Raw genomic sequence first — 57671 nt, 5'->3', positions numbered from 1 at the left:
TAAAAATAGTTGAGTTAATGAGAGAAAAAATAAATATTTATATTCAAGCTTTGAACAACTTAATGCTATGAATAAAAGATCTAAATATTAAGGTTTTTTATCTACTCAAGGCAAATTCCTTATCTTTGCATCATGATACGTATTACAAAAATTTTTACATTCGAAACGGCACATGTACTGTATAATTATGATGGGAAATGTAAAAATATGCATGGACATTCCTATAAACTGTTTGTAACGGTGAAAGGGAAACCTGTAAATGACCTGGAAAACCCTAAAAACGGGATGGTAGTGGATTTCGGAGATATTAAAAGTATTGTGAAATCTGAAATTGTAGATGTCTGGGATCATGCAGTTCTTATCAACGGGCTTTCTCCGCACAAAGAATTGGGCGAGAATCTGGAAAATCAGGGACACAAGGTAATTTATTGTACTTTCCAGCCTACCTGTGAAAACATGCTGTATGCGATTGCGGCTAAAATAAAATCAAAACTTCCGTCTGAAGTTTCCCTGGCTTATCTGAAACTTCATGAGACAGAAAACTCTTATGGAGAATGGTTTGCAGAAGATAATCAATAATTTTATCACGAAAAAATTCAATCGGTGTTAAAAACAATCATCAATTTAGAACCTGGAAAAAAAGTGTATTTCGCTTCAGATCAGCATTTTGGTGCACCTGATCCCAAGACGAGTAAAATACGTGAAGAAAAGTTTATCCATTGGATGGACGAAATCAAAGAAGATGCCCAGGTTTTATTTCTGATGGGTGACCTGTTTGATTTCTGGCACGAATGGAAATATGTAATCCCCAAGGGGTATGTACGGGTTCTCGGAAAAATTGCAGAACTGAAAGACCGCGGAATTCATGTGTATTTTTTTGTCGGAAATCATGATTTATGGATGAAAGATTATCTGGAAGAGGAAATAGGCTGTACCGTTTTTTACAAAAAACAATATTTTGAAATTGCCGGAAAACAGTTTTTACTGGCACATGGAGATGGTTTAGGACCTGGTGACAAAGGGTATAAAAGAATGAAAAAACTGTTTACCAATCCTATTGCACAATGGGCCTTCAAATGGCTGCATCCGGATATTGCCATGAAAATTGCACTGTATCTTTCTCAGAAAAATAAAATGATTTCCGGGGAAGAAGACAAAGCTTTTTTAGGTGAGGATAAAGAATTTTTGGTTATTTATTCAAAAGAAAAACTTAAAACCGAGAAGATCGATTATTTCATTTATGGGCATCGCCATCTTCCTATGGTCCTGGAATTGGAACAAAAAGCAAAATACATTAATCTGGGAGACTGGATCTCCTATTTTACCTATGGTGTTTTTGAGAAAGATTTTGAATTGAAAACCTTTAAGGAACTGACAAAAAAAAATTACCCCTAAAAGAGGTAATTTCCGAATGAAATAAATCCATTCTCGTTTTTAATCCATATTCCGGGAACAACATTGCAAGAATCTGACCAAAAATTTAATTTGAGATTAAAAAAAAATTAAAAACCATATTTTTTTTATAATCAGTTTAAAATGAGGTTGTAAGAAATAAAAAAACATTGAAAGACATATTCAACATACAGACCGAGCAGGATTTTCTGACTGCATCATTGGCAACATTTCGTTATCAGTATGACAATGTTGAGATATACAGGAAGTTTGTGGATTATCTTAAGATCAATCCTGAAGAGGTAAAAGAGCTGTCGGAAATTCCTTTCCTGCCGATAGAAATGTTTAAAAACCACCGGATTCTGGATAAAAAAGTATCTGCAGATCTCTATTTTCAAAGTTCGGGAACGACGCAGATGAATTTATCCAGACATTTTATTGCTGATGAAGACCTCTATCGTGAAAGTATTTATAAAAGTTTTGAACGGTTTATAGGAAAACCGGAAGATTACATTTTTCTTGGTCTGTTGCCAAGCTACTTGGAAAAGCAGAATTCTTCCCTGATTTATATGGTGGATTATTTAATGCAAAAATCTGGCAGCCCTGAAAACGGATATTTTCTTTATAATCATTCGGAGTTGTTTGATTTTCTAAGTACCCTGAAAAATAAAAAAGTAATTCTTTTCGGAGTTTCCTTTGCCCTTTTAGATTTTCTGGACTATTGTCACGCTGAGCGTAGCGGTGAATCTCTGGGTTCTTCTGAAAATTTAGCGGTTATTGAAACCGGTGGAATGAAAGGTAGAAAAGAAGAAATGACAAAAGATGAGCTGCTGAAAATTTTACAGGAAGGTTTTAAAACTGAAAAAATATTTTCAGAATATTCAATGACAGAACTGCTTTCACAGGCATATTCTCTTGGAAATAATGAATATGACTGCCCAAACTGGATGCGCATACTGATAAGAAATACGGAAGACCCGTTTACTTATGAGAAAGAGGGAAGGACCGGAGCGGTAAATATTATTGATCTGGCTAATATTCATTCCTGCTCTTTCATTGCAACTCAGGATCTTGGAAAAACTTTATCTGATGGCAGATTTCAGGTGTTGGGAAGAATAGATCATTCTGATATCCGTGGATGCAGTTTATTGGTAAGTTAGTTATAAGTTATAAGTTATAAGTTATAAGTTATAAGTTATGAGGGATGGTGTAGTGAGTTTCGGGATTATTTAACTTTGTCTATCAAACTTATGAGTCAAAATTCAGATCTTGAATCTCTCGAAGAAATATGTTAAAAATAGAAGAACTTGTTCATGCATACATTCATTCTCATTGTGATTTTGAGAAAGAAATTGTTCTTACCAATCATTTTCATTCCGATTGGGAAGCAGATATGCTGATCATTGATGCGATGGGTTTCAGTCATGAAATAGAAATCAAGCTTTCAAAAAGTGATTTTAAGAACGATTTTAAAAAATCTTATATCAATGCCAATACAGGCGAAAAATTTTTAAAACACGATAAGATTTCCTGTGGTGATTATGTGTGTAATGCATTCAGTTTTCTTCTTCCGATGGGAATGATCGAGCATTCCGTGATTCCGGAACATTGCGGAATTATTGAATTTTATCATAATGCAGATAATTGGACCACAGAATTCTACCTGATCCGACAACCTAAAAAAGTACATGGAGATTCTTACTGGAAACTGAATGATAAAGACCTTTTTATCCGGAAGATGGCACTTAATTTAATTCAGCGGAAAATGGAGATCAAAGGAAAACACGAAGAGCTTATTTTTAAAAATCCTTTCGATATAAAAAAGTTAAGATAATTACTTCGCTTTTAACGAATTTGAAATTTTGAACTTTTTCTTAAGTAGTGATTGGTAAAAATGTAGTTTTCTTTATTAAAAATCAATATTGATTTTGCAGGATTCGGATAAACAGACGACTGTTTTTTTATCGGGATTTGATATCTGACGGGCTACATTCACGGCATTATCTCCTGAGATGATATACTTGAATGTACCGATTGTAAATCGTATGTTGAAATCAACTTACATGGTAATTTAAAAAGGTACATTCAGGTATATTAATATTATTTTATGCTGTTTCGGCGTCCTGATCTTTCTGAAGTAAGAATTTATAAATCAATCCGCCTACAACTCCGCCAAGAATCGGAGCTGCCCAGAACAGCCAAAGCTGTGACATGGCAAGTCCACCCACAAAAACCGCCTGAGATAAAGATCTGGCAGGATTTACAGAAGTATTGGTAATAGGAATTGAGATTAAATGAATCAGTGTTAAAGCCAGACCGATAGCAATACCTGCAAACTTTCCGTTTGCCCATCTGTCGGTTGCGCCCATAATAACGATCAGGAAAAATGCAGTTAACAGGAATTCTGCCAGAAATGCAGCTCCCATGCTGAATGCTTTACCGTTATAGACTGCTTCTGCATAGAAATTGGATGCAAAATCACCCGGTTTTGTAAAGCTTGTTGCTCCGGCACCATTCAGAATGACATACAGACAGCCTGCTGCAATAATTGCCCCGATACACTGTGCCACAATGTAAGGGATAAGATCTTTTGCAGGAAATCTTCCCCCTGCTACAAGGCCAACGGAAACAGCAGGATTGAAATGCCCGCCTGAAATATGTCCCACAGCGTAAGCCATAGTAAGTACAGTAAGCCCGAAAGCCAGTGCTACTCCAACGAGTCCGATTCCTATGTCGGGAACTCCGGCGGCAAAAATTGCGCTTCCACAACCACCGAAAACAAGCCAAAAAGTGCCGAAAAGCTCAGCAAATAGTTTTTTTATCATAATGTTCATTTTTTATAGTTAACCAAATTTAACTTTTAAATTTCGAATATAAAAGTTAAATTTTTAATATAATCATAGAAAAAGGTAGTTCTAAATATGATTTTAATAAAAGTTTGTGTGATTTCGTTATAAAATGTATTTTAACTACATTGGTATTATAGTTGAATTGAATACCATAAATGTTTATTTTTCGTTTAAAAAAATTAAAAAGCATTCGAATGAAAAAGTTTCTGTGTGTGATTTTTGTGTCTTTTATATTTAATTTTCATTATTCTCAGGCGACAAAAAAAGTGTTTCCGTGTTATGACCTTACAAAAGTTTTAAAAGTGGAACCAACCCCTCTTTATAAGCCTCATCTGGATGCTTCAAAAAGTTTCGGGGTGAAACTGCTCAAGGATACCAAGACCATTCAGAAATATATCAACAGCGGGAAATTTCATAAAATAAAAAAGACAGGCAAGGGTTATAAAGTACAAAAACTTGATTACAGCAGGGCGTATATGGTTTCGAAAGCGAAAATTACCCTTGAAAAAATAGGCGCCAGATTCAGTAAAGAAACAAAAGGGCGTACTTTTACCGTTTCATCCATAACAAGAACTCTTGAAGACCAGTGCAGATTAAGAAGAGTAAACTCCAATGCATCTTTGGGAATAAGCTCTCACAATTATGGAAATTCTTTTGATATTTCTTATGTACGCTTTAACAACGTTTTAAAATACAATCCTAAAATGGAAGCTGCTCTTGAAAAAGTATTGCGGTACTATGCGAATGCAGGCAGAATCTATTACATCAGAGAAAGACAACAGAGCTGTTACCACATCACGGTGAGAAACTATTAATTCCTGTTCATAATTCACCCTGTAACTATTTTGAATAATACCCTGAATTGATGATGTGAATAGAAATAATAGAATAAGTTTCATTTACATTTAAAAATTATTAATTAATCTTCAATTATAAGTGAGATATTTGCACAGGTAGTTTAGTTTGTATAATTTTATGCGACTAAAAAACTAAGTACTATGACAATTTTTAACAGAGATGCATACACCGCTGCAATAGCCGGGTGGAATGCTTGTTTGCAGGACTATTCAACCATACAGAAGCTAATCCCCTCCAATTATATTTTTAATCTTTCGCTAGACCAGATCGGTTGGGTGAAAAAGAATAATTTGTATAATGATTTCTGTGTAGACATGGGAGTTTATAATAATCAGCTGGTAATGATCCTTTGCCCGCTTGATGCCAAAGGACAGAAAATTATTGTGAGTGAATACCCTTACAGTGTGCTTTCTGAATTGACCAATGATTTAAGCCTTGTGGAAACAGAAGAATATACCATTGTAAAAAATGCTGTTCTTTCTAAAGATTTACGAAAGGTAGACGACTCTTCCGATATGTATTTTCCCGTAGCCAATATGCCCTTAATGGAACAGGACAAAGCTGTAGCTGCGATCGAATTATGGAGAAACGAAGGAGCTATCTGGTTTTACAGGGAATGCAATGAGTTTAAGGGAGAAAGAATCTTTAAATCATTCTATGTACCTTCTGCAAACCTTGCTCCGCCGAAAGAAGGGCTTAACAGATTTGTATGCTCATTCGGACTGAAGTTTTCCGAGATCTACCAGAGAACACTGGTAACAATGATCTTTATTTCCTTTTATGATAATCTGAAAAATAATGACAATGGAAGCGTAAGTGTAGAGGTCATCTCAAATACGTACGACTGGTCAAGACCGTGTCCTCCTATCTGTCAGTTATAAAATATTAAATGCACAGCTATTTTATCATAACATGGGGGATCACCAATGTTCTGCTTCTTATTTCTTTTATTTTCGGGGTTTTTAAACATCCCGTTTTAAGGAAGGAAGAAAGGCAATATGTATATTATCTTGGTTTTCTTTTACTGATAGAGGCAGCTACCAATTTTCTGACGCTTGCCCTCCATTTTAAAGATACTTCATTTTTGTATCCGATATATATAGCCGGTGAATTTTTTGTTTTAGCGAGTTTGTTCATCAGAAAACTGAAATTATCAAAATTCTGGTTTATCCCGATCGTGATACTAACATTTGGTTTTCTGATTGTCAATAAATTTTATATTACCTATTTTAATAATGATATTGGAAAAGTAGTCTCCAATATCATTATTATCTGTTTTGCGGGAGTGGCATTATTACAGCAGATTAAGAATAATATCAGCATCAACCGGTTTACACTCGTAGATGCATGTATTTTTTTCTATTATTCCGTTTCTGTTTTTATCTTTATCATTCAGCATCAGATCGCATCTTTATCAGAAGATAATTATTACACGATTTTAGGAACTAATAATATCCTGTCGAGTATTTTGTACGGTTCATTTATATATACCTTTACCCAATTAAAGAAATAACATTAAATATTGATTATCTGATACTTGTAATTGTTACCATAGCAATTATCGTATTGTTTTTTTTACTGGCATACAAAGCTTTTGTAGACCGGATTGTTAAAGAAAAAAAGGCACAGTATGAAGCAGAGGTGCTTCATCAGAAAAAACTGGTATTGGAAAATATTAAAGCCCAGGAAGAAGAGCGCAAACGTATTGCCGTAATGATTCATGATGACATCGGAAACCGGCTCAATATACTTTCTCTCTGGCTTAATAACCTGGATACCAAAGGTGATGAACTGATTAAAAGGAATATCTATAATCAGATGTCTGCCCTGATCGATTCGGCAAGGAATATTTCCCATTCATTATACCCCGTGAATCTCGAATCGGTAGGCCTGGTATTGTATATAGAAGAATTAATCGTTAATCTTGCTCACAAAATCAATATTTCGTTGTATGTGGCTCCCGATTATCAGAAAAAAGATAACTTTATAGAAGTCCAGCTGTACCGGATTATTCAGGAGTTTACAACCAATGTAATCAAACATTCTTCAGCCACGGATATCTGGATCTCTATTAAAGATTATCCGGGTAATATGGCGGTAGTGATTACAGATAACGGACAGGGTTTTGACTATGAAGCCGTGAAAAAAGGAATGGGAATTAAAAATATAGAATCCAGAATCAAATCCATGAACGCGGCCCATAAGTGGAAAAATGCCTTAAATAAAAGAAGCCGTTTAATTATTAAAATTCCATACAATAATGAACTCTCAAATCAAAGTAGCCTTAATCGATGATGAGCAATTAATCCTCGAAGGAGTAAAATTATTATTGTCCAATGAAAAAAACATATCCGTTTGCCTTACCGCAGGAAACGGGCAGGATTTTATTGATAACCTGACAAACCTTCCTTCTGAAAGCTTTCCGGATATTGCTTTGGTCGATGTGCAGATGCAGCCGATGAACGGCTTTGAGCTGGTAGAAATTCTTAAAGAAAAATATCCCGACCTCAAGATCATTATACTTTCTTCCCATTACAAAAGCTCCATTCTGGGGTATATGGTTAAACTTGGAGTATCAGCCTTCCTCCCCAAAAATTCAGATAAAAAAACCTTTATAGAAGCGATTACAACAGTTTCTAAAAATGGTGTTTTCTTTACTGCCGAAGACCATCAGATGCTTTTTTCTTATATGAACAGCTCAAGTAAGAAAAAATCCTTATTCGAAATGGAAGACGAGCTTTCAGAGCGTGAAAAAGATGTGGTAAAGCTCATTTGCCAGGAATATACCAATAATGAGATTGCAGAAAAGCTATTCATCAGCCCGCGAACGGTAGAAAGCCACCGGCAGCGCATTCTCGAGAAAATCGGGGCCAAAAATACCGTCGGTATGGTGATTTATGCCATCATAAACAATATTTATTCCTTAGAAAGAATTTGATTCCGTAGAAATACGGAATTTTTATTTTGGTACTTTTTACTCTAGTATCCCCATTCTTTCTGTCCTTACTTTGAGAACATCATTAAGGAACCATTCATCAGCAGAAAGAATTTGTAGCCGGATCTTTTGAATGGCCGATTAAAGCAGGAAATAATGGAAAAAAATAGTATCGTATCTGTCGGAATATTTTTCGATGGAACAGGAAACAATGGGATCAATGCCACCTCAGGCAGGAAGCCCTCAAGCAATAATGAAAGTTATTACAACAGCACAACCAATATTTATAAACTTTTTAATTTATTTCAGGGAAACGAAAAAATATATATTGAAGGAATCGGGACACTGACAGGAGCGGAGGACAGCAATTTTGCCATGGCCACCTGTAAAAACCCTGTAGGATATATAGGATATTCTTCTGATGATAAGCTTGCAAGGGCATTTGCTTTTATACAGGATAAAATGGAGGACAGAAGCAAGGAATATCAGTTTTATGTATATGGATTCAGCAGGGGAGCGATGCTGGCAAGAAACCTGTGCTATGAATTATTAAAACCTGATTCAAGAGTTCTTGGAAATGTGAAAGTAAAATTTTTGGGTGTTTTTGATACCGTAGAATCCACCCCGTTCAATGATTACAGTGTAAGCCTGTTGCCTGAAGTTGAAAATGCAGTTCATCTGTGTGCAGTGAATGAATGCCGGTATTTTTTTCCTCTTACGGGCTTTTTTGAGGATTCAAAAAATATGGATGATTCTCAATTAAAAACAGGAACATCGGTCTGGAAAGAAATTTTTGTTCCCGGTGCTCATGCCGATGCAGGAGGCGGATATCTGGAAGCTTCCCAGTCGGTATATGTTTCACCCAATTTTATGCGTATTAAAGATGTGGAAACCTATATTGCCAATGTGAGAAATACAATGCGCGACTCCGGATTAAATAAAATCTGGAACAGCCTTCTGGAAAATTATAAAATTGATTCGGGAGGTGTTTTTTCCCAGGCGTATGTAGCCAGGAATATGGTATACAATGACTTGTCAAAAGTATATGGAAGACTGATCCTGACGCAGACGAATGCAGTAACACCGGTTTTCAGCACCGATTTTTCGGCGCAGGATTTCGAAATTGATTCAGTGAAGCATCCGTTTCTGATCACCTTTTCAGATCAGCTGGAAAAATATGCGGTTACTATGGATCAGGCTTTAAAACCGGTTTATAATTATGAACAGTTTGTGCCATACACCCATATTTCAGCCAATTTTGGGCTGTATAGCAATCGTGTTGTGCAGAAATCTCAGAACGGGATAGATGCAGAACTGATCAACAACGGAATGAATATCCCGAGTCATGCGACGGTAGATACGATTCATCCGAGGTTTAAATCCGAGATTCACCTTCTCGAAGATGGCTCTGTAACGGATTTTGCGTATGGTGCTAATGTTCCGAATAATGATATTTGGGACCGCTCGATATTGATTAAATAGACTTACATATTTTATGTTGGTATTTTTTCAGTTTTAAATTTAGGTAGAAGAGCTTCTCATTTTGAGAAGCTTTTTTCTTTTGTTATGGAGCGTTTTAATGTTTTGGGTAAATTGTTTTTCACATTACGTGGAAATACGGATTTTTTTATTTGGTGCTTTTTACTGTAGTTTTTTCTTTTTTATCACCGTTACTTTGACTTGTTCATTACTCATAGAAGCTTCAGATTATGATGAACTTAAAACTGCTACGATTTATTTCAAATCAGTGAAAATTTAAAATAGAAATTAATAACTGGTTTAAATGATATCGGAAAAAGAATAATCAGATCAGGATTGATCATAAAAATTTAAGTAAACAAATCAAAAAATATTAAGTCATGGAATACAGAGATAATGAAGTTATTTTCGCAGCAACTTCAAACAAATTAGTAAAAGGTTCTTTCACCGTAAGTCAGTTTTCTATTACAGACGGTCAGGACCCTAAAGGACATATTTATGCAGGATTTACTGCAAGTTGTGGTAGTGACGGGAAATTTTCTTTCTCCATCGGAAGAAAAGGCTCTAAAACTGTTGCCGATTGGTTTGCAGCAAGAGTACCGGGCAATAAAACCACATTCAATCATAATCCGGGCGAACTGAACTTTGCAATGATCGGAACCCTGGTTTTGGAATTTTCCAACGCTGTATGCACATTTTATAATGTAGCTCTCGCACAGGGCCACGCCGGGGCAAGCAATAACTGGTGGTTTGGTGGGCAGCAGGCGATGTACAACGGCAGTGATTCCGTTATCTATGGTGCTCTAAGCAACGGATTGGTGCAGTTGGTTTCCTTTCAGAGAGGCGGAAATGATGTCAATGAAGTGAAAGTGGCTCCCAGAACTTTTTAGTGTTACTTTTTATCATATTTCAATATTTACAAGGTGTGAAGAAGCTGTTCATTTGAGCAGCTTTTTTTATTTCCGGGATATTCATTTCTTTTTCCGTATTTTTGCACCCGAAAAATATTCAGTATTAATTCTTAATTATATCATTAAATGCTTTCTGTTCAAGGTTTAGGATTACATCATTCGGGAAACTATTTGTTTCAAAATGTGAATTTCACCATTAAAAAGGATGATAAAATCGGTTTGGTAGGTAAAAATGGAGCGGGAAAATCCACTTTATTAAAAATGCTTTCAGGAGAAATCAATTTCTTCGAAGGAAATGTAGTGGCTGAAGGAAATGCTACCATCGGCTTCCTGAAACAGGATCTTGATTTTGTGAAAGGCAGAACTGTCTGGGCAGAAACCATGCAGGCTTTTGAGCAAATTAATGCATGGAAAAATGAACTGGAGGAAGTAAATCATCAGATGACCGTAAGAACCGATTACGAAAGTGATTCTTATACGGATCTGATTAATAAAATGACCGAGCTGAATGACCTTTTAATGAACCATGATGCCTACAATCTGGAAGGTGATATGGAAAAAGTTTTATTCGGTTTAGGTTTCAAAGCAGACGATTTCCAGAAAATTACAGATGAATTTTCCGGAGGCTGGAGAATGAGAATCGAATTGGCGAAATTGCTTCTTCAGAAAAATGATATCATGCTTCTCGATGAGCCTACCAATCACCTGGATATGGAATCCATCATCTGGCTGGAAAACTTCTTGAAAGATTATCCCGGGGCAATCGTTCTGGTAAGTCACGATAAGCAGTTTATGACAGCCGTTTGTAACCGTACTTTTGACATCAACAATAAAAAAGTTGACGATTATAAGGCCAATTATTCCAAATACCTGGTCATGCGTGAAGACCGCCGTGAAAAGCTTATTCAGGCAAAAAAGAATCAGGATGCGGAGATCAAGCAAATGGAAGACAATATTAATAAGTTCCGGGCAAGTGCTACAAAAGCATCTTTTGCACAGTCGCTTATTAAAAAATTAGATAAAATAGAGCGTATTGAAGTTGATAACGAAGACGTTTCAAAATTCAATATCCGTTTCGTACAATCTATGGTTCCCGGAAAAGTAATCTTTGAAGCTGAAAATTTAGGAAAGGCATACGGAAAGAAACAGATTTTTGATGATGTGGATTTCATTGTTCAGAGAGGGGACAGAATTGCTCTTTTGGGGCAAAACGGACAGGGTAAAACAACATTAGCCAAAATTCTTGCCGGAGATATCAAAGATTATTCAGGATCATGGAATTTAGGGCATAACGTTAATATCGGGTACTTCGCCCAGAATCAGGAAGAAGTTTTAACCCCGAATAAAACGGTTCTTGAAGAAGCGGAAGATGCCGCAACAGAAGAAACAAGACCAAGAGTAAGGGATTTATTAGGATCATTCCTGTTTCAGGGTGAGGCTGTTTCCAAAAAGACAAAAGTACTTTCCGGAGGTGAGAGAAACCGTCTGGCGCTTTGTAAATTGTTGCTGCGTCCTTTCAACACGCTGATTATGGATGAGCCTACCAATCACCTGGATATTCAGTCTAAGGAAATTATTAAGCTGGCGCTGCAGAATTTTGAAGGAACATTAATTGTAATTTCTCACGACAGGGAATTCCTTCAGGGGCTTTGTGATAAAATTTACGAATTCCGTGACGGTAAAATGAAAGAATTCCTGGGAGATATTAATGAATACCTGGAGTACAGACAAAAAGAAACCATCAGGGAGATTTCTGCGGAAAAAGCAAAACTTCACCATGAGGATGTCAAAGTTGAAGTGAAAAAAGTAGAAACCGTTGCGCCAAAACCTCAGGCACAAACCAACATTGTTTCCAAAGAGCAAAAAAATATTCAGAATAAACTGAAAAAAGTGGAAGAGAAAATTTCTGAGCTTGAGACTAAAGTTGAAGAAATGGAAGCTTCTTTCACCAAAGAAAACCCTTCTGATGAAACCCTTGAAAAATATAATAAAACCAAGGAAGAACTGGAGCTGGCTTTGCAGGAATGGGAATATCTCGGTACTCAGCTTGAGTAAGTTAGGGATCAGATATTAGAAGCCAGACATGAGCTCTTAATTTCAAATAACAAAGGTATTGTAACAAGCCTGCAATGCCTTCGACATATATTAAACGTTTCATTGGGTGTATTTTAATAAAACTTTAATGGGACTATTCAATTATTATTTCTATTTTTGAACCATGATTCTGAAAGAAAGCAGACAATTCAAGAATTTTATTTCCAGACTTTTGTTTGGAATATACTTTCTTGCGCTGTTTTCTCAAAATTTTCACAGTCACAGTTCTGAAGATGTTTTTGGAAGTTTTAATTTTAAGAAATCAGAAAATATCATTTCAAAAAATATAGCCAAAGAAAAAGCCGGTGACTGTCTGGCCTGTCATTTTATGGCTACAGGACATACCCTGGTTCCTGAAGACTTTCATTTTTCTTTTGAAGCTTATACACACGAAGTAAAGCAGATTATTGCTGTTCAGGAGAAAATATGGTCTCAGACCAAATTCACCTTTCAGCTTCGGGGGCCACCCGCAATTTCATAATTCATAGATCTATTACCGGATTTATCTTACATTTTTACGACTTAAAACTATTTCTTAATGAGGAAATCCAACCATTAAGCCATCATTAAGCTGTAGAATAATAAGATTGAATACATCTGTAGAATTGTAATTTACATGAATACATTTTACGTTGTACAAACTATTCCGGATTACAAATTTTTACAAAAAATGTACTCTCGAGTACACAATCAATCTATCTATTACAATGAAATTGATATATAGTTTACTGTTGGTCCTTAGCGGATTGATAGTAGTAAACGCACAAAAAACTTATACGGTTGAAGGAACTGTTCAGGATTTCCATGACAAAAGCATGCTGGAAAATGCCGAAGTGAAAATCGGTGACTTCAGTACCAGAACAGATAAAAAAGGAAAGTTCTCACTCAGCAAAATTCCTGCGGGAAACTATATTCTCATTGCAAAACATCCCGATTGTCATGATTATACTGAAAATATAGGAGTTGACAAAGATTTGCATTTGAGCATCACCCTGGAACATCATGTGGAAGATATCGAGACTGTTACCATACACGGAACCCACAAAACCAACGGTTCTCTAATCGTTAAAACCCTTGATAAATCTGAAATTGAGAAAAATGCTACGGATAATTTAGGAAACCTGCTTTCAAAAATATCGGGAGTTACCGCATTGAAAACAGGAAATAATATTTCAAAACCTATCATTCACGGGCTTTACGGGAGCAGAATCAATATTCTGAATAACGGGGTAAGGCTTGCCGAGCAGGAATGGGGTGTAGAGCATGCACCGAATGTTGATATCAATAATTTTCAGCATATCGATGTTGTTAAAGGCGCTTCAGCCCTGAAATACGGCAGTGATGCAATAGGAGGAGTTGTTATTATGGAACCTGAAATTTTCCCTAAAAAAGATACCATAAAAGGATCCGTAAACCTTTCGGGAATTTCAAACGGAAGAGGACTTGGATTAGATGTTGATATCGCCAAAACATGGAAGAACGGCTGGGCAGTAAAATCCGGCGGATCGATCAGAAAATTGGGCGATCAGCACGCACCTGATTACAATCTGATGAATACGGGAATGGATTTTTCATCCTTTAATTTTACCGTTCAGAAGAACAGCTATGAGCAGGGGATTTCTTTTGATTATTATCTTACCAATCAGAATATCGGGATTTACAGAGGTTCTCACATGGGAAATAATAATGATTTTTATAATGCGATGACATTTAAAATCCCGGTATATACAGGAACTTTCAGCTATGATATCGATAATCCGAGACAGCTTATAGAGCATCATATTGCGAAAGTTTCCGCTTTCAAAAGATTTGAAAATATCGGGAAGGTATCTGCTACATACAGTTTTCAGTACAATCACAGACAGGAATATGATATCAGAAGGGGAGAATTGAAAGATACTCCGTCTCTGGATCTTGCCTTAATGACCCATCAGTTTAATCTGAACGATTTGCTCGAAAGAGAAAAATGGTCTCTGGAAACGGGGATTGATGCAAGCTTTCAGAATAATTATTCCGATCCGGCAACTAAAGCAAGACGTCTGATTCCGAATTATGATAAATATGCTGCAGGAATTTATTCCATATTCAAGTATAAACTTTCTCATGACCTGAATGTTGAAGTTGGAGCAAGATATGATTTCACCCGTTATGATGTAACGAAATGGTATGATAAAAGCGATTGGGAGAAGTTATATGCCGATTCTTATCCGCAGTTTTATGTGAAAACCAATCAGAACAGGATTCTGACACGTCCACAATTGAATTATAACAATGTTTCCTTCAATGCAGGACTGGAGTATCATCCGAATAATAATTTCAATCTGAAATTCAATTATGCAAAAGTAGGGCGAACTCCTAATATCGCAGAGTTGTTTTCAGACGGGTTACACCATTCTGCAGCGGTCATAGAAATCGGGGATATGGGACTGAAGAATGAGCAGGGACACCAGTTTAATTTAGTGGCTGATGCGAAATTCAACGTACTCCGTGGTCTGAATGTTTCCGTTAACCCTTACTTTTTTATCACTAAGAATTTTATCAATGAAATTCCTACCGGTGTGCAGAATACCATCAGAGGTGTATTTCCAGTATGGAGCTATCAGCAGATTGATGCGAAAATGTATGGTGTAGATGTGGATGTTAACTGGAAACTTACAGATGAGCTTTCTTATATAGGAAGAGGAAGTTATTTATATGGCCAGGATGATACGCATAACGAGCCGTTGATCCTGATGATGCCACCGAATTTTTCCAATGCAATTCAGTTTAAAAAGGAGAATTGGAATAATTTCTATTTCACCCTTGAAAATCAGACATTCTTAAAACAAACCAGATTTCCAGTGCATAATGCCTCCGTTACCATTTATGAAAATGGAGATGAGGTAGAAAAGACAGTGGATTTCAGTACCCCTCCGGGTGGATATTCACTTTGGAATATTCAGACCGGAATCAATGTCAGTAAAAACCTTTCTGCAGGGCTTATTGTTAACAACCTTTTCGATGTTTCATACAGGGATTACCTGAATCGTATGAGGTTTTTTGCCGATGAAGCAGGAAGAAATTTCATTCTGAATGTTAGATATCGTTTCTAATATTCAACAAAAACAAATCAGAATTTTAAAAATTTTAAATTAAAAAAAATGAACAATCTATTCAATACCAAAAATATAATCAGGTTATTAGCCGTTTTATTCATCACTTTTTCAATTGTGTCTTGTCAGAGGGATAATTCTGCAGAAGAAGATGATATCCCACAGGAAGAGCTTACCAATATTGTTTTACTGGTAAAAGATGTGGCTGCCAATACTACAACCCCTTATAATTACAGTATCGGGGCGGGCGGAGCACAATCTATAAAACTGGAAGACGGTAAAACCTACGAAGTGGAAGCACAGTTTAAAAACGGAAACGAAGATGCTACAGGAGAAATCAGAGATGCTAAAGATGAGCATTTCTTAATATATAACTTCCCTAATTCCGATATTGTTCTTACCCGTACAGATGATGCTTCATCTACCAGAGCAGACGGAAAGCGTGTTGGTCTTAAAACAACCTGGGTCGTTAATAAAGCAATAAAAAATGCGTCTGCAACAAGCCAGTTGATTTTTACTCTGTATCATGAGCCTGCAACAGTTTCTGAAGCTTCTGCGGTAAGTGGAAACGGTGTGGTATACGGGACTCAGACTGGAGGTGAAACAGATGCCCAGGCAAACTATACTATTATTAATTAATATATCTTTAATCTTGTTAAAAACCACTGAAGTTTTTCAGTGGTTTTTTTATTTTCACAAACAAAAGATTAACACGTTAGTTAGTTTAAACAAAAAAATAAAACCTCCTAATGAGGAGGCTTATAAAGTTTAGTCTGAAATTAAGGCATCCAATAAGACCACTTGCTTCCGTTGAAAACAGCTAGACGTTTTGCACCGGTTTTGTTCACGTATACCATCATTCCCGGAGATGGAGTGGGGATATTTCTTACATCTTCCACGATAGGCAATACCATCGATTGGGTTGTAGATTCCAGCACCAAAACTCCATTGGCTGTGCTTGATGCTGCTCCCATGATCACTTTTTCACCTGCACCTTCAGCCATTTGTACCACCGTAGGCTGAGTAGCCAAAGCTGTGGTTACATCGGCATCCTGACCGCTTAGATCAACCCATGTTCCGTTATAATATTTTATACGGGCTTTTGTGGAATCGGTTGCATCGAGAATCAAAGTTCCTTCTGCAGGGGTTGTCGGTAATGTTCTTACGTAAGGTAAGATGATTCCTTTATTCTGGTTAGGTGCAAAATCTAATAAAACAGAGGTTTTTACTGGCGCTGTACCAAGAGCATCTCCTACGATCACCTGTGCGTTTGAAGATATGGTTATTCCTATAAATAGTCCGGATATTATTTTTTTCATTGTTTTAATTTTTTGAGGTAAAATTGTTAAATTAATTAAGGACAAGTTGCAGTGCTGAAGCAGCTCCAGGCAGTTCCGTCATAGAGTTTTAAACACTTAGCCGTAGTGTCATACACCATCATTCCTTCCTGAGGAGATACAATGGCATTCACCTGAACAGTTGTCATTCTGGAAATCACAAATCCTTTATTATTGGATTCTAAAACCAGATGAGCCGATTTTCTGCTTGCCGGCCAGCTTCCGTCATTCGAGCTTACTTTTTGCAAAAGAGAAATTCCGACTTTACTGTCTGCACCTGCTGTTGTGGTATTGGCATCATCGTAGCATACACATCTCTGGATGAAATAATCATTGGTTGTCTCGTAATAAGTATCTCCATATATTGGTGAGGATGTTGAAACGAAGTTGTTGGTAGAACCATTCGTGCCTTGTTGCTTAATTTGAAATTTAAATGTTTCATCAGTTTCATAAACAACATCATTTACGGAAGCAATATTTATTCTGATTCCGTCTTCGTCGTTCGTCGGGCTTGAATATCCCGGTGTAACACCGCCGTCATAGTTCCCGATAGGGATTGTTACCAGATACATGCTGCTTCCCGGTGTGTGGGTCACCACTGGCGTACCATTGGAATTGGCAACCCCGGTCACAGTAATATCGCTGTCTGAGGCAAAAGCTGTACCATTGGAAGGGTTGATCAGCTCAAAAGCTACTGTAGTTGCAGTCGTTACGGCACCACTGATTCTCATAAATAAAGTTCCGTTGCTTAAGCCTTCGCAAGCTGCTAAAGAATTAGAAAATTTTAAATCGATAAGCGGATTAAGCGTGATTCTGATATCATCCAATAAGTTACCTGCACCCGGACTGGTTGTATTCACCGCTCTGAATCCCACTCTGTAAACACCGGAAACTCCTGTAAACGTGTAAGTTCCTGTGTTGTTAGACCACGCTGCCGTGCTTGAAGGTAATACCGTTTGTCTTACGGTAGCTATATTTACCTGGTTTTGATCTTCAATTACCATTGCAGCCCGTTCCGAAGTGTCTAGTCTGGCTCTGTGTCTGAAATTAAAATTGATGATATCTCCATTGGCTAAATACATATTCTGATAAATCATAGAACTTACAAACGCATTCAGTTCGACAAAGTTGGTTCCCTGTGCAGCGGGTACACTGCCAAAGCCCGTTCCCCAGACTTCAACCGGGTGACAGGCACCAACAACGCCCACGGTACATGCGCCAGCCTGGGTAGGATGGGAAGTATACCAGGGCGAGCTCACCGTTAATCCCGCATCGAAACTTGCTCCAAATCCGAAGTTGGTGTCAGTTTGCTGTACTGTTGCATTGGCAACCCCAAATTCGAGTCCGGGATTGACAATCACTCTTGTCTGCGCTAAAATGTTTTGGGAAATACTTAAAAATAGGAACATAACTACAGGAAATCCAAAAGATGCTTTACATAATGGAAGTCTTGTAATCCGGGTAGATGTTTTCATAATTGTTGTTTATTAATGCTTTTAAGAATAAAAAGCTGATTTTAGATTAAAATGTGTTTTTAAATTATATTTGAATTTTGTGTTTTAAAGAAGGTACATGTAGTTAAAATTAATAGCTGCAAAACTAAATAAAAAATTAACTTTTAATGTTTATTTTCTATTAAATTCATATAATTGTGGTATGTATTATTCAATTTTATTTAAATATGGTTAAAAAGTTATGGTCAGGTTGTTCTTCAATCATAATGAGCTTATATTAGCTTAAATTCAAATCCGTATAAAAAATCGCGACAATAATTGTGTTGTATACCTTTTAACATTATTTGGCTTTTTAAGTTGATTTTAATTGAGAGATTTTCATAAAATTTTCATATTTTTGCAACCTAAAATTTTAATCAATAATGAAGGTTACCGCACAAAACCATGATGATGTAAGTGCATTGCTTACAGTGACATTGGAAAAATCTGACTATAAAGAAAAAGTTGAAAAGCAATTAATTAATTATGCTAAAAATGCGCAAGTTCCTGGTTTCAGAAAAGGAAAAGTGCCTTTAAGTATGGTTAGAAAACAATACGAAGCAGGTATTGCATTCGAAGAAATCAACAAGCAGGTTTCTGATGCTTTAAACAACTATGTAAACGAAAACAAGTTAAGATTAGTTGGGCAACCTGTTCCACAACCTGTAAATGATTTCAATCATAATGCAGAAAAACTGGAAGTTGCTTTTGAAGTTGGGTATGAGCCTGAATTCACAATAGATTTAGCAAAGTACGAAGCGCCTCACTATAAAGTAGAAGCTTCAGAAAAAGAAATCAACAAAAGTATTGAAAATATGCAGAAGCGTTTTGCAGAGCAGGTTCCGCAAGACAAAATCACTAAAGATTCTTATATCACTTTAGAAATTTCTCAGGTAGTGGAAGAAGATGCTGAAGGAGAGCACCATCACCATCCGAAGAATGCTACAATTACCGCTGAAAACAAAGAAGCTTTCAAATTGGTGAAGTCTTTGAAAATGGACGGATCTGTAAAAGTATCTAAAGAAACCCTTGCTTCTGATGAAGAATTGGCTAAAGAATTAGGATTCAGCAAAGAAGAAGTTGAGCATTTACATCATGCTGAAGTTGAGGTGAAAGTAAAAGATTTCTATGCTTTAAATTTAGCTGAGCTTAACCAGGATTTATTCGACAAAGTATATGGAGAAGGAAACATCAAATCTGAAGAAGAGCTTAAAGAAAAAGTAAAAACTGAATTGGATGAGTACTTCCAGCAAAATGCTGATGTACACTTTGTAAATAAAGTATTGGAGCAAATCACTGAAAAAGAAGAAGTAAAACTTCCAGAATCTTTCTTAGTGAAATGGTTATTATTCTCTAACCAGAATATCCAGTCTGAAGAGCAGGCAAAAGAAATTCTTGAAGCTGAAAAAAAACAATTGAGCTACCAGATCATCGAAGGTAAATTGATGAGCGATAACGATATTCAGTTAGATTATGCTGATGTATTGGGACAAGCTGAGCAATTAGTAAGAAACCAGTTGGCAATCTACGGAATTCACCATTTAGGTGATGAAGAAATTCAAAAATATGCTGTTGAGATGTTGAAAGACCAGGAGCAGGTAAGACAGATTTCTTCTGAAGTAGCAATGACGAAGTTGAAAGATGTAATTCTTGAAAAATCAACTAAAAAAGAAACTAAAATTTCTCACGACGAATTTTTAGAAGAACTTAAAAAGTAATTTATTTTAAGATAAATATTTTAAAACCATCGGTTATCCGGTGGTTTTTTTGTTGAAAATTCATAGATTCTATATCGTTCAATATTCATATATTTACGCTCTAAATTAGATATATGAAAAAAATAATCATTCCGTTTTTCTGTGCTGTGCTTTTTTCCACTTCTGTAGCAGCGCAACAAACGACAGCTGCCGCTAAGACGGAAGCAACGAAATCGAAGCTGAGCCCTAAAGACGTAATTGATAATTATCTTAAAGCGCTAGGTGGGAAAGATAAATTAGAAGCTGTAAAAACTACTGTGATTGATAATACACTTTCAGTACAGGGAATGGAAGTTTCTATGACGACCAAAAAGATGGGAAATAAGTTCAAATCTGTACAAAGCGTAATGGGGCAGCAGATGACTCAGGTTTTTGACGGTGAGAAAGGATATTTTGACCAGAACGGACAAAAAATGGATATTCCTGCAGATAAAATTGCTGATCTTAAAAAAAGCAAGGTAATTGATGCGTTAGGATATGACGCTGCTAATTTCCAAACGGTAACCGTTGAAAAAATAGATGGCAAAGATTACAATGTTTTAACTTCTGAAAAAGGTAAGTTTTACTTTGATGCTGCTACAGGTTTATTATACAAATCTGAAGCGAAGGAAGGGAATGCAGTTGTAAAAAGCTATATGACGGTAGACGGTCTTAAGTTCCCTGCCGAAATAGAAGCAGAAGGAAACGGCCAGAAAGTAACAATTAAAACCACAAAAGTAGTTCTTAATTCAGGAGTTACAGACGCAGACTTTAAATAGGAAATAATTAATATAAATCAAAAAAGGCCGGACATTGTCCGGCCTTTTTGATGCATACTTATTTTTAACTCAACTTTAACTAAAAAGCGGCAGATATCATTTCCTTGCGTGGTGAATAATTTATATTTTTAAATCCGAAAAAAGAAAATAATAACCGTATGAAAAAAATCCTGTCGTCATTTGCCGTCGTTGTTTTATTGTCGGCCAATGCATTTGCCCAAAACATTCCCGTGGATCCTTCCGTAAGAACGGGGACCCTTTCAAATGGGATGAAGTACTACATTAAAAAGAATACCTTACCTGAAAAAAAAGTAGATTTCAGGCTGGCAATCAATGCCGGATCTATTCTTGAAGATGAAAACCAAAGAGGATTGGCTCACTTTATGGAGCACATGAACTTCAACGGGACTAAAAATTTCCCGGATAATAAATTGGTAGACTTTTTACAATCTATCGGGGTAAAATTCGGGCAGCACCTTAATGCATACACAAGCTTTGACGAAACGGTGTACATGCTTCCCGTTCCTCTGGATAAACCCGGAAACCTTGATGCCGGGCTTAAAGTAATGGAAGACTGGGCATTCAATGCTACACTTTCTGATGAGCAGATCAATAAGGAAAGAGGAGTGGTTTTGGAAGAATTAAGGCTTGGTTTGGGAGCAGACAAAAGAATGTCAGACAAATACCTTCCGAAATTATTGTATAATTCCCAATATGCCAACAGGCTTCCGATCGGGAAAAAAGACGTTCTTGAAAACTTCAAACCGGATGTGATCAGAAAATTCCATCAGGATTGGTACAGACCGGATCTGATGGCGATCGTTGTTGTAGGAGACGTTAATGTAGATGAAGTTGAAAAGAAGATCAAAGACAATTTCAGCAAATACAAAAATCCTGCGAAGCCGAGAGAAAGAAAAGTTTTCGATCTTCCGAACCATAAAGAAACACTGGTAGCTGTTGAAACCGATCCGGATGCCACAAGCTCAATGGTACAGTTTACGATGAAAGACTCCGATGCCTATCAGCCGGATGTTACAATTGAGCAGTATAATCAGAGCCTTGTGGAAAACGTTGCCACTACCATGCTGAATAATCGTCTTAGAGAGCTGATTAACTCAAATAATCCGCCATTTACATTCGGTTCGGTTTATCACGGTGGAACTTATGCAAGAACCAAAGAAGCCCTGCAGGGTTTTGCCATGACGAAAGAAGGAGATCAGCTTAATGCCCTTAAAGTTCTTTTGACAGAAGTGGAAAGAGCAAAAAAATTCGGGTTTACACAATCTGAATTAGACAGAGCCAAATCTCAGATCATTTCTAACCTTGAAAGAGCATACAACAACCGTGATAAAACGGAAAGTGCAATGCTGGTAGATGAGTATGTGAGAAACTTCCTGGAGCAGGAACCTATGCCGGGAATCGCCTGGGAATACGAAGATTCCAAGAAATTCCTTCCCGGAGTTACGTTGGCGCAGACGAATGATGTAATTAAAAAAATGGTTAAGGATGACAGCCGTGTTGTCGTAATCACAGGCCCTAAAAAAGATAATGTGACCATGCCTACGGAAGCAATGGTTCTGAATACATTTGAAGGGGTGAAAATGGCTGACCTTAAACCTTATGAGGAAAAGGCAACCATCAAAAATCTGGTAAAACCTTTCAAATCTGAAGGGAAAATTGTTAAAACAGAAACCGATGCAAAATTAGGAACAACAACCTGGACATTAAGCAACGGAGCTAAAGTTACTTTCAAAAAAACAGACTTTAAAGATGATGAGATTGTTTTTACAGCAAGAAGCTTAGGCGGAAATTCTATCATCCCGGATGCTGATTACAATAAAACCCAGTTTGCTTTCGGTGCCTTATCTGAAGCCGGAGTAGGTGGGATTTCAAAAGCTGATCTTACCAATTACCTTGCAGGGAAACAAGCCAGTGTAAATCCTTTCATCGGAAGCATGACAGAAGGGATCAACGGAAGAACCAATCAGAAAGATTTAGGGACTGCAATGGAATTGATATATGCTTATTTTACGGGATTAAATTATAATCCGGATGCATTCAACGCATACAAAACCAAGCAGTCTGCCATGTTCAATAACATGATCTCAAATCCTCAGTTTTATTTTTCCAGTGAGCATGCGAAATTCATGAATCAGAAAAATCCAAGATTTATCGGGATCATTCCTATGGAGAAAGACTGGGCCAATACCGATTATAAGAAAGCTTACGATATCTATAAGGAAAAATTTTCCAATGCAGGAAATTTCCAGTTTTATTTTGTAGGAAATATTGATGAGGCAACCTTTAAAAATCAGGTTTTACAATATATAGCAAGTCTGCCTTCAAACGGAAAGCCGGGTACATTTAAAGATACAGGATACAGGCCGATGACAGGAGATTATACTAAAGTTTATAAAAAAGGAAAAGATCCTAAAAGTTTGGTCACAATTTCTTATAGCGGAGAAGCACCATATAATGAAAAAGATGCTTTGGCTTTGGAAGCTTTGGGAGAAGTAGCAACCATTAAGGTAATTGAAAAATTAAGAGAAGATGAAAGTGGAATTTACGGTGGCGGAGCCAGAGGCGGAATGTCTAAAGTTCCTTACGGTGCCTATAATTTTAGCATAAGCTTCCCTTGCGGACCGGAAAATGCAGATAAATTAACGAAAAGCGCTGTTACAGAGCTTCAGAAATTAATAGATAAAGGCCCGGAGCAGAAAGACCTTGACAAGTACAAAGAAGGAGAGTATAATGATGATAAAACCAATATGAAGGACAATATGTATTGGATGAATGCATTGGCTAAAAACCAGCTGGACGGCAGCGACAAATACGAAATCCTTGACTATCAGGAAAAAGTAAAAGCTCTTACAGCTAAAGACCTTCAGGATGTTGCTAAAAAATACCTTACAAAAGGTAAAATCGTAGCGACTTTAATGCCGGAAGACGGTTGGGAAAATGCTAAAAAAGAGGAGACACAACCGGCAGTTATCAAGGCCGGAGTTACCAATTAATCAACTTATATCCAATAGAGAAACCGCAGAATTTTCTGCGGTTTTTTTATATAAATAATCTCAGGGAATTTAATCTAACCTCCGATTCAAACCAATCAAGAGCCATATTCTTTCTTCCATTCTTCAGCAGCACCGCTCAAAATAGTATAAAACTCTTCACCATACTTTCTGATCAAAGGTGTTTTTAAAAATTTGTAAACCGGTACCTGAAGCTCTTTCCCTAAAGCACAGGCGTCACTGCATACGCTCCATTCATGATAATTCAATGCTGTGAAAGAAGAATATTCCGTAACACGGATAGGGTACAGGTGACAAGAGATCGGCTTTTGCCAGTCTACCGCACCGTCTTCATAAGCTTTCTCAATTCCACATTTTGTAATCCCTTTTTCATCAAAGGTCACATACGCGCACTCACGGTCTTCAACCATTGGAGTTACATACATTCCGTCCATCGGGTCGGTAGTCCATGTTCCCTGTTCTTCAAGAGCTTTTATCCCTTCCTGGGTAAGGTAAGGTTTTATCTGATCAAAAATACGGTCTAAAATTTCAAGCTCGTCTTTATCCAGCGGAGCTCCTACATCACCTTCCACACAACATGCACCCTTACATTTTGTAAGGTTGCAAACAAATTCTTCGGAAAATATCTCCTCGGAAATCAATTTATCGTCTATCTGAATCATAATCTTTTAAAATAATTGAAAATATGTACCTACTTTAAAGGTAACCAAACTAATAATAATCAGCCAGAAGCTGACTTCGCGCATCCAGTATTTAGGTAAAAACCGTAACATTCTGCTCAGTATGATACTTGAAGGAAATGCCAGAAGCAATAAGTATTCATAAGTGGTGTTCATATAAAGAATAATGGTCACCAGCTGAGCTAACGAAAAAACTAATAAAAAAGTATATTTATATCTGCTTACAGGGCTTTTCTTGTTATAATTCTGAAAATGGTCGTAAACAGCATAGATAAGCATTAAAACAATAGGGATTAAAGGAAATAATCCTCTGTAATCCGTTATCGGCTTCATTTTTCCAAACGGGAAATAATCCAGGTTCCACGAAGTGAAATTAAAAAAGAACATCAGGGAAAAATAACTGAATGCAATCATCACGATCCCCAGAAGAAACCTGAAAAGATTCAAAGTAATTCGTTCAGACGTAGCAATTACGTGAACGATGACAAAAACAGCCATTGGCCAGGTCGTAGGCAGAAAGATGAAATTCAACGCTACAATAGAACCGACCAGAACGTAAGATTTTTTCCGGATGTCTTCATCCGTACTCGTTAAAAGTAGCAAAAGAAACGAATTGGTAAGCAGTGCTACCGCAATTCCGATATCCAGATTACCGGGATAAAGGCCGAAAATAAAAATCGTATATAAAAATAAGGGCAGATGAGTCTGATAATTAAGGGCTATCGTATGAAAACAAAAATAAGCCAAAGCAATTCCAAGAAAAGTAATTCCGGCAACAATTGCTTCATAAGTATTGAAATTCAGTATGTTAAATATTATTACTATTAAAAGAAGAAAACCAATATAAACAGGGATTGAAAAAATATTGCTTTCTTTTGAAAGTAATTTAAACATTTTTTATAAATTTGTACAAAGTTAATTTAAAAAAGGAAAATAATGACGTCTTTCTTTCTATTCTTAAGCAAAGTTTTCAAATGGAGTTTTGGTTTCTTTGACACTTTCGGAAATGTTTTAAACTGGATTCTATTTACTGTTTGCTGCGTACTGTTCATCTATTGGTGTTATGTATTGGTAGTAACATTAGGTGGCGATAAAGATAAAGACTACTATTCTCCAACGGAAGGTAAGCATCCTTACTACGATCCGACAATCTACAAAAAAGAAGGTTAATTAATTGGTTATATAGTAAAAAGCCGATCAGATTTATTTGATCGGCTTTTTTATGATTAACGATTAAAACTTAGCTGTTCTGGTCATGGATAGGAAGCACTAAAACCGGAATGTGAGAGCTCTTGGTAAGCCCTTTCGTTAAGCTTCCCACAAATACATCATATATTCCACTTCTCCCGTGTGAGCCCATCACAATATAGCTGGCATTTTTTGCTTTGGCATATTCCAGGATAATATCTTTGGCTATCCCTTGTTTCAAAAGATGTTCACAATCTACATCATGAGCAATAATCCTTTGTTCAATTTTGTTGAGCTGTACCAGTTCCTCTCTGATTTCGTTTTCTTCAACTTCAGGAAAATACTGGTAACCCATATCACCAATGGCAAAACCAATGTCTGATGGTGCAACGTGAATTAAATTAATTTTGCCGTTCACTTCCTTAGCGAATTTAATGGCGCCGTCTACAAGTTGATCTGTTTTATCCCCAAAATCTACGGGTAATACAATATTTACCATAACCTTTAATTTTGTTATCTAAAGTTAAGGAAAAATTGTCAGAATCTGTGTTAAATAACTTATAATATTCGGATATCAAGCATTTTTTCATTTTCCATGAATGCTTCCAGGATATCATTCTCTTCTACTTTTCCCACACCTTTTGGAGTTCCTGTAAAAATAAGATCACCTACTCTGAGTGTAAAATACTGAGAAGCAAAAGCCACAATATCATCAAAGCTGAAAATCATGTCTTTCGTATTACCGTCCTGTACCTTTTCCTTGTTCTTAAGCAATGAAAATTGCAGTGCATTAAGATCATACTGGTCCTTTTTAAAGAAATTTCCTACAACTGCAGAACCATCAAAGCCTTTGGCCAGTTCCCACGGCAGGCCTTTGGATTTAAGCTCACTCTGAAGATCTCGTGCCGTAAAATCAATTCCAAGGCCTATTTCCTCATAATGCTTATGCGCCGTTTCTTTCTGGATATATTTACCGCCTTTTGAAATTTTCAGAACGACTTCAAGCTCATAATGAATGTCATTTGAAAATTCAGGGATATAAAAATCATTTCCTTTTAAAACCGCCGTGTCAGGCTTCATAAAAATTACCGGATTCTCAGGGATCTCGTTACCGAGCTCTTTTGCATGTTCGCTGTAATTTCTTCCTATACAGATGATTTTCATAGCTTTCTTAATATTTATAGTGTTGTTTTGCCATGGACTGACAAAGTTATTTAATGCGTGAATTCGTTTTCACAATAATAGCACACGAATTTATGGCTCGTCAGAAGAGAAACCCCAAAGAAGCTCGTAGCACTGTCATCCCTGTAGATATGATTTGATCCGCATTTTGGACATACAAAATCAAACTTTGGATTTTCAATGGTATGCTCTACTTCCAGGGAGTATTTTTCGTTATCCTGATAATCCTGCAAAACCTGCTGTGCCTTTTCCACATCCTCTTCAAAAACCTGCAGCTGAATTCCGCCTACAGCCTGTGACAGCAGCCAATCCGACTGGATGAGCTGTTCATTGGCAATGAAGCTCTGAATATCACTTTCTGCCAGGATCTGTTTGTCCCGGTTGGCTTCAAGAGCTGTTTCATAAAATTTAAAACGAACTAGTTCTGACATCTTTTAAAATTTACCGGATAATTGAATTTTTGTAAAAACTTTCTTGGTATAAAGCGGGAAATCAGCATTCTGAAGCCATCCGAAATACCCAAGATCTTTCTGAAAAACAGCCTTTACACCCTGTCCTTTATATTTTCCGAAATTGAAAACTTCTTCCATCTTTTCATTGTATCCGATAAACCCGGCCAGATCTGCATTCTTATTATGGAACGTAAATTCACTTAATTGAGCGATCTCATTGGGAATATCTTCATATTTTCCAACCTGTGCATCCAGAACCTCGAATGTTGCCATTACATCTGCCTCTGCGGAGTGGGCATTTTCAAGTGTTTTCCCACAGTAGAACTGATAAGCGGCACCAAGGTTCCTCGGCTCTTTTTTATGGAAAATTGTCTGTGCATCCACCAGTTTGAATTTATTTAAATCAAAATCAACGCCCACTCTTAAAAGCTCTTCTGCCAGTAAAGGGACATCAAAACGGTTAGAATTAAAACCTCCGAGATCAGCTCCTGAAATCATTTCCATTACTTTGGAAGCAATATCTCTGAAAGTCGGTGCATCTTTTACATCTTCGTCGTAAATTCCATGGATCTCGCTGCTTTCTCTCGGAATAGGCATTTCCGGATTGATACGCCACGTTCTGCTTTCTCTCGAAGCATCAGGATTCACTTTTAAAATACAGATTTCTACGATGCGGTCTTTACCGATATTCGTTCCTGTAGTTTCCAAATCAAATATGCAAAGAGGCTTATATAATTTTAAATTCATTTTATTAATTTGAGAATATGTTAATGTGATAATTTGAAAATGCCATATTAGTCTCTAACATCTAAATTCCGGCATCTAATATCTAATTGAGTTTTTTCTGAAAAATAATGGATATAACCATATAATAAATAATAACGATCGGTATTCCGACTGTCCTAAAGATAATCAAAATTAAGATTGAACCGATTAATAATGCCAGTTTTGGATAGTTATCCTGTAGCTTCATCGATTTGAATTTCATTGCAATCATTTTAACAGGGCTGATCAGTAACCAGGAACAGATCACTGACAGGGCAATCAGTACATAAGTATAAGTATTGTTAAATAAAACCCCAAAGCTATGATTTTCCATAAAAGCATAATACAATCCGAAAATCAGAATCGTATTGGAAGGCGTGTTTAGTCCTTTAAAATAATACTTCTGATCATCATCCAGATTGAAAATAGCGAGTCTCAGACATGAAAATACAGTCACTAAGAAACCTAAATAACAGTACCACGGAATATCCGTATATGAATTTTGAGCCAGTGCTACAAACATCGTCAGTCCCGGAAGAAAACCAAAGCTTACCATATCCGCAAGAGAATCAAGCTGTACTCCCAGGTTGGAATTCGCCTTCAAAGCTCTGGCTACAAATCCGTCAAAGAAATCTAAAACCAGTGAAAGAATAATACAGATTGCTGTTGTCTGATAATCCCCTAAAATAAGATGAACCGCTCCTATACATCCGGAAAATAAATTTCCTAAAGTTAAGGCATTGGCAAGATTGTTTTTAATGAAATTCATAGCCACAAAATTACATTTTTTAAAAATTCCGTATCAAAATAATATGAACTAAAAAATACATTAATATGAAATTAATGTAAATTTGCCGGATGAATTTTTTTAAAGAATTTAGAAAACAGGAAGTTCTGGCATTATTGTACAGAATTTTTTTGGCATATATTTTTTATCAGATTGCGAGATTCTTATTCTGGTATTTCAATAAAGACCTGATCAGGGTTGATTCTGTTTCAGATTATTTCAGTCTTTCCTATCATGGGATTGCTTTTGATACAACGGCAATTTTGTATGTGAATTCTTTATTCATTCTGCTGAGCCTTATTCCGGCAGTGATCAATACCAAAAAAGGTTATCAGAACATTTTATTCTGGCTGTACTTTATCACCAACGGGATTGCCTATGCGATGAATTTCGGTGATTTTGTTTATTATAAATTCTCACAGACAAGGCTTACTTCGGCTGCATTTCAGGTAGCACAGCATGAATCCAATATTTTCAAGGTATTCACCGCTTCTATTGTACAAAATCCGTTCATTCTGATATGGTTTATTGTTTTAATGGGATTGTGGGTTTTTCTTTATAAAAGAGTAAAAGTAACAGAACAGAAACCTTTAAAATTGGTTCCTTACTTTATTTTATCCGTTCTTTATCTTTGTGTAACGGCTGTTTTGGTGGTTGGCGGAATCCGTGGTGATTTCAGACACAGTACAAGACCGATCAATCTAGTGGATGCCAACCGTTTTGTAAAGCTTCCACCACAGGGAAATATGGTGCTGAACAGTACTTTTTCATTCTTCAGGACTCTAGGGACAAACAATTTCAAAGAAGTTCATTTTGTCGATGAGAAATTTATTGATGAAAATATTCAGCCTTATAAAATATATGACAGAAAAGTAACGAGCCGTCCGAATATCGTTATTTTCATTGTTGAATCTTTCAGCCGGGAATATTCCGGGGCATTTAATAAAGATAAGCACATAAAAGATTATGTTTCCTATACTCCTTTTATAGACAGTTTAGCCAACGAAAGCCTTATTTTCCCCAATACTTTTGCCAACGGGAGACAATCGATTCACGGGATGAGCAGTGTTTTGGCCGGGATTCCAAGTCTTACGGATGCATTTACAAGTTCTCCATATTCCAATCAGAAAATACAGTCTATTGTTTCCATCTGTAACGAAATGGGTTATGACACTTCTTTTTATCACGGGGCACCCAACGGATCAATGGGATTTTTGGGCTTTGGAAATATTTTAGGATTTAAGCATTACTTCGGGAAGACAGAATACAATCATGATGAAGATTTCGACGGGATGTGGGCAATCTGGGATGAACCTTTTTTACAGTATTTTGCTAAAAATGTAGGAAAAACCCAGCCTTTTATGGCAACCGTTTTTACGGCTTCTTCTCATCATCCGTTTAAAATCCCGGAAAAATATAACGGCAAATTCAAAAAGGGGAAAAATCAGATGCATGAGCCGATACAGTATACGGATTATGCTATTAAGAAGTATTTTGAAACGGTTAAGAAACAGCCATGGTTTAATAATACTATTTTTGTGTTTACAGGAGACCATACCAATCAGATCTATTATCAGGAATATGAAAAAGCAATGAATCGTTTCTCCGTTCCGATTATTTTATATTCTCCGAATCCGGCCTATCATTTAAAAGGAGTAGATCCGGAACTGGCACAGCAGATTGATATTTACCCGACACTGGCAGACCTGATCGGATATAATAAAAAGATAAGAAGCTGGGGAAGAAGCTTGGTAAGCGATAAAAAATATCCGGCCATTATTGCCAATTCCGATGGTGGAGTAGAGCAGTTTATCATTGGCAACTATATCTATCGTTTTGACGGGAAAAATGTAATCGGTTTGTATGATAAAACTGATTTAGGACTGGAGAAAAACCTTATGGATCAGCTGAAAACCCCGGAAACAGAAAAAGGAAAAGAGATTGCCAAAGCCTGGTATCAGGATTATATGGATAAAATAATTAACCGGAAACTGGATTAATGTTTGATGAGTGTTTAATTCTTAAAAATTGGTATGTGTATTGTTATATATGCCTAGGATAATAAAAGTTTTTGTTTGTTTGAAATTAATTTATATTTTTAGCAGTAAATAGACAACAAAAATAATTTATTGGAATTAAAACGATAAAAAATATGAAAAAATTATTATTAACATTGGTACTTTCTTTATTTGGTGTATTGTCTTTTGCACAAATTGAAGGGAAATGGAAAACAATAGATGATGAAACCAAGCAGGCAAAATCTATTGTGGAGATCTATAAAAAGACAGACGGTAAGTATTACGGGAAAGTATCTCAGTTGCTTATAAAACCGGCAGATCCTAATTGCTCGTCTTGTAAAGATGACAGAAAAGGGAAACCTATCTTGGGAATGGAAATCATCAGAGGTTTAAAAAAAGACGGTGACGAGTTCACAGGTGGAACGATTACAGATCCGAAAACAGGTAAAACATACAAATGTACCATTACCAGAAGCGGAGATCAGCTGAATGTAAGAGGATATTTAGGCGTATCTTTATTGGGAAGAACACAAACCTGGCAAAAAGCCAACTAATCCGGTTTAAATAAAATTAATAAACGGCATTTCATTCAAATGAGATGTCGTTTTTGTTATGTGTATAATAAAAAAACACTATTTTTGTAGTCTAAATTTTTCAAAGAAATATGGCAGAATATACTTTTCGTGAGGTAATTGCACAGGCAATGAGCGAGGAAATGCGTAAAGACGAATCCATCTATTTAATGGGTGAGGAAGTTGCAGAATATAATGGTGCATATAAGGCTTCAAAAGGAATGCTGGATGAATTTGGCCCTAAAAGAGTAATCGATACACCTATTGCGGAGCTTGGTTTTACAGGGATTTCTGTAGGAGCAGCAATGAATGGAAACAGGCCGATCGTAGAATTTATGACATTCAATTTCTCTCTGGTAGGAATTGATCAGATTATCAATAACGCAGCAAAGATCCGTCAGATGAGTGGTGGCCAGTGGAACTGCCCAATCGTTTTCCGTGGCCCTACGGCTTCGGCAGGACAATTGGGAGCAACGCACTCTCAGGCTTTTGAAGGTTGGTTTGCCAACTGTCCGGGACTTAAAGTAGTGGTTCCTTCAAACCCTTATGATGCAAAAGGATTGTTAAAAACAGCAATTCAGGATAATGACCCTGTAATCTTTATGGAATCTGAGCAGATGTACGGAGATAAAATGGAAATTCCTGAAGAAGAATACTACTTACCGATCGGTAAAGCAGATATCAAAAAAGAAGGTAAGGATGTGACTTTGGTTTCTTTCGGAAAAATCATGAAACTGGCTATTCAGGCTGCTGAAGATTTAGCTAAAGAAGGAATATCCGTAGAAGTAATCGATCTTAGAACGGTTCGTCCTTTAGATTACGATACCATTTTAGAATCTGTAAAGAAAACAAACAGATTGGTGATTTTAGAAGAAGCGTGGCCATTTGCTTCCATTTCTTCCGAAATTACTTATATGGTACAGCAGAAAGCATTCGATTATTTAGATGCTCCTATCAAGAGAATTACTACTCCTGATGCTCCTGCACCGTATTCAGCTGCCTTGTTTGCAGAATGGTTCCCTAAACTTGAAAAAGTGAAAGAGGAAATTAAAAATGCCATGTACGTAAAATAGATCATAGAGAAAAACTTCCGAAAGGAAGTTTTTTCATTTATTATATTCATGAAGAATAATTCTTGAGGTCATAAAATTAGTATAAATTTGCGCTTTTAAAATTAAATAAGCTGATATGGCAGAAGTTACTGAAGGTGGTCATCATTTTGACATTAAAAAACTTTCTTTTATTGGAGTTTTAGTCTCTCTTGGAATTGTTTTCGGAGATATAGGAACCTCACCGCTTTACGTAATGAAAGCGATTGTGAATGCAAGAGAAGGAGGTAGTACTATGCCTTTCAATGAGTACATAGAAGGAGCTCTTTCCTGTATTATCTGGACGCTAACCCTCCAGACTACCGTAAAATATGTTATTATCGCTTTAAGAGCAGATAACAAAGGGGAAGGTGGTATTTTAGCTTTATTTTCTCTCGTAAAAAATCTTAAAAAAGGCTGGTTGTATCTTGTGGCCATCGTAGGAGCTGCCGCTCTTATAGCCGACGGCGTTATAACACCTTCACTTACCGTAATGTCGGCCATTGAAGGTCTCGAAATCTATAATCCGCATACACCTGTTGTTCCCATTACTATTGGGATTTTAATTGTAATCTTTGTAGTACAGCAATTTGGTACCAGTTTTATCGGAAAGTTTTTTGGTCCTGTAATGGTGGTCTGGTTCCTGGTTTTAGGAGGTTTGGGAGTAATGCATTTAAGTGAAAATTTTGAAATTTTAAGATCTTTCAATCCTTATTACGCTTACAAGCTTATTGTAAACTCTCCCAGTGCAATTGTCATCCTTGGAGCCGTTTTCCTTTGTACAACCGGAGCAGAAGCTCTATATTCGGATCTGGGACACTGTGGTGCTAAAAATATAAGAGTAAGTTGGGGATTTGTGAAGATCATGCTTATTTTAAATTATCTTGGGCAGGGAGCCTGGCTTTTGACCAATTATGGGAAACCCGGCTTTTCTGTAGTAAACCCATTCTTTGGAATCATGGAAGAATGGATGATCGTTCCCGGAGTTATTTTAGCGACTGCAGCAGCAATTATTGCCAGCCAGGCGTTAATTACCGGATCTTTTACTATTTTCTCTGAAGCAATGTCACTTAATTTATGGCCTAATCAAAAAATTGATTATCCATCGGGTGTTAAAGGGCAAATGTATATTCCCAGAATCAATTGGGGACTTTTAATTCTGTGCATTATTGTGGTTCTCCACTTTAGAGAATCAGGGAAAATGGAAGCGGCATACGGGCTTTCAATTACCGTCACGATGTTGATGACTACAATATTATTAATGTTCTGGTTACTGAAACACAGAGTCAATAAAGGACTTATTTTATTCTTTGCAATGGTTTATATGGCTATTGAATTAGGCTTCTTCAGTGCCAATATCATTAAATTTTTTGAAGGAGGTTGGATCACGGTGATCTTAGGCGGATTTATCGGAGTTTGTATGTATGCATGGTACAACGGACGATTAATCAAAACCAAATTCATCAATTTTGTGAAGATTGAGACTTATGTTTCAATTATTAAGGATATGAAATTGGATGAAACAATTCCTAAGTATGCTACCAATCTTGCCTATTTAAGCAGAGCCAAAAGAAATGATGAAGTAGAATCTAAAATTATCTATTCAATCATCAAAAAGCAGCCGAAAAGAGCCGATCATTATTTTATATTAAGTATTGTAAACCAAGAAGATCCATATACCTTTAAATATACGGTTGATGAAGTTTTACCGGGAACTATCTATAAAATCAATTTCCTTTTAGGATTTAAAGTTGACAGAAGAATCAATGATTATTTCAATATGGTTTTAAAAGATCTGATGGCTGACGGAACGATTCCTTCAAGAAGCAGCCATCCTTCTTTAAGAGCACATAACATTCCGCCGGATCTTAAGTATGTAGTAATAGATAACACCTATATCAACGATATACTTTTAACTGTTAAACAGAAGATTACCCTTAATATTTACAACTTTGTGAAGTATATCGGAAGCGATGATTTCAAGTCATGGGGAGTCACTTCACACAACGTGGTAGTGGAGTCTGCACCTATTACGGAGCTCACAGTTTACGATCATAAAATCGAGCAGGCTGAATTTTTACGTCATAATAGTTAAGATCCTTTAACAATTGAGTCTGACATTTATTTAAATAAAAATCGATAAATTTGTAGATAATTTTTTTGATGGATACGATACAAAAAGAAAAAAATATTGCTTTAATCAAGGATGTTTTAAGAAACTATTTACTGGAAAAGGGTTTCAGAAACACTCCGGAAAGATATACGATATTAGAAGAGATTTATAATATGGATCATCACTTTAATGTAGATGATCTGTATCTTCTGATGATGCAGAAAAAATATCATGTTTCTAAAGCAACGATTTACAATACTATTGAGATTTTCCTTGATGCGGGGTTAATCCGTAAGCACCAGTTTGGTGAGAAAACACTTACTTCATCATCTTATGAAAAATCTTATTTTGATAAACAGCATGATCATCTGGTGATTTACAAAAAAGATTCTGATAAGGAGATCCAGGAGATTATAGAATTCTGCGATCCTAGGATTCAAGGCATTAAAGAAGCAATTGAAGAAGCATTTGGCGTAAAAATTGATTCTCATTCGCTGTATTTTTATGGCACTAAGAATGAATAATCAATGAGACTGATTCTTTTTCTGTTATTTTTTATCTCCACACTTTCATTAGTGCATGGTCAGCAAAAACCTGCGCAGAGAGATCCCTATTTGCAAAATCCGGTGAAAAACCAGCCACAGCAGTTGAGACCAGAGGATAAAGTGAAAATCATTCATGCAGATTATATTAAAAAAGATCCTGCAAAATATGACGGCAACCAATACCTTCAGGGAAATGTGAAAATCGAGCATCAGGGTTCTATCCTTACTGCCGATGAAGTGGTGCTGTACAATGAAGAGAACTTTGTAAAAGCAATTGGAAACACCAGGCTACAGAATACGGACGGTTCTGTAATTACTGCTGCAGAAATGGAATATGACGGGAATACCCAGAAAGGAGTTGCCCGGAAAAATGTAGTTCTTACTGATCCCAAGCAGACGATCAGGACAGATATTCTCTATTATGACAGACTTTCTAACCAGGCCTATTTTAATACGGGAGGAACGATTTCTGATGGTGAGAACGTCATGTATACAAAAACCGCGACCTACTTTCTTGATACCAAGATGATTGATTTTGTCGGAAATGTAAAAATTGACAGTAAAGATTATATTGTAGAGGGCGCTAATATTAAACAAAACCAGAATACCAAAGTTGCTGAGTTTTTCGGGCCGACTACCATTACCAACCGTGCTAATCCCAAGAACAGGGTTTATACCGAACGAGGGACTTACAAAATGAATTCTAAAGAAGCTTATCTTAATAAAAATTCCAAGATTTTTTATAATGATAAAATTCTTACCGGTGATGATATGTACTATAATCAGATCACAGGTTTTGGAACAGCAACCGGAAATGTCACCTTAGATGATCCTGAAGAAAGGAGATGGATAAAAGGAGGCTACGGAGAGATCTTTGAAAAGAAAGATTCTGCGATGATGACTAAAAATCCTTATGCGGTAAAAGCTTTTGAAAAAGATTCCATTTATTTTGCTGCGGAAAAAATTATTTCTTTCCAGAAACCGGATACTGCAGATGTTACCAAAAAGAAGAGTTTCCTGAGAGCATTCAGAAAAGGAAGGTTCTATAAATCCAATGCTCAGGGAAGAGCAGATTCCATCGCCTTTAATGAAACTGACGGAGTGATGCATATGTATACCGAACCCATCCTATGGAGCGGACAAAAACAGGTAACCGGAGATAAAGTGGAAGCCTACTTCAATACCACAACTCAGGATCTTGACTCTCTGAAAGTAATAGGAAATGCCTTTGCAATAAGCAAAGTAGATTCTCTCAACCTGAAAGATGAATTCAATCAGGTGAAAGGAAAGCTAATGACAGTCTATTATCAAAACAGCGATATAAAAGAAGCGAAAGTCATCGGGAATGCCCAATCAATTACTTATGCAGATGATTTCAATGAAAAAACAAAGGAAAATGAAAGAATTGGAATATCTCTTACTTCTTGCGGAATCATTGATGCGATATTCGAAGAAAAAGCGATACAGATTGTTTCCTGTAATATCGGGGCGACTTCCGATACTTATCCTATGAGTAAACTGGAGCCTGAAAAAAGAAAGTTTCCGGATTTTAACTGGAACACAAAAGACCGGATCATGAAATGGCAGGATATCCTTGTCGATACTCCAAATCATGAGGAAATAAAGTATGAAGCTGACAATACATTATATAATCAGGCACAGGAAGCTGTTGAAAAAGAAAAAGCTAAAGAAGAGGCTAAAAAACCTAAACGGACAAGGAAATAATTCGATTTAGGGAGCCGGCTTCCATAATTGGAGTTAAATTTTTTCTATAAACTATAAAACGCGGCCATTTTCGGAACGAAAATGGCCGCGTTTTATGCAAATAATGGCTTAAAAAATAAGATAAATATTTAATGTTTTTAAAATTTTATTTTGCTTCTTTTTATTTTATGGATCAATTATAAATGGATGTAAAATATTTATTACTATTAATTATTCATAAATAATCTAATATTTAATATTTGAATTAAATATTGTTTTTTATTCCTATGTGTTAAATAGTGAATTATTTACATCTTTATATGGGATATTTTATATATTTATTCTATCAGGAACCTTCTTTTAAACCCGACTCCTGAATACGTTTGCAAGGTAATATATTACCCTGAAAATAAAGAGATACGGTGTTACCAGTAACAGCTGAAAAGAAAGTCAGCTATATTAGTATTTTTGTGATTTGGTGATTCGCCCTTGGTTTTTTATCAGGGGCGATTCTTTTATTCTATCAGGATAATTTCGGCATTTAATGAATGTTTTTTAGCTTTGCTGAAATTTTTACAGGAATGGAAATGCAAAAAGATTTTTTTAGCTATCAGGCGCAAACGACAAAATTTGCTGCCGGTTTTGAAGTTGAGAAAGCAATAGGAAGTTATATTTTCGGGGCAGACGGTAAGAAATACCTGGATTTTGTGGCAGGGGTCTCTGCCAATACACTGGGGCATTCTCATCCAAAAGTTGTAGAAGCGATCAAAGAACAGGCAGAAAAATACCTGCATGTAATGGTGTATGGAGAATATGCACAGGAAAAACCGGTTGCATTATGCAAATTACTGACAGAAGCTACTCCTGAACCTCTTGAAGTTACCTATCTCGTGAATAGTGGCGCAGAAGCCATTGACGGAAGTTTAAAACTAGCCAAAAGATATACGGGAAGAGAAGAAATTGTTTCATTTAAAGACTCATACCACGGCAATACCCACGGAGCTTTAAGTGTTTCCGGAAATGAATTCCACAAAAGAGAATTCCGGCCTTTATTGCCGATGGTGAGCTTTATTGAATTCAATAAGGAAAAGGACTTTGATAAAATCACTGAAAAAACAGCCTGTGTGATTCTGGAAACCATTCAGGGAGCAGCGGGATTCCTGGTGCCGGATAACGATTATCTGATTAAATTAAAAAAGAGATGTGAGGAAGTGGGCGCTCTTTTAATTCTGGATGAGATTCAACCGGGGTTCGGAAGAACAGGAAAGCTATTTTCGTTTGAACATTATGGAATTGTTCCTGACATTCTGGTGATGGGAAAAGGAATGGGCGGTGGAGTACCGGTTGGTGCTTTCATGAGCTCAAGAGAAATTATGGATTCCCTGTCACATTCCCCGAAGCTTGGGCATATTACCACTTTCGGAGGAAATCCTTTAATTGCAGCTTCCAGTCATGCAACACTGAAAGAAGTTCTGGAAAGCGGTTTGATGGATCTTGTAGACGAAAAAGAAAAATTATTCAGAGAGCTTTTGGTGCATCCTAAAATTAAAAATGTAAATGGTAGAGGACTTATGCTGGCGGTAAACTTAGGCTCTCCGGAATATACTCTGGATGTTGCCAAAAAATGTATGGAAAAAGGATTGATTGTTTTCTGGCAGCTCTACAGAAATGAATACCTGAGAATATCACCGCCATTGACCATCTCTGAAGATGAAATCAGAGAAGGTTGCCAGATTATTCTGGACGTTTTAAATGAAAACTGATTAGTAGTTGAAGGTTGAGAGTTTATCGTTAAGAGTGCAAGATTGAAATAGTTGATATTTATAATCACGGATAAGCAAGGCTTATACAGTTTGTCTAAAAGTCTTTAACTTTTATCTGAGACAGGCAATTATGAGCTCTTAATCTTCAATCAAAAATATGCATTGCATCGTAGTTTTTCTGTTTAAAAACAACGTCCTACAGTGATTTAAAATCTCTGATAAAAATCATGCAGATTATGTAAAAAAGTAAATACAATTTTGTGTAATAAAAAAATTAATTTATATATTGCGGGACGATTAAAACAAAGATTATATGGCGAAACATAAAGTCCATTACGAATTTCCAATGCATTGTCTTTCAGAGATTTTATATGAGTATCTGGCGACGGCAGAGGGATTATCTGAATGGTTTGCGGATGAGGTAGTAGAAAAAGGGGATGATTTCTTTTTTAGCTGGGGTGGAGGCCCTGCTGAAAAGGCCACTTTGATTAGATATAAGCCGGAAGGTTTCGTCCGTTTCAGATGGGAAGAAGATGAAGGAACAAAAAATTTCTTTGAAATGACGATCACAATTGATGATATTACAGAAGACTTAGCTTTAAATATTACAGACTTCTGCGAAGAAGGTGATGAGGAAGAAAATGCAATGTATTGGGAAAACCTTATCGAAAACCTTAGAATAAAATTAGGTGCAGCATAACCTGAAGTTGTATAAATGGTAAAACTGATGAACGATTTATCGTTCATTATTTTTTTATAAATAAATCATACATTGGAAAATCAATATTTTACATCAGACGAATTGAATGTGAAAAACAGAGCGTTCCTTTCCGGAGACGCAGTGAAAGTTTCTTTCTTTGTGAGAGAGGGAAGACTTATTATAGATGAAGAATGCTATTTCTTCCTGATGGCCTCTATGAGAAAGATGAGAATGAATATTCCATTGACCTATACCCTTGAATTTTTTCAACAGCTTTTTCAAAAAGAAGTAATCGAAGAAAAAGGAATACAGAATGGAATTATTAATTTTCAGGTATTCAGGAATTCAGACGGAATCACTCTTTCCAAATCATCCGTTTCTTATTTTTATGAAGTGGATGAAAAAGAAGATGTATTGGCTGTCAATCAAAGACCTCTGGAATTGGATTTAATTAAAGAAATCAATGTCAACAACAATCTGCTGAGCAACATCAGGGTTCATTGCCCGGAAAACATCTATGGCAGTATTTATGCCCAGGAAAATGATCTGGATGACGTAATCCTGCTTAATCCCAATAAGAGAATTGCCCGTTCCACTTCAGGAAACCTTTTATTTTTAGACGGAAATATCATTAAAGTACCGAAGCAGTCTGAAGGAGCCTATATCTCTCCTTTACTGGAAAATTTTGTTACTTTTTTACATAAAAATAACCTTGCGGATACGCAGGAACACGAGATTATTGCCTTCGAATCTCAGAAAGCTGAAGAGATTTTAATGATCTCAGACGAAAAAGGCATATTTTCTGTAGGTAAAATAAGAAATAAGACTTTTGAAAGCTCCCGTTTTTTAGAAATGGTAGAAAGCTGGAAGAAAAGTTTTTAATTGACAAACCCGGTAAACAACAAAGTCCCAAAGTCCTTTACCGGGTTTTATTCTGAATAGTCCAGAATTTGTTTTTTTATTAGTATTCGCTGATGACCTCTACGAATTTTTGTGCGATTTCTTTTTGTCCCTTTTCACTGGAGACATATTCTCTGTCTTTCTTATTGTTGATAAATCCAAGTTCCATTATTACTGCCGGAGATTTAGATTCTCTTAAGATATGCAGGTTGCGTTCTTTGATTTCGCAAGATCCGAATTTTTGAGAAATTTTTTCAGCCAGTTTTCGGGATTCATCAGAATTTTGAACAAAAATTTCCTTTCCTTCTTTAGCAGTCTCTTGTTCAGGATTGCTATTCATATGTAAAGAAATTACCATCTCTGGCTTTAGTTCGTTAATTTTATTGGTTCTGTCGCTAAGAGTCGGAAAATCATCTGAGCTTCTGGTTAGAATAACCTCATATTTTTCCTGAGTTTCATTAAATTTTTGAATTTCTTTTGCGATATTTAAAGTAATCTCTTTCTCATAAACGCCACTGTGATTTGTCCCTAAATCATTCCCGCCATGTCCGGCATCAATGATAATGTATTTTTTGTTGATTGGGGTAAAAGATAAAAATGCTGTCGAAAAGAGAGATAAAGCAAGTAGTTTGATTCCTTTCATTGCAGTGATTTTTGGTTATCCAAAGAACGGAATTTCTTTCTTAAAAATTGGTTAAGGGAAGCTTAAAATTTGTTAATTTTTTAAACCGCTTTAAATTGAAAACGTGATAACTAGTTCAGGGAAATGTCTTCCGGGGAATTGGCCCACAATAAGTATTCGCCACCCAGATTCTGCATAATAGATTTCCAGAGGGTCTGGTCATTCGGAAGGGTGTAATCCAAATTATAAATATCTACCACAGTCCACATTTTTTTCTGAATCTCACTGTCCAGTTGTGATGCAGACCAGCCGGAATAGCCGGAAAATATTTTTACATCATTGATGCTTAGCTCACCACTGAGAACAGCACTGATAATATTTTCAATATCTTCGGTCAGATAAAACTCCTCTGTAATCTCTGTATAGATTTCAGTAACTTTCTTACCCTTTACAATAAAAAATACTTTATCGTTCTCTACAGGGCCGCCATCATACACCTCAATTTTAAAGTCAAAAAAGTTTTTGAACTTAGTACTCATCTGACTGTTTTTCTTGTTTAATATCAAACCAAATGCACCGCTTTCGTTATGTTCAATAATAAGCACTACCGATCTGGAAAAAATATCACCGGAAATATCAGGGGTGGAGATTAATATTTTACCTTTGTATGAGTAATTCATACTCAAATTTAATAAAAAATATTTATGGAAAACCTTCATGATAAAAGAAAAGTCTACGACAAATCCCAACTTATTGAAAGTGAGATAAAACAAAATCCCATTGAGCAATTCAGGGATTGGTTTCTTGAAGCATCGGAAAATCCAAATATTTCAGAAGCCAATGCAATGGCAATTTCTACCGTGGAAGATGACGGTTGCCCAAGAACCAGAATGGTTTTATTAAAAGCTTATACGCATGAAGGATTTATTTTTTATACCAATTACGGGAGTAAAAAAGGCCGGGCGATAGAGAAAAGTCATAAAGCTTGTCTTCATTTTTTCTGGCCAAATCTTGAAAGACAGATTATTATCAAAGCCAATCTTGAAAAAATTGCGGAAAACCTCAGTGACGGATATTTTCATTCAAGACCGAAAGGAAGCCAGCTTGGTGCTGCAGTTTCCCCACAGAGTCAGGTAATTCCCAATAGAGAATTCCTGGAAGAAAAGCTTAAAGATCTTGAAAAGGAATATGAAAATACCGAAGTGCCAAGACCTGAAAATTGGGGTGGTTACTTAGCGAGACCTTATGAAATCGAATTCTGGCAGGGAAGGCCCAACAGATTGCATGACAGGATTGTTTATGAATTGATTGATGATCTGGATTGGAAAATTTCCAGGTTGGCTCCGTAGTTTTTATTTAAAAAAAAGTTGCAGCAACTGATATAAAAAGCGACGACTGATATACAAATGGTAACTGAGGTTCTCGAAGTCACCAATTTCCAATAAAAAAACCTCATCGATCGATGAGGTTTGAATTTTTTTAATCTGAATGATTATTTTTTCTTAGCACCGGAAACTGCATTTGATAAATCAGCACCAGCCTTGAATTTAGCAACTTTTTTAGCAGCAATTTTGATTGGTTTTTTAGTTGCAGGGTTAATACCTTGTCTAGCTGCTCTCTCAGCTACTGAGAAAGTACCGAATCCTACTAAAGAAACTTTTCCGTCTTTTTTCTTTAAAGTAGAAGTTACATTAGAGATAAAAGATTCTAGAGCAGACTTAGCTGCAACTTTAGTGATTCCTGCATCTTTTGCGATTGCGTCGATTAATTCAGACTTGTTCATAATTTTTAATATTAAAGTTGGTTCGTAATTATAGCAAATATAATACTATTTTCTAATTGTGCAATTATTTTATTAAAACTTGTGCAATTTTTTTAATTTTTAATGAAAACAATTAAAATATGATAATTTGAGTTTTCACGAAAAATCTACGTTACCCGTCACTAAAATCATGCCAAATGCTTATGTGTATTGACTTTAGCATAAATTTAATATTGTTTTTTGTATTTATTAAATCCTGAATTTCGTGTAAACTATTGATGCTTTTGTCGATATGATTGTAAATTATGTAATTAAAATCCCGATATTTTGTGTTTTGTAAAATTAAATAGCTGGCTGTCTGGGACTTTTAAAATAAGGGTAAAACATCTTTTTATTAATTTTTATTAATAAATTTGCAGCATGTTAATAGAAGTTTTCAAATCTAAGATTCACAGGGTAAGAGTTACAGCCTCAGACCTTAATTATATTGGAAGTATAACGATCGATGAAGACCTTATAGAAGCTGCAGGTTTGGTAGTGGGTGAAAGGGTGTATATCGTTAATGTAAATAACGGCGAGCGTTTCGATACTTACATCATCAAAGGTAAAAGAAAGTCCGGAGAAGTCTGTCTGAATGGCCCTGCCGCAAGAAAAGTGCAGAAAGATGATATCATTATCATTATTGCGTATGCGCAGATGACTCCTGAAGAGGCAAAAACATTCCAGCCGAAGATTGTCTTTCCGGATGAAAAAACAAACCTTCTTACCTGATTTATGGAGAAAAAATCAACTAATCCCATAAGATCAGTAATTACAGTTGTAATTTCGCTTGCTTTCGCAGGCTTTTTTTTATGGCTGGCATTAAAAGGGCTTGATTTTGAAGTTATACAGAAATCACTCGCTAAAGCCAATTACCTTTGGGTTTTATTTGCAGCCGTATTTGGAATTCTGGCGTACTGGTTTCGTGCGATCCGCTGGAATCTTCTTCTGGAACCCATGGGGCATCAGATTTCCAACTCCAATTCATTATGGTCTATTTCGTTCGGTTATCTCATGAACCTTACCATCCCGAGAAGTGGTGAAGTAGCAAGGGCAACAGCATTATACGGCGTGGAGAAAGTTCCGGTAGACAAATCTTTTGGAACCATTATTCTTGAAAGGGTAGTGGATCTGGTTTGTATGATGGGTTTTTTAGGATTAACCATGATCTTTAAATACAAAGCGATCCTGTCTTTCTATGAAAATTCAGGAGTTGATATCAACCCGAATAAAATTCTGATTATTCTTTTGATTTTGGTGGCAGGGACCGTTTTATTCTTTATGCTTAAAAAGAAGCTGGCTGCCATTCCTGTTTTAGGAAAGATTATCGGTTTTATAGATGGGATTTTTCAGGGACTGACTTCAATTTTTAAACTGAAACATAAAGGTAAATTCATCCTTTATACTTTAGGAATCTGGATTTCCTATTACTTTGCAGCATATCTGGTATGCTTTGCATTGCCTGAAACTTCGGACTTTACCATAGCAGACGGTTTCTTTATCATTGTAGTTGGAACACTGGGAATGATCATTCCTGCAAGTGGCGGAATCGGTGCTTTTAACCTTGCGATGAAGTTCGGTTTTATGGCTTTGTTTATATCGATGGGGAAAAGTGCAGAGCTGGGCGGTGAAATGGGTCTTACCTATTCCTTTATTTCTTTACCATTACAGATTACCATTATGCTGGTAATGGGACTGATTTCCATTCCGATGCTGGCAAAAGCTAGAAATAAAGTAGTTTCTGAGCAGGAAATTAAAGGCTGATTTTTAATTTAGATTTTAAAAAATATACAGATCCGGTCATTATTTGATCGGATTTTTTTAGCTTGATATTGACATAATTTAACATCAAATATATTTGGACAATTCCCTAATCATCGCTACCTTAGATGAAACAACAGATTTATTATTATGGCAATTAATTTACAGAAAGGACAAAGAATAGATTTAGGATTTACAAAGATGACCATAGGTTTGGGTTGGGATCCGAATGAAGGAAGAGGATATGATTTTGACCTTGATGCTTCGGCAATCATGATTGATGCTGACAGAAAATTAGTGAGTGAAGAATATTTTATTTTTTATAATAATTTGAATTCTCCGGATGGAGCTTTAACCCACACAGGAGATGATTCCAGCGGTAAAAACAGTGACGGTGACGATGATGAATCCATTATTATTGACCTGGAAAAAGTAGACAGCAGAGTTGAAGAAATTCTTTTTGTAGTAACCATAGAAGATTTTGAAAGAAGAAAGCAAAACTTCGGACAGGTTCGGAATTCATACATCAGGATTATTGATAATATCAGCAATCAGGAAATTGCAAAATATGAGCTGGATGAAGATTTTTCCATTGAAACAGGAGTAGAATTCGGAAGGCTGTACAAGCGTGGCGGAAGCTGGAAATTTGAAGCCTCAGGAATCGGATACAGAGCTGATCTGGCCTTCTTCCTGGAAAAATACTATAAAGGACAAATCATCAAATAATATGGCAATTAATTTACAGAAAGGTCAGACAATTAATTTAAGGAAAAATGACCGCGGTGAAGATGTTTATGACCTTTCCACGGTTACCATCGGCTTAGGATGGGATGTTCGTAAGCAGGGTGGTTTTTTCAGTAATCTATTCAATAAAGAAGCCGAGTATGACCTTGATGCTGTAGCATTTCTTCTGGATAGCAACGGTAAAGTAGCCAATATGGGAAACACGGTACAGAGAGCCAACGGAAAACAGATTGTGCTCTATGGCGGAGATGTCATCTATTTCAATTCAATGCGGCATCCGTGCGGACAAATCTGGCTGACCGGGGATAACAGAACCGGAGAAGGTGACGGCGATGATGAGCAGATCATTGTGAAATTAGACCAGCTTGATCAGCGTTATCAGAAAATTGTATTTGTGGTCTCTATTTATCAGGGGAATACCAACAGGCAACATTTTGGAATGATCGAAAATGCTTTTATCAGAGCAGTAGATGCAAGAGGAAAGGAAATTACAAAATTCAGCCTTTCCGGTGATGAAGGTATGAACGGAATGTGTTCCATGGTTTTTGCAGAAGCTTACCGGTATAATGGTGACTGGAAGTTCAGGGCAATAGGAGAGCCTTACCGGACGGATAATTTTATAGAAGTCCTGGTACCCTATACCTACAAATAATAAAAAGTATGCAGAACAGCATACTTTTTTCAGCTTGAAAACCTCATCATATAAGAATACTCATCCTCATCAATAACTTTAAAGCCCAGACTGGCATACAGATTCTGAGCTTTGTTGGTCTTTAAAACACTTAAGGTGACCGGTTTCCGAACGGATAAACTTTCTTCGATAATGTCTTTTAAAATAGCTTTTCCTATTCCTTTGCCTTGTTGTTTGGGATCAATCTGAATTTGTATAACTTCTATTTTGTCTTCACTCCGGTCTGCTTTTAACAATCCGATGGGCTCATCATTCAGAAGGATAATCTGGGCTTTGTCAAACCGGTATTGTATTCTTTGAAGATGAAACTCTTTTTCCGTAGGCAGATTTGAGCTTGAAAGATGCTCGTTCATTGTTTTTATTCTCAGGTCGAGTAAAAAATCAATATCATTTTCTGAGGCTTTCTTATATTGTAAATCCATACCTTTTATTTCTGTTTAAACTCCTGTTCTAAAATAAGAAAATAGAATTTTATATAAGAATTATTTTTCCTTTTCTTTGTGAAAAATTAATAATATGCTTAATATTTTCAGTGCGATAAATTCATACATCAGCTCTATGTTGGAGGATGAAAATACATCACCGGTAAATTTGTCATTAGAAAGTATGATGGCTGTTTTTACAAAACTTAAAAAAGAAGACTTCCCTAAAAATACTATTCTGGTAAAACCCGGACATATTTGCGAAAATATTTATTTCATTGAAAAAGGAGCAGCAAGAATTTTCTATTATAAAGATGAAAAAGATGTTACTGACGGTTTTAGAGGAGAAGAAACGTTATTGCTGTCGATCATCAGTTTCATTCGTCAGAAACCTGATAAAAGGGGAATTGAACTTCTGGATGATTCTGTTTTATGGAAGCTCAGTTATAAAGACCTTGAAGCTTTAGCAGCTGAGCATCCCGATATTCAGTATTTATACAGAATGATCATGAGCAGCGTGCTTATCATGACCCAGAACAGAATAGACAGGATGCTGTTTCAGACCGCGGAAGAAAGATATGATGATTTTGTAAAATCACATCCAAGAGCGAATGAGCTTCTTACTTTAGGAATGATTGCTTCATTTTTAGGAATTACCCAGGAAACATTAAGCCGAATCCGAGCGAAAAAATAGGCATTGCATAAGAGGATAGCCTGATAAGTGAGTATAAGTATCTGATTATCATTACGTTCCGTATTGTTTCAGTAAAATAGAAATGAAAAAAACAAACTTTCAAATTCGGAAGGAACTGAAATTCTTATTTAAGCATCATGAAGCTTAATGATTGAACCCTTATAAAATTTGGTAGAATCATACAGATCCGAAAAATAAGTATAGATATTCTGCGGCGTACTTTCCAGGATCAATCCTCCGTTATTGGCGCTGAATTGTTCTTCTGCAAAGGAAAATAAAGTCTTATGTTCTGTTTTCAGATAATCAGCTAAAATATTCCGGTCATCTTTTTGCACCATAGCTGAATAAAATATTCCATAAATTAAAAAATGGTTGAATTCTTCAGAATCAACTTTGTAATTTAAACGTTGCTGAGAATATTTTTCATAATCTGAAAGAATTTGTTGAAAACTATGCACATCAGAGGTAGCCGGTATTTCATAAAACAAATCGATCCCGTTAATGAAAAGCTGGGTTTTCACCTCTTCGCTATCCGAATGATAGTTATGGTTAAACCACGAGAAAATATTCAGCAGTTCTTCCTTCGTGAGGTTTTCTACGGAATCTTTTACTTTCTGTTTGATGATTTCAAGGCTTGCTTTTTTATCGTTGTCTAAAAAATTGAGTACATCTTGTTCTTCACGGCAGAGTTTATTGTACAGATTGATTTTGGCAACGTTTGGGTTGGGTTTTATGAAATAAAGTTCTTCTGCCATATAGGTGTAATCATATTTAATTATGTGGTGGTTTTGTACAATATTTTCTACACTAAGGTAAAGAAAATTTATTCTGTTCCGGAGAAAATATTAAATTCTTTTTATGCTTCTCTTAATATATTTCCGGTTATGGGTTTGAATAAAATTGTTAAAAACAGATAGACGGATCTGTTTTTTAGGAGGATATTTTTCATCTCTCAATTTCATATTATCCCTATCTGTTTTTCGGCTGTATTTTCAGAAATCGGAAAAATAGAATGAATAGAAACCTCATCCTATAAACTTAAAATTATTCTCATTCAAAAGCCGGAATTATGATCTGCTGCTTAAAAGAAAATGACAGCTTTACGGCTGCCATTGTTATTATTTGAGATACTGTTCTATCGCCGCTTCAATCTGATTGAGCTCACCCATTTTCCTAGAGATGATCTTACCGTTACTGTCAACAAGGATCTGTAAGGGCACTACTGAGGCATTGAGCTTTTTTGGAAATTCCTTATTCAGGTCAAAATAGTTTTTCCAGCTGATATTATTCTGATGCAAAATTTTATCTGCCCGTTCCATCCTTTCTTTGGTCTGATCATCGGCGATACTGATGAAATTAACTCCCTTATCTTTATATTTTTCGCGTAGCTTCACCAGATTGGGCAAATCTTTAATGCAGGGATGGCAGGTGCTTGACCAATAATCAATCAAAGTCAGTTTATAATTTGAGAAATCGGTTTGGGTAATGCTGTCTGTGGAATTCAGCTGCATATCAGGGAAATTACCTCCGGAAGCCGTGAGATTTTCAATAACCAGCATTTTATCGAGTTCCTTGTAACTGTTTGTATTTTTCAGCTTATTGGAAAATAATGCTAAACTTTCAAGATAAATTTTGTTGAAGCCAAGCGTGGAAAAATCATTGACAATCTCCCAGAAAGCAGGATAAGAGTTCGGATTTTTCCTGATATAAGCCTGTAATAATTTTTGTTTGTTTTCAATATCTTCAGGATTGTTTTCCTGAAAAGGTTTTAATTTTTCATCTGCTGCTTTCAGGCTTTCTTTCAGCTTTTTATATTCTGTATTGGTAATAGAGGCAGACTCTAAACTGTAGTCAAGGTCTTTATTCTTAATCTGAATCTTTTGACTGCCTTTCTCAACGAAAAATATTTTTGAAGAATAGCCGCCGTTTATAGCCGCATCATAATAAGAAATTACAAAAGGCTGAGGATAGTCTATGGTTCCCGAAACGCTGTTTTCAGGTTTAATCCTGATTGTTGCAGCACTCATTTTTTTTCTGAAAGCCACATTTTTATTTTCATCTACATTCAGGTGATAAAGACCGAAAATATTGGTCATACTCATCGGCGGAGCCATAAACAGAGAATCCTTTTCGAATTGAGGAGCATTGATTTCTATTTTAAAATTCGTCTGGGCAAAAGCTATTGTTGATAATGAAATAAGGAATACTTGTGAAATTTTTTTCATGTATAAAGTAAGATTGTAATGTAAAGATATGCTTTTACCCGATATGTAAGATAAATTATACCCAATAAAAAAGAGGCCTTAAAAATGACCTCTGTATAACAATTATGACCGGATTTTATTTAAAAATCCATCACGGTATCCAGGCCACGTCTCAGCCCTGTGAATGTCCCGATTTTTTCAATGGCCAATAAAGCTCCTTTTACATAGGGCTCGGCGCTGGTTCCGGAATCATGCCTTATGATCAATTTCTCATCTTTCAGTCCGAAAATCGTTTCAACGGCAATCACATGTCCCGGAAGTCTCACCGAATGTACATGTACCCCTTCCATCTCTGCACCCCGGGTTTCTTTTTCACCAATCAGCTGATCCGTGGGAATGTAAACAGTTGGCTTCTGGATCATGGCAAGGCGATGCGCGAGCTCTCTCACCGTACCGCTTGGAGTATCAATTTTATGCTCATGGGCATAATCAATGATCTCGTAATTGGTGATATATTTTGCTGCGATCTCCGCGAATTTCTGTAAAAGGACAACGGTAAGGGCAAAATTTCCTACGGCCAGGACAGAAGTGTTGTTTTCATTCGCTGCCTTTTCTATTTCGGCATAATCTTCCGTTGTTAATCCCGAAGTTCCTACAATTACTTTTTTGCCTCTTTTTAAAGCAGCCAGGATATTGGTTTTGGCGATATCCGGTCTGGTGTAATCAAACAAAACATCAAAATCTACTGCATCAAGAGCTTTTTCTATCGTATCAAATACCGGGATTTCTTCATTCCTGAGATTAAGTATTTCCGCTAAATTCTTCCCATTATGAGAACGGGATAATCCGCCGGCCAGTTTCATTCCTTCCTGTTTAAAAACACCTTTGCTCAGTTCGGATCCGGCCCAGCCTGTAGCACCTGCAATGAATACTTTGATCATGATATTTTTTGTTTAAGTTAAAATTATTTTGGTAACTATATACCATTTTACACTTATTTTTTCTTGCTTCTTTGATCGGTTTTTATCGCAAAGAAAATGATGAGTCAAACCTATTAAGATGAGCAAAGTTTTTTAATCTATTAAAATAGATTTTCAAAGGAATGCTTCATAGCAGTTTTACTGCTTTTCTTTGCTTTTCTTAAAATATCGCAATCGGATTTTAAAAGCTTTGCGTTAATAAAAATGATGAGTGTAAAATGGTATATAGTTGCCATTATTTTTTATTCCACTTCAAAAACAGCCTGGATTTCTACTGAGGAATTCACAGGAATTGAAGAAGCTCCGAACATTGCCCTTCCATGTTTTCCTTTTCCCCAAATACTTCGACCGCAGGATCTGAAGCAACATTCATTAAAGCGGCATATTGGGTATAGGTATCCCGGGTATTGAAAGTTCCTGTTACCTGCACACAACATTTTACACGATTTAAAACGCCTCCTGTTGCTTCATTTAAAACTGTTGATTGTATAAAAATCCAGAATGGCTGCAATGTTATTGTGGAATCTATTTAGTATTATTGCTTACTGAAGGTTTTTCAATACTACTTTTGCGATATTCCTCGTCACTTCTGTAGGCGAATGACAGTCACAGTTGCTGAATCCTATTACATAAATGTCCTTTCCGGGAATATAAACCGCCATACTTTTAAAGCCGAAAATACTTCCACCATGTTCTCTTACAGGTATTCCGTTGATATCCTTAAGATGCCATCCATAACCGTAAGTCAATTGTTCACCGTTGTTTAATTTATATGGACGGAAGGCTTTTTCTGTTTCTTTGGATCCCAGCAATATATTTTTATTTAAGGCATTCTGCCACTTCAGCATATCATCAACGGTTGACATTAATGAGCCCGAGGAAAAGGGAACACTGAAGCTGATCATTGTTTTATTCACATATCCATGCTCTTTTTTATGGTATCCATAGGCTCTGTTGGGGATGATCTGCCTGTCGGTGGCATAATAAGAATGAGTCATTCCAACTTTGTCAAAAATGTTTTTCTTAATAAAATTTTCATAGGTTTCCCCGGAAACCAATTCTATGATGTACCCTAAAACTACATATCCCGAATTGTTATAGTCAAACTTTTCTCCCGGAGCAAAATCAACAGGCTCGTTTTTGAAAAAATCGACCATCATTTCGGGCTTCATTTCTTTTTGGGCAATTGTGGAAAGAGATTTCATTTTTGTAAAATCTTTAATTCCCGAGGTGTGCGTCAGTAAATGATAAATGGTTATTTGATCACCGGCAGGATAGTCTTTGATGTATTTTGATACAGGGTCCTGTACATTCAGTTTGCCCTGCTCTTCAAGTATTAAAATAGAAATTGCAGTAAACTGTTTGGTCATCGAGCCTATCTGGAAAACGTAATCCGGAGTCAGATTGGCATCAAGCTCAAGATTTGCTTTTCCAAATGCTTTCCGGTAAATCGGTTTTCCTTTTTGAGCTATCATAAATACACCGCCGGGTCCGTCGGGGTCGTTAAATTCACTGGTGATTAAACTGTCAATTTTCTTTTCATAGGTCTGTGCACTGTTGGTATTGAAAGACAATAACAATACGATCAGGAACAAGAAAGTTTTTTTATTTGCATAACGATGTTGTTTGTTATGCAAAGATATGATTAATTTAAATTACTATGTAATGCAATATAGTGATTTGTAGAAAAAATCTGAAATCTTTTCGATGTGAAGAAGTTTTATTATTTATTGCCCTTTAACTGAGTATCAAGATTATTGAAGAAAGATTCAAATTTTGGCAGGTCATTTTTATTGATCTGAGATTGTGCAATGACCAATATTTTATCCGAAGTCCAGAAGATAAAATCTCCTGAAAAGTGACTTACTTCCGTCAGATCACTGATCCTGATCTCTTTTTTAGGAATTGAATTGACTTTGATCTTGTCATCAGTAACCTCAAGGTATTTGCTGAAATATTCATAAGCGAAGTACAAAATGTAAAATATTCCGACCACTATTGTAAGGGAAGGACCCCATTGAGAAGTGTTGCTGATTTCCAAAAAATAACTTATCCCTATGGCAATCCAGAGAACTCCTAAAATTAAATTAATAAAAGGCCTTTTGTGAGGATAAGCAATTTTCATTTCCATGATTTTCAATAAAATTATAAAATTAATTTCTATAAAATATAGATAGGTGAGAATTTTATTTTGTATGCCTTTTTGGAATTGTGAAAACCTAAGGTGGTTAAAAGAGCACTTATGTATTGTTTCTGTTTGAATATTAATTTAAATTGAAAAATAAAAAGCTCCTGATCTCTCAAAAGCTTTTTATTGTATTTTATCCGAATGCTCTTTTCAATAAGCTTTCCACTTTCGGCTCACTGCCTCTGAAGCTTTTATACAGTTCCATCGGATCTTTGGTTCCGCCCGAAGAGAGAAGGATTTTATATTTTGCGGCGATTTCAGGATTGAAAATTCCGTTTTCCTTAAAATACTGGAAAGCATCGGCATCCAGTACTTCCGCCCATTTATAAGAATAATATCCTGCAGAATACCCACCCTGGAAAATATGTGAGAAACTTGGGCTCATCGCTGTTTCCGGATTGGAAGGATAAAGTTGGGTAGCTTTGGTATACTTGTCTTCAAATTCTTTTACACTTTCGTTCTCCAGCTCATTCACTTTAGTATGGTACATCATATCCAGGATTCCGAATCCTAATTGTCTCATGGTCTGGTAACCTTCCATAAAGTTTTTAGACTGTTCGATCTTTTCGATTTTTTCGTCAGGAAGTACTTCTCCTGTTTTATAGTGCCTTGCAAATGTTTTCAGGAATTCCGGCTCGTAGCAGAAGTTTTCCAGAAACTGGGAAGGCAATTCCACAAAATCCCATTTTACAGAAGTTCCTGAAAGGCCGGGATATTGAGTGTTGGCCAACATTCCGTGAAGGGCATGGCCAAATTCATGGAACAAAGTGGTCACTTCCTGGAAAGTCAGTAAACTAGGGGTATCTTTGGTAGGTTTTGTAAAATTACAGACGATTGAAATATGCGGCCGGGAATTTTCACCACCTTTCTGGTACTGGTTTTTATAACTGGTCATCCACGCTCCGGCTCTTTTTCCTTTTCTCGGAAAATAATCTGCATATAAAACAGATTTGAATTGCCCGTCTTCTTTTACTTCATATGTTTTTACGTCTTCATGGTATTTCGGGATATCATTTCTTTCTTCAAAAGTCAGCCCGAAAAGTTTCTGGGCCAATCCGAAAACGGCTTCCTGCACTTGATTTAAAGGAAAGTAAGGTTTTAATTCCTCATCATTAAAGTCAAATTTCTGCTTACGAAGCTTTTCTGCATAAAAAGTATGGTCATAAGCCTGCATTTCTTCAATACCATCAGCTTTTGCAAGAGATTTTAGCTCTTCTATTTCAGTATTGGCATAAGGTTTTGCTTTTGTCAAAAGTTCATTTAAAAAATCCAGAACTTTGGCTGGAGATTTGGCCATTCTTTCTTCTAAAACAAAATCTGCATAATCATTGTATCCTAATAATTCAGCTTTCTGTTGTTTTAAATTGAGCAATTCCCTGATCAGATTCTGATTATCGAATTCCCCGCCGTCAAAAGATTTTTTACCGTTGGCAAGAGCCAGCTCTTTTCTCAGTTCACGGTTTTCAGCGTAGGTCATAAAAGGAATATAGCTTGGATACTGTAAGGTGATTACCCAGCCTTCAAGATTTCTTTCTTTGGCTTCTTCAGCAAATTGATCGATGATGGCATCGGGAATTCCTGCAAGATCCTTTTTATCTGTAATATGTTTAAAATAAGCGTTGGTGGATGCCAGAACATTTTGCCCGAACTGCAGCGATTTTAAAGACAAATCCATATTGATTTTCTTTAATTTTTCTTTGTCCTCATCATTAAGCAGGGCACCGCTTCTCACAAAACCTTTATAGGTCTCTTCCAAAAGCATTTGCTGCTCCTCGTTGAGGTTATATTTTTGTTTCTCATCATAAACCTTTTTGATTTTATTGAACAAAGCTTCATTCTGAGAGACTTTTGAAGAATATTCCGTTAAAATCGGGGAAACTTCCTGAGCGATCTGCTGGAGTTCGTCACTTGTTTCTGCGGAATTTAAATTGAAAAATATATTGGAAACGATATCAAGCTTTTCTCCCGAATAAGCCAGTGCTTCAACCACATTTCTAAAATCAGCGTCTTCAGTATTGGAAATAATGGCGTTAATTTCATCCTCAGATTGCTGAATCAGTTCTTTAAAAGCCGGAAGATAATCTTCATTTTTAATTTGGTCGAATGGTGGGGTATGGTAAGGAGTATTAAAAGTTTCTGTTAAAATATTCATCTTTTAATTTTTAATTAATGTAAATTTAAATATTTGAATGGATTATAGTGTCTGAAAGCCTCAAAAATAATGCCTAGATGAGGATTTGTGACAAAATTGTTGCCATCTTTTATAATCTTGTCATATGGAAAGCGATGATGTTGCCGGAATAATTAATTTTGACTTAACATTAAAATATAAAAACTATGAAAGCAATTTTGAAAATTTTAGGAGTACTCATCGTACTGGTTATCCTGTATGTTGTTTTTGCCATGTTGGTATTCAGCAAAGACTATCACTTTGAAAAATCAGTGATGATTAATGCTCCGAAAGAGAAAGTATGGCAGTATGTAGGGTCTACAAAAGCCATGAATGTATGGAATCCGTTTGCAAAGGCTGATAAAAATATTGTAATTACCTATTCGGGAACGAGTGGTCAGGTGGGAGATTCTTACCATTGGAAAGGAAATGATAAAGTAGGAGAGGGCGAGCAAAGCGTAACCGCTGTAACCCCGAATGAAAAACTGACCAGCAAACTTCATTTCATCAAACCTTTTGAAGGTGATGCAACAGCAAATTTCATTCTGACTCCGGAAGGAAACGGAACAAAAGTCACCTGGACTATGGATAATGAGCTGAACACAATGATGAAGATCATGAAGCCGATGATGGACAGCCAGATGGGCAAAATGTTTGAGCAGGGACTAGGAGATCTGAAAACTTTAGCTGAAAAATAAAAAAAATAAAGCCCGGTGAATTTGCAGGGCTTTATTATTTTAAAAAATATTATCTTTATGTAAAGATTAGATTTATGGAGAAGATAGTATTTGAGAAAAATCACATAAGAGATTATGTAAAAACTGTGATTGATGAAAAGATTGAAAAATTAAAAAACTTTATAGAATTTACTTTAGAGGCGAGCCGTGATATCAAAAAAACTCCGAAATATGACAGTATGAGAACGGAAATGCAGGAAGAGATATACCAGATGCAGCGACAGCTCGGCGCACTGAACGATCTTAAGAAAAATATGGCCAAAGTTTTAAATAACAGTACCGAAAAAGTTCAGCTTAGTTCACTGGTCATTACCAATAAAGCCCGTTTTTATATCTCGGTTTCTCTGGGAGAGTTCTTTTTTGAAGGTGACCGGTTTTATGCCATTTCCCCTGAAAGCCCGATGGCTAAAAAGATGATGGGAATGGTCCCCGGAGACTCATTTACCCTGAATAATATCCATCAAGAGATTGTTGAGGTACTTTGATTTTTTTTCAATGTAACAATTTAATCATGTAATAATCTGCCAATGTATCGGTGTAGTAATATTTCAGCAAAGCAGAAATCAAATTTCTATACTACACACCTTTAAATCTATCCTCCATTATATTCATTTTATATTCGTCGATTATTGTGAGAAAATCATATTTAATTGAGCATCATGCATTCAATTACATATTGTAAATTTGTCTCATGAATAAAGCGGAAATTTTAAAAGAAATCATAGAGCAAAGAAGAAGTATTTTCCCAAAAGATTATTCTGAAAATGAAATATCCGGGGAAATTATCGATGAAATACTGCATTCTGCCACATTAGCTCCCAATCATAAACGTACAAAGCCATGGCGTTTTAAAGTCTTCAAAGGAGAAGAAAAAGAACAGTTAGCTTTGGAAATGCAGGCTATTTACAAAGCGACCCAGCCGGAACATACCTTTTTGGAAAAAAAATATCAGGATATTGGTTTTAAAATCAATAAAGCGGATGTTGTTGTTTCCATTATAGTCAATTTTAGTGGAATGGTCCCTGAATGGGAAGAAATTGCTGCCGTTTCCATGGCGGTACAGAATATGTACCTTACCTGTACAGCAAATAATATAGGCTGTTACTGGAGCTCTCCGGGTATTGTAAATCATCTTAAAGAATCTTTGACCATCGAGGAAAACCAGAAATGTCTGGGACTTTTCTATATGGGACGTCTTGACTAGAAAAAAAATATTATTCGTAAATAATGTTTTTTCCTGAGCTAATATTACGTAAAAATAGCAAATAGTTTCAATGTATTTTTCAACCGGTTCCAATTAACGAAAATTGTGTTTTAATAGAGCTCCGGTTGGGATTTTGGTTTTTGATTTTGTCCTGAAAAGTATTTACCTTGGAACCGAATTTAAAACCAAATGTAATGAAAAACAAAATTATTTTATTAAAGGCTGTATTGCTTTGTACAGCCGGTGTTTTTAGTGATCTGAGTGGTCAGTGTCCGGGTGCAACAAGTATTTATACTCTTACCACGAATGGAAAAAAGTATGAAGTTGTGAAGTCTAAAGCAACCTGGACAGGGGCAGCACAATGTGCCGTGCAGAGAGGCGGATATCTGGCTGAAATTAACAGCGCTGCCGAGCAAAATACTGTTTTTACGATGTTGCAGAGTGCAGCAGCCGGAGTCAATACAGCCAATACCACGGCTCCTGACGGAGGAGATGCTTCTTATGTATGGATTGGGGGATATAAAAGAGGAGTTGGAGGTACAGAATGGATATGGGATGGTAGTGGCAATAATACTAATGGAGGGATTGCCTTTTGGACTGGAGGACCAGCAACAAGTGGTGGAATGGGGATTACTGGTGCCTATACTAACTGGGGGACTGCGCCAGGTGGACCTCCGGTTGCAGTTGAACCAGATAATTTTCAAAATATGCAAACTCATTTGGGGTTGGCGCTAACAGGATGGCCGATGGGAAATGCCGGACAATGGAACGACTTGTATGGGGGAGATCTATTATATTATGTAATCGAATATGACTCTACATTAGGAACAGATGATCTTAAATCAAAACAGGAATCTGTGCAGCTGTATCCGAGCATAGTAAACGAATTCCTGCAAATTAAAACCAATAAAAATATAACAGGCATTACATTCACAGATATTACAGGAAGAAAACTGAAATCAGTTTCTGTAAACAATACATCTGATGAAAAAGTGGATTGTACCTCATT

At 36.3% G+C, this 57671-nt stretch carries 58 protein-coding genes and 1 pseudogene (1 of these 59 running past the window's edge); 38 read left to right on the top strand and 21 right to left on the bottom strand.

Translation table 11 applies throughout. From position 1 onward, the window contains the following. Positions 1-132 precede the first annotated feature (132 nt). The 4 genes from AB8P06_RS09675 to AB8P06_RS09660 all read left to right on the top strand — a co-directional run bounded on the left by AB8P06_RS09675 (position 133) and on the right by AB8P06_RS09660 (position 3226). Positions 133-579, top strand: a complete 447-nt coding sequence (locus AB8P06_RS09675; protein WP_369840872.1) for a 6-pyruvoyl trahydropterin synthase family protein — start codon at positions 133-135, stop codon at positions 577-579. 24 nt (positions 580-603) lie between these two features. Continuing rightward, positions 604-1395 (top strand): UDP-2,3-diacylglucosamine diphosphatase, encoded by a 792-nt coding sequence (locus AB8P06_RS09670; protein WP_369840870.1) that lies wholly within the window; start codon positions 604-606, stop codon positions 1393-1395. A 167-nt stretch (positions 1396-1562) separates the two neighbouring features. After that, entirely contained in the window at positions 1563-2552 is a 990-nt protein-coding gene (locus AB8P06_RS09665; RefSeq protein ID WP_369840868.1) for a LuxE/PaaK family acyltransferase, read from the top strand. Between the two features lie 128 nt (positions 2553-2680). Next, positions 2681-3226: a hypothetical protein gene (locus AB8P06_RS09660; RefSeq protein ID WP_369840866.1), complete on the top strand. Its 546-nt coding sequence runs from the start codon at positions 2681-2683 to the stop codon at positions 3224-3226. Positions 3227-3497: 271 nt separating this feature from the next. Here the strand turns inward: AB8P06_RS09660 and aqpZ are convergent, their stop codons facing one another. Beyond that, the gene (gene aqpZ / locus AB8P06_RS09655) at positions 3498-4214 is read right to left on the bottom strand and encodes an aquaporin Z (RefSeq protein ID WP_369840981.1); all 717 of its coding nucleotides are present in this window, start codon (positions 4212-4214) and stop codon (positions 3498-3500) included. 221 nt (positions 4215-4435) lie between these two features. On the opposite strand from aqpZ, the gene AB8P06_RS09650 reads away from it, so the two are divergent. The 11 genes from AB8P06_RS09650 to AB8P06_RS09600 all read left to right on the top strand — a co-directional run bounded on the left by AB8P06_RS09650 (position 4436) and on the right by AB8P06_RS09600 (position 16249). Beyond that, on the top strand, positions 4436-5056 hold the full coding sequence (locus AB8P06_RS09650; protein WP_369840864.1) for a DUF5715 family protein: 621 nt from the start codon (positions 4436-4438) through the stop codon (positions 5054-5056). Positions 5057-5239: 183 nt separating this feature from the next. Next, entirely contained in the window at positions 5240-5980 is a 741-nt protein-coding gene (locus AB8P06_RS09645; RefSeq protein WP_369840862.1) for a hypothetical protein, read from the top strand. Positions 5981-5988: 8 nt separating this feature from the next. Continuing rightward, positions 5989-6612, top strand: a complete 624-nt coding sequence (locus AB8P06_RS09640) for a hypothetical protein (RefSeq protein ID WP_369840860.1) — start codon at positions 5989-5991, stop codon at positions 6610-6612. Between the two features lie 53 nt (positions 6613-6665). Beyond that, the gene (locus AB8P06_RS09635) at positions 6666-7394 is read left to right on the top strand and encodes a sensor histidine kinase (RefSeq protein WP_369840858.1); all 729 of its coding nucleotides are present in this window, start codon (positions 6666-6668) and stop codon (positions 7392-7394) included. Then, positions 7360-8037 (top strand): response regulator, encoded by a 678-nt coding sequence (locus tag AB8P06_RS09630; RefSeq protein ID WP_369840856.1) that lies wholly within the window; start codon positions 7360-7362, stop codon positions 8035-8037. The genes AB8P06_RS09635 and AB8P06_RS09630 overlap by 35 nt, the downstream gene beginning before the upstream one ends. A 153-nt stretch (positions 8038-8190) precedes the next feature. After that, on the top strand, positions 8191-9516 hold the full coding sequence (locus AB8P06_RS09625) for a T6SS phospholipase effector Tle1-like catalytic domain-containing protein (protein ID WP_369840854.1): 1326 nt from the start codon (positions 8191-8193) through the stop codon (positions 9514-9516). Positions 9517-9893: 377 nt separating this feature from the next. After that, positions 9894-10403 carry a hypothetical protein gene (locus AB8P06_RS09620; protein ID WP_369840852.1) on the top strand — a complete coding sequence of 170 codons (510 nt, stop codon included), beginning with the start codon at positions 9894-9896 and terminating at the stop codon, positions 10401-10403. A 147-nt stretch (positions 10404-10550) separates the two neighbouring features. Continuing rightward, positions 10551-12479, top strand: coding sequence for an ABC-F family ATP-binding cassette domain-containing protein (locus tag AB8P06_RS09615; RefSeq protein WP_369840850.1), 1929 nt, complete (start codon positions 10551-10553; stop codon positions 12477-12479). Between the two features lie 163 nt (positions 12480-12642). After that, on the top strand, positions 12643-12999 hold the full coding sequence (locus tag AB8P06_RS09610; RefSeq protein WP_369840848.1) for a hypothetical protein: 357 nt from the start codon (positions 12643-12645) through the stop codon (positions 12997-12999). A 226-nt stretch (positions 13000-13225) separates the two neighbouring features. After that, on the top strand, positions 13226-15610 hold the full coding sequence (locus tag AB8P06_RS09605; protein WP_369840846.1) for a TonB-dependent receptor: 2385 nt from the start codon (positions 13226-13228) through the stop codon (positions 15608-15610). 48 nt (positions 15611-15658) lie between these two features. After that, positions 15659-16249 carry a hypothetical protein gene (locus AB8P06_RS09600; RefSeq protein ID WP_369840844.1) on the top strand — a complete coding sequence of 197 codons (591 nt, stop codon included), beginning with the start codon at positions 15659-15661 and terminating at the stop codon, positions 16247-16249. 140 nt (positions 16250-16389) lie between these two features. On the opposite strand, the gene AB8P06_RS09595 is transcribed toward AB8P06_RS09600, so the two are convergent. After that, positions 16390-16929, bottom strand: a complete 540-nt coding sequence (locus tag AB8P06_RS09595; protein ID WP_369840842.1) for a phage tail-like protein — start codon at positions 16927-16929, stop codon at positions 16390-16392. Positions 16930-16964: 35 nt separating this feature from the next. Beyond that, a complete protein-coding gene (locus AB8P06_RS09590; protein WP_369840840.1) occupies positions 16965-18422 on the bottom strand; it encodes a phage tail-like protein in 1458 nt (485 codons plus the stop codon). 401 nt (positions 18423-18823) lie between these two features. On the opposite strand from AB8P06_RS09590, the gene AB8P06_RS09585 reads away from it, so the two are divergent. From AB8P06_RS09585 to AB8P06_RS09575, 3 genes are all read left to right on the top strand, one after another. Beyond that, positions 18824-20158 carry a trigger factor gene (locus AB8P06_RS09585; protein WP_369840838.1) on the top strand — a complete coding sequence of 445 codons (1335 nt, stop codon included), beginning with the start codon at positions 18824-18826 and terminating at the stop codon, positions 20156-20158. A gap of 113 nt (positions 20159-20271) precedes the next feature. Next, positions 20272-20955 (top strand): hypothetical protein, encoded by a 684-nt coding sequence (locus AB8P06_RS09580; RefSeq protein WP_369840836.1) that lies wholly within the window; start codon positions 20272-20274, stop codon positions 20953-20955. Positions 20956-21113: 158 nt separating this feature from the next. Further along, complete coding sequence (locus AB8P06_RS09575; protein ID WP_369840834.1) at positions 21114-23969, top strand: M16 family metallopeptidase; 2856 nt, start codon at positions 21114-21116, stop codon at positions 23967-23969. Positions 23970-24064: 95 nt separating this feature from the next. Here the strand turns inward: AB8P06_RS09575 and AB8P06_RS09570 are convergent, their stop codons facing one another. Next, complete coding sequence (locus tag AB8P06_RS09570; protein ID WP_369840832.1) at positions 24065-24649, bottom strand: DUF3109 family protein; 585 nt, start codon at positions 24647-24649, stop codon at positions 24065-24067. A gap of 6 nt (positions 24650-24655) precedes the next feature. Next, positions 24656-25561 (bottom strand): DUF6427 family protein, encoded by a 906-nt coding sequence (locus AB8P06_RS09565; protein WP_369840830.1) that lies wholly within the window; start codon positions 25559-25561, stop codon positions 24656-24658. A gap of 42 nt (positions 25562-25603) precedes the next feature. On the opposite strand from AB8P06_RS09565, the gene AB8P06_RS09560 reads away from it, so the two are divergent. Next, complete coding sequence (locus tag AB8P06_RS09560; protein WP_369840828.1) at positions 25604-25837, top strand: DUF6341 family protein; 234 nt, start codon at positions 25604-25606, stop codon at positions 25835-25837. Positions 25838-25907: 70 nt separating this feature from the next. Here the strand turns inward: AB8P06_RS09560 and AB8P06_RS09555 are convergent, their stop codons facing one another. The 5 genes from AB8P06_RS09555 to AB8P06_RS09535 form a co-directional block, all read right to left on the bottom strand. Further along, positions 25908-26354 carry a universal stress protein gene (locus AB8P06_RS09555; RefSeq protein ID WP_369840826.1) on the bottom strand — a complete coding sequence of 149 codons (447 nt, stop codon included), beginning with the start codon at positions 26352-26354 and terminating at the stop codon, positions 25908-25910. Between the two features lie 59 nt (positions 26355-26413). Then, positions 26414-27019 carry a fumarylacetoacetate hydrolase family protein gene (locus AB8P06_RS09550; protein ID WP_369840824.1) on the bottom strand — a complete coding sequence of 202 codons (606 nt, stop codon included), beginning with the start codon at positions 27017-27019 and terminating at the stop codon, positions 26414-26416. A gap of 50 nt (positions 27020-27069) precedes the next feature. Beyond that, entirely contained in the window at positions 27070-27468 is a 399-nt protein-coding gene (locus AB8P06_RS09545; protein WP_369840822.1) for a putative signal transducing protein, read from the bottom strand. Positions 27469-27471: 3 nt separating this feature from the next. Next, positions 27472-28236 (bottom strand): exonuclease domain-containing protein, encoded by a 765-nt coding sequence (locus AB8P06_RS09540; protein WP_369840820.1) that lies wholly within the window; start codon positions 28234-28236, stop codon positions 27472-27474. 82 nt (positions 28237-28318) lie between these two features. After that, positions 28319-29023, bottom strand: a complete 705-nt coding sequence (locus AB8P06_RS09535; RefSeq protein ID WP_369840818.1) for a CDP-alcohol phosphatidyltransferase family protein — start codon at positions 29021-29023, stop codon at positions 28319-28321. Between the two features lie 89 nt (positions 29024-29112). Between AB8P06_RS09535 and AB8P06_RS09530 the strand changes: the two genes are divergently transcribed. The 9 genes from AB8P06_RS09530 (at position 29113) to AB8P06_RS09490 (ending at position 40426) form a co-directional block, all read left to right on the top strand. Continuing rightward, positions 29113-31041 (top strand): LTA synthase family protein, encoded by a 1929-nt coding sequence (locus AB8P06_RS09530; RefSeq protein ID WP_369840816.1) that lies wholly within the window; start codon positions 29113-29115, stop codon positions 31039-31041. A gap of 152 nt (positions 31042-31193) precedes the next feature. Next, entirely contained in the window at positions 31194-31613 is a 420-nt protein-coding gene (locus AB8P06_RS09525) for a DUF2147 domain-containing protein (protein WP_369840813.1), read from the top strand. A 110-nt stretch (positions 31614-31723) separates the two neighbouring features. Continuing rightward, positions 31724-32704, top strand: coding sequence for a pyruvate dehydrogenase complex E1 component subunit beta (locus AB8P06_RS09520; RefSeq protein ID WP_369840811.1), 981 nt, complete (start codon positions 31724-31726; stop codon positions 32702-32704). A gap of 115 nt (positions 32705-32819) precedes the next feature. Continuing rightward, entirely contained in the window at positions 32820-34814 is a 1995-nt protein-coding gene (locus AB8P06_RS09515) for a KUP/HAK/KT family potassium transporter (RefSeq protein ID WP_369840809.1), read from the top strand. A 68-nt stretch (positions 34815-34882) separates the two neighbouring features. Continuing rightward, positions 34883-35356: a Fur family transcriptional regulator gene (locus AB8P06_RS09510; protein WP_369840807.1), complete on the top strand. Its 474-nt coding sequence runs from the start codon at positions 34883-34885 to the stop codon at positions 35354-35356. 3 nt (positions 35357-35359) lie between these two features. Next, positions 35360-37102: an OstA-like protein gene (locus tag AB8P06_RS09505; RefSeq protein WP_369840805.1), complete on the top strand. Its 1743-nt coding sequence runs from the start codon at positions 35360-35362 to the stop codon at positions 37100-37102. A gap of 566 nt (positions 37103-37668) precedes the next feature. After that, positions 37669-38844, top strand: a complete 1176-nt coding sequence (locus AB8P06_RS09500; protein WP_369840979.1) for an aspartate aminotransferase family protein — start codon at positions 37669-37671, stop codon at positions 38842-38844. A gap of 313 nt (positions 38845-39157) precedes the next feature. Further along, positions 39158-39544: an START-like domain-containing protein gene (locus tag AB8P06_RS09495; protein WP_007840736.1), complete on the top strand. Its 387-nt coding sequence runs from the start codon at positions 39158-39160 to the stop codon at positions 39542-39544. A 72-nt stretch (positions 39545-39616) separates the two neighbouring features. Beyond that, on the top strand, positions 39617-40426 hold the full coding sequence (locus AB8P06_RS09490) for an aminotransferase class IV (protein WP_369840804.1): 810 nt from the start codon (positions 39617-39619) through the stop codon (positions 40424-40426). Between the two features lie 79 nt (positions 40427-40505). On the opposite strand, the gene AB8P06_RS09485 is transcribed toward AB8P06_RS09490, so the two are convergent. Both AB8P06_RS09485 and AB8P06_RS09480 read right to left on the bottom strand, forming a co-directional pair. Continuing rightward, positions 40506-41087: an N-acetylmuramoyl-L-alanine amidase family protein gene (locus AB8P06_RS09485; RefSeq protein ID WP_369840803.1), complete on the bottom strand. Its 582-nt coding sequence runs from the start codon at positions 41085-41087 to the stop codon at positions 40506-40508. Between the two features lie 110 nt (positions 41088-41197). Beyond that, on the bottom strand, positions 41198-41746 hold the full coding sequence (locus AB8P06_RS09480) for a YqgE/AlgH family protein (protein WP_369840802.1): 549 nt from the start codon (positions 41744-41746) through the stop codon (positions 41198-41200). 24 nt (positions 41747-41770) lie between these two features. On the opposite strand from AB8P06_RS09480, the gene pdxH reads away from it, so the two are divergent. Next, positions 41771-42415: a pyridoxamine 5'-phosphate oxidase gene (pdxH, locus tag AB8P06_RS09475; RefSeq protein ID WP_369840800.1), complete on the top strand. Its 645-nt coding sequence runs from the start codon at positions 41771-41773 to the stop codon at positions 42413-42415. Positions 42416-42558: 143 nt separating this feature from the next. On the opposite strand, the gene AB8P06_RS09470 is transcribed toward pdxH, so the two are convergent. Continuing rightward, positions 42559-42849, bottom strand: a complete 291-nt coding sequence (locus AB8P06_RS09470) for an HU family DNA-binding protein (protein WP_007840750.1) — start codon at positions 42847-42849, stop codon at positions 42559-42561. 399 nt (positions 42850-43248) lie between these two features. On the opposite strand from AB8P06_RS09470, the gene panD reads away from it, so the two are divergent. The 4 genes from panD (at position 43249) to AB8P06_RS09450 (ending at position 46024) form a co-directional block, all read left to right on the top strand. Continuing rightward, a complete protein-coding gene (gene panD, locus AB8P06_RS09465; RefSeq protein WP_089027581.1) occupies positions 43249-43599 on the top strand; it encodes an aspartate 1-decarboxylase in 351 nt (116 codons plus the stop codon). A 3-nt stretch (positions 43600-43602) separates the two neighbouring features. Next, the gene (locus tag AB8P06_RS09460) at positions 43603-44631 is read left to right on the top strand and encodes a lysylphosphatidylglycerol synthase transmembrane domain-containing protein (RefSeq protein ID WP_369840797.1); all 1029 of its coding nucleotides are present in this window, start codon (positions 43603-43605) and stop codon (positions 44629-44631) included. Between the two features lie 147 nt (positions 44632-44778). Further along, on the top strand, positions 44779-45354 hold the full coding sequence (locus AB8P06_RS09455) for a TerD family protein (protein WP_369840795.1): 576 nt from the start codon (positions 44779-44781) through the stop codon (positions 45352-45354). A gap of 1 nt (position 45355) precedes the next feature. Continuing rightward, the gene (locus tag AB8P06_RS09450; protein WP_369840793.1) at positions 45356-46024 is read left to right on the top strand and encodes a TerD family protein; all 669 of its coding nucleotides are present in this window, start codon (positions 45356-45358) and stop codon (positions 46022-46024) included. 29 nt (positions 46025-46053) lie between these two features. On the opposite strand, the gene AB8P06_RS09445 is transcribed toward AB8P06_RS09450, so the two are convergent. Continuing rightward, complete coding sequence (locus AB8P06_RS09445) at positions 46054-46485, bottom strand: GNAT family N-acetyltransferase (RefSeq protein ID WP_369840791.1); 432 nt, start codon at positions 46483-46485, stop codon at positions 46054-46056. Between the two features lie 94 nt (positions 46486-46579). Here AB8P06_RS09445 and AB8P06_RS09440 point away from each other — a divergent pair, with 94 nt between their 5' ends. Beyond that, the gene (locus AB8P06_RS09440; protein WP_369840789.1) at positions 46580-47179 is read left to right on the top strand and encodes a Crp/Fnr family transcriptional regulator; all 600 of its coding nucleotides are present in this window, start codon (positions 46580-46582) and stop codon (positions 47177-47179) included. 128 nt (positions 47180-47307) lie between these two features. Here the strand turns inward: AB8P06_RS09440 and AB8P06_RS09435 are convergent, their stop codons facing one another. The 7 genes and pseudogenes from AB8P06_RS09435 to AB8P06_RS09405 all read right to left on the bottom strand — a co-directional run bounded on the left by AB8P06_RS09435 (position 47308) and on the right by AB8P06_RS09405 (position 54703). Beyond that, complete coding sequence (locus AB8P06_RS09435; RefSeq protein ID WP_369840787.1) at positions 47308-47934, bottom strand: hypothetical protein; 627 nt, start codon at positions 47932-47934, stop codon at positions 47308-47310. A 363-nt stretch (positions 47935-48297) separates the two neighbouring features. After that, entirely contained in the window at positions 48298-49404 is a 1107-nt protein-coding gene (locus tag AB8P06_RS09430) for a TlpA family protein disulfide reductase (RefSeq protein ID WP_369840785.1), read from the bottom strand. A gap of 119 nt (positions 49405-49523) precedes the next feature. Then, complete coding sequence (gene dapB / locus AB8P06_RS09425; protein WP_369840783.1) at positions 49524-50324, bottom strand: 4-hydroxy-tetrahydrodipicolinate reductase; 801 nt, start codon at positions 50322-50324, stop codon at positions 49524-49526. 281 nt (positions 50325-50605) lie between these two features. Continuing rightward, positions 50606-50841: pseudogene (locus AB8P06_RS09420) on the bottom strand (RidA family protein); the annotation flags it as partial. Positions 50842-50905: 64 nt separating this feature from the next. Further along, positions 50906-51958 carry a serine hydrolase domain-containing protein gene (locus AB8P06_RS09415; RefSeq protein ID WP_369840781.1) on the bottom strand — a complete coding sequence of 351 codons (1053 nt, stop codon included), beginning with the start codon at positions 51956-51958 and terminating at the stop codon, positions 50906-50908. A gap of 128 nt (positions 51959-52086) precedes the next feature. Continuing rightward, on the bottom strand, positions 52087-52488 hold the full coding sequence (locus AB8P06_RS09410; RefSeq protein ID WP_369840779.1) for a hypothetical protein: 402 nt from the start codon (positions 52486-52488) through the stop codon (positions 52087-52089). 196 nt (positions 52489-52684) lie between these two features. Continuing rightward, complete coding sequence (locus AB8P06_RS09405) at positions 52685-54703, bottom strand: M3 family metallopeptidase (protein WP_369840778.1); 2019 nt, start codon at positions 54701-54703, stop codon at positions 52685-52687. 185 nt (positions 54704-54888) lie between these two features. On the opposite strand from AB8P06_RS09405, the gene AB8P06_RS09400 reads away from it, so the two are divergent. The 4 genes from AB8P06_RS09400 to AB8P06_RS09385 all read left to right on the top strand — a co-directional run. Continuing rightward, positions 54889-55419 (top strand): SRPBCC family protein, encoded by a 531-nt coding sequence (locus AB8P06_RS09400; RefSeq protein ID WP_369840777.1) that lies wholly within the window; start codon positions 54889-54891, stop codon positions 55417-55419. A gap of 74 nt (positions 55420-55493) precedes the next feature. Beyond that, a complete protein-coding gene (locus tag AB8P06_RS09395; protein ID WP_369840776.1) occupies positions 55494-55943 on the top strand; it encodes a hypothetical protein in 450 nt (149 codons plus the stop codon). Positions 55944-56149: 206 nt separating this feature from the next. Beyond that, on the top strand, positions 56150-56662 hold the full coding sequence (locus AB8P06_RS09390; protein ID WP_369840775.1) for a nitroreductase family protein: 513 nt from the start codon (positions 56150-56152) through the stop codon (positions 56660-56662). Positions 56663-56856: 194 nt separating this feature from the next. After that, on the top strand, positions 56857-57671 hold the 5' portion of the coding sequence (locus AB8P06_RS09385; protein WP_369840773.1) for a T9SS type A sorting domain-containing protein. It continues 82 nt past the right edge of the window; the window shows 815 of its 897 coding nt (coding positions 1-815); it begins with the start codon at positions 56857-56859; its stop codon lies off the right edge, out of view.

It is taken from the genome of Chryseobacterium tongliaonense (assembly GCF_041224435.1).
GTDB lineage: Bacteria > Bacteroidota > Bacteroidia > Flavobacteriales > Weeksellaceae > Chryseobacterium > Chryseobacterium tongliaoense.
The sequence above is the reverse complement of the archived record's forward strand: the minus strand, read 5'-3'. Positions and strand labels throughout refer to the sequence as shown.

What these genes read in the sequence shown, in the direction of transcription:
- AB8P06_RS09675 (WP_369840872.1), top strand. Translation starts at nt 133, where the DNA reads ATGATACGTATTACAAAAATTTTTACATTCGAAACGGCACATGTACTG.
- AB8P06_RS09660 (WP_369840866.1), top strand. Translation starts at nt 2,681, where the DNA reads ATGTTAAAAATAGAAGAACTTGTTCATGCATACATTCATTCTCATTGT.
- AB8P06_RS09650 (WP_369840864.1), top strand. Translation starts at nt 4,436, where the DNA reads ATGAAAAAGTTTCTGTGTGTGATTTTTGTGTCTTTTATATTTAATTTT.
- AB8P06_RS09645 (WP_369840862.1), top strand. Translation starts at nt 5,240, where the DNA reads ATGACAATTTTTAACAGAGATGCATACACCGCTGCAATAGCCGGGTGG.
- AB8P06_RS09640 (WP_369840860.1), top strand. Translation starts at nt 5,989, where the DNA reads ATGCACAGCTATTTTATCATAACATGGGGGATCACCAATGTTCTGCTT.
- AB8P06_RS09630 (WP_369840856.1), top strand. Translation starts at nt 7,360, where the DNA reads ATGAACTCTCAAATCAAAGTAGCCTTAATCGATGATGAGCAATTAATC.
- AB8P06_RS09625 (WP_369840854.1), top strand. Translation starts at nt 8,191, where the DNA reads ATGGAAAAAAATAGTATCGTATCTGTCGGAATATTTTTCGATGGAACA.
- AB8P06_RS09620 (WP_369840852.1), top strand. Translation starts at nt 9,894, where the DNA reads ATGGAATACAGAGATAATGAAGTTATTTTCGCAGCAACTTCAAACAAA.
- AB8P06_RS09615 (WP_369840850.1), top strand. Translation starts at nt 10,551, where the DNA reads ATGCTTTCTGTTCAAGGTTTAGGATTACATCATTCGGGAAACTATTTG.
- AB8P06_RS09610 (WP_369840848.1), top strand. Translation starts at nt 12,643, where the DNA reads ATGATTCTGAAAGAAAGCAGACAATTCAAGAATTTTATTTCCAGACTT.
- AB8P06_RS09605 (WP_369840846.1), top strand. Translation starts at nt 13,226, where the DNA reads ATGAAATTGATATATAGTTTACTGTTGGTCCTTAGCGGATTGATAGTA.
- AB8P06_RS09600 (WP_369840844.1), top strand. Translation starts at nt 15,659, where the DNA reads ATGAACAATCTATTCAATACCAAAAATATAATCAGGTTATTAGCCGTT.
- AB8P06_RS09595 (WP_369840842.1), bottom strand. Translation starts at nt 16,929, where the DNA reads ATGAAAAAAATAATATCCGGACTATTTATAGGAATAACCATATCTTCA.
- AB8P06_RS09590 (WP_369840840.1), bottom strand. Translation starts at nt 18,422, where the DNA reads ATGAAAACATCTACCCGGATTACAAGACTTCCATTATGTAAAGCATCT.
- AB8P06_RS09585 (WP_369840838.1), top strand. Translation starts at nt 18,824, where the DNA reads ATGAAGGTTACCGCACAAAACCATGATGATGTAAGTGCATTGCTTACA.
- AB8P06_RS09580 (WP_369840836.1), top strand. Translation starts at nt 20,272, where the DNA reads ATGAAAAAAATAATCATTCCGTTTTTCTGTGCTGTGCTTTTTTCCACT.
- AB8P06_RS09575 (WP_369840834.1), top strand. Translation starts at nt 21,114, where the DNA reads ATGAAAAAAATCCTGTCGTCATTTGCCGTCGTTGTTTTATTGTCGGCC.
- AB8P06_RS09570 (WP_369840832.1), bottom strand. Translation starts at nt 24,649, where the DNA reads ATGATTCAGATAGACGATAAATTGATTTCCGAGGAGATATTTTCCGAA.
- AB8P06_RS09565 (WP_369840830.1), bottom strand. Translation starts at nt 25,561, where the DNA reads ATGTTTAAATTACTTTCAAAAGAAAGCAATATTTTTTCAATCCCTGTT.
- AB8P06_RS09560 (WP_369840828.1), top strand. Translation starts at nt 25,604, where the DNA reads ATGACGTCTTTCTTTCTATTCTTAAGCAAAGTTTTCAAATGGAGTTTT.
- AB8P06_RS09555 (WP_369840826.1), bottom strand. Translation starts at nt 26,354, where the DNA reads ATGGTAAATATTGTATTACCCGTAGATTTTGGGGATAAAACAGATCAA.
- AB8P06_RS09550 (WP_369840824.1), bottom strand. Translation starts at nt 27,019, where the DNA reads ATGAAAATCATCTGTATAGGAAGAAATTACAGCGAACATGCAAAAGAG.
- AB8P06_RS09545 (WP_369840822.1), bottom strand. Translation starts at nt 27,468, where the DNA reads ATGTCAGAACTAGTTCGTTTTAAATTTTATGAAACAGCTCTTGAAGCC.
- AB8P06_RS09540 (WP_369840820.1), bottom strand. Translation starts at nt 28,236, where the DNA reads ATGAATTTAAAATTATATAAGCCTCTTTGCATATTTGATTTGGAAACT.
- AB8P06_RS09535 (WP_369840818.1), bottom strand. Translation starts at nt 29,023, where the DNA reads ATGAATTTCATTAAAAACAATCTTGCCAATGCCTTAACTTTAGGAAAT.
- AB8P06_RS09530 (WP_369840816.1), top strand. Translation starts at nt 29,113, where the DNA reads ATGAATTTTTTTAAAGAATTTAGAAAACAGGAAGTTCTGGCATTATTG.
- AB8P06_RS09525 (WP_369840813.1), top strand. Translation starts at nt 31,194, where the DNA reads ATGAAAAAATTATTATTAACATTGGTACTTTCTTTATTTGGTGTATTG.
- AB8P06_RS09520 (WP_369840811.1), top strand. Translation starts at nt 31,724, where the DNA reads ATGGCAGAATATACTTTTCGTGAGGTAATTGCACAGGCAATGAGCGAG.
- AB8P06_RS09515 (WP_369840809.1), top strand. Translation starts at nt 32,820, where the DNA reads ATGGCAGAAGTTACTGAAGGTGGTCATCATTTTGACATTAAAAAACTT.
- AB8P06_RS09510 (WP_369840807.1), top strand. Translation starts at nt 34,883, where the DNA reads ATGGATACGATACAAAAAGAAAAAAATATTGCTTTAATCAAGGATGTT.
- AB8P06_RS09505 (WP_369840805.1), top strand. Translation starts at nt 35,360, where the DNA reads ATGAGACTGATTCTTTTTCTGTTATTTTTTATCTCCACACTTTCATTA.
- AB8P06_RS09500 (WP_369840979.1), top strand. Translation starts at nt 37,669, where the DNA reads ATGCAAAAAGATTTTTTTAGCTATCAGGCGCAAACGACAAAATTTGCT.
- AB8P06_RS09495 (WP_007840736.1), top strand. Translation starts at nt 39,158, where the DNA reads ATGGCGAAACATAAAGTCCATTACGAATTTCCAATGCATTGTCTTTCA.
- AB8P06_RS09485 (WP_369840803.1), bottom strand. Translation starts at nt 41,087, where the DNA reads ATGAAAGGAATCAAACTACTTGCTTTATCTCTCTTTTCGACAGCATTT.
- AB8P06_RS09480 (WP_369840802.1), bottom strand. Translation starts at nt 41,746, where the DNA reads ATGAATTACTCATACAAAGGTAAAATATTAATCTCCACCCCTGATATT.
- pdxH (WP_369840800.1), top strand. Translation starts at nt 41,771, where the DNA reads ATGGAAAACCTTCATGATAAAAGAAAAGTCTACGACAAATCCCAACTT.
- AB8P06_RS09470 (WP_007840750.1), bottom strand. Translation starts at nt 42,849, where the DNA reads ATGAACAAGTCTGAATTAATCGACGCAATCGCAAAAGATGCAGGAATC.
- panD (WP_089027581.1), top strand. Translation starts at nt 43,249, where the DNA reads ATGTTAATAGAAGTTTTCAAATCTAAGATTCACAGGGTAAGAGTTACA.
- AB8P06_RS09460 (WP_369840797.1), top strand. Translation starts at nt 43,603, where the DNA reads ATGGAGAAAAAATCAACTAATCCCATAAGATCAGTAATTACAGTTGTA.
- AB8P06_RS09455 (WP_369840795.1), top strand. Translation starts at nt 44,779, where the DNA reads ATGGCAATTAATTTACAGAAAGGACAAAGAATAGATTTAGGATTTACA.
- AB8P06_RS09450 (WP_369840793.1), top strand. Translation starts at nt 45,356, where the DNA reads ATGGCAATTAATTTACAGAAAGGTCAGACAATTAATTTAAGGAAAAAT.
- AB8P06_RS09445 (WP_369840791.1), bottom strand. Translation starts at nt 46,485, where the DNA reads ATGGATTTACAATATAAGAAAGCCTCAGAAAATGATATTGATTTTTTA.
- AB8P06_RS09440 (WP_369840789.1), top strand. Translation starts at nt 46,580, where the DNA reads ATGCTTAATATTTTCAGTGCGATAAATTCATACATCAGCTCTATGTTG.
- AB8P06_RS09435 (WP_369840787.1), bottom strand. Translation starts at nt 47,934, where the DNA reads ATGGCAGAAGAACTTTATTTCATAAAACCCAACCCAAACGTTGCCAAA.
- AB8P06_RS09430 (WP_369840785.1), bottom strand. Translation starts at nt 49,404, where the DNA reads ATGAAAAAAATTTCACAAGTATTCCTTATTTCATTATCAACAATAGCT.
- dapB (WP_369840783.1), bottom strand. Translation starts at nt 50,324, where the DNA reads ATGATCAAAGTATTCATTGCAGGTGCTACAGGCTGGGCCGGATCCGAA.
- AB8P06_RS09410 (WP_369840779.1), bottom strand. Translation starts at nt 52,488, where the DNA reads ATGAAAATTGCTTATCCTCACAAAAGGCCTTTTATTAATTTAATTTTA.
- AB8P06_RS09405 (WP_369840778.1), bottom strand. Translation starts at nt 54,703, where the DNA reads ATGAATATTTTAACAGAAACTTTTAATACTCCTTACCATACCCCACCA.
- AB8P06_RS09400 (WP_369840777.1), top strand. Translation starts at nt 54,889, where the DNA reads ATGAAAGCAATTTTGAAAATTTTAGGAGTACTCATCGTACTGGTTATC.
- AB8P06_RS09395 (WP_369840776.1), top strand. Translation starts at nt 55,494, where the DNA reads ATGGAGAAGATAGTATTTGAGAAAAATCACATAAGAGATTATGTAAAA.
- AB8P06_RS09390 (WP_369840775.1), top strand. Translation starts at nt 56,150, where the DNA reads ATGAATAAAGCGGAAATTTTAAAAGAAATCATAGAGCAAAGAAGAAGT.